The sequence below is a fragment of the Ahrensia marina genome, assembly GCF_042140245.1.
GTDB lineage: Bacteria > Pseudomonadota > Alphaproteobacteria > Rhizobiales > MH13 > MH13.
Genome location: NZ_CP159483.1, coordinates 1626009 through 1683036, shown reverse-complemented (window position 1 = coordinate 1683036; position 57028 = coordinate 1626009). Strand labels below are relative to the sequence as shown.

55 protein-coding genes, 1 other RNA gene and 1 pseudogene (2 of these 57 only partly in view) are annotated in these 57028 nt (G+C 57.9%); 24 read left to right on the top strand and 33 right to left on the bottom strand.

Features of this window, described 5'->3' with window-relative positions; all coding sequences use genetic code 11:
• Together glpD and glpK are read left to right on the top strand one after the other, a co-directional pair.
• A protein-coding gene (gene glpD, locus ABWH92_RS08280; protein ID WP_375573821.1) for a glycerol-3-phosphate dehydrogenase crosses the window boundary here: on the top strand, positions 1–1198 show its 3' portion. The gene continues 359 nt to the left of window position 1, outside the view; the window shows 1198 of its 1557 coding nt (coding positions 360–1557); the start codon falls outside the window, past its left edge; its stop codon occupies positions 1196–1198.
• 61 nt (positions 1199–1259) lie between these two features.
• On the top strand, positions 1260–2744 hold the full coding sequence (gene glpK / locus ABWH92_RS08275) for a glycerol kinase GlpK (RefSeq protein ID WP_375573819.1): 1485 nt from the start codon (positions 1260–1262) through the stop codon (positions 2742–2744).
• On the opposite strand, the gene ABWH92_RS08270 is transcribed toward glpK, so the two are convergent.
• A complete protein-coding gene (locus ABWH92_RS08270; RefSeq protein ID WP_375573817.1) occupies positions 2741–3121 on the bottom strand; it encodes a hypothetical protein in 381 nt (126 codons plus the stop codon). The genes glpK and ABWH92_RS08270 overlap by 4 nt on opposite strands.
• On the opposite strand from ABWH92_RS08270, the gene ABWH92_RS08265 reads away from it, so the two are divergent.
• Together ABWH92_RS08265 and rpoH are read left to right on the top strand one after the other, a co-directional pair.
• Entirely contained in the window at positions 3120–4148 is a 1029-nt protein-coding gene (locus ABWH92_RS08265; protein WP_375573816.1) for an RluA family pseudouridine synthase, read from the top strand. The genes ABWH92_RS08270 and ABWH92_RS08265 overlap by 2 nt on opposite strands.
• A gap of 138 nt (positions 4149–4286) precedes the next feature.
• Positions 4287–5180 (top strand): RNA polymerase sigma factor RpoH, encoded by an 894-nt coding sequence (gene rpoH, locus ABWH92_RS08260; protein ID WP_375573814.1) that lies wholly within the window; start codon positions 4287–4289, stop codon positions 5178–5180.
• A gap of 74 nt (positions 5181–5254) precedes the next feature.
• Here rpoH and ABWH92_RS08255 read toward each other — a convergent pair whose 3' ends face one another.
• Together ABWH92_RS08255 and ABWH92_RS08250 are read right to left on the bottom strand one after the other, a co-directional pair.
• Complete coding sequence (locus ABWH92_RS08255; RefSeq protein WP_375573812.1) at positions 5255–6265, bottom strand: hypothetical protein; 1011 nt, start codon at positions 6263–6265, stop codon at positions 5255–5257.
• Between the two features lie 13 nt (positions 6266–6278).
• Positions 6279–7607, bottom strand: coding sequence for a hypothetical protein (locus ABWH92_RS08250; RefSeq protein ID WP_375573810.1), 1329 nt, complete (start codon positions 7605–7607; stop codon positions 6279–6281).
• A gap of 289 nt (positions 7608–7896) precedes the next feature.
• Between ABWH92_RS08250 and ABWH92_RS08245 the strand changes: the two genes are divergently transcribed.
• On the top strand, positions 7897–9918 hold the full coding sequence (locus ABWH92_RS08245; RefSeq protein WP_375573808.1) for a CHASE2 domain-containing protein: 2022 nt from the start codon (positions 7897–7899) through the stop codon (positions 9916–9918).
• 12 nt (positions 9919–9930) lie between these two features.
• Here the strand turns inward: ABWH92_RS08245 and ABWH92_RS08240 are convergent, their stop codons facing one another.
• The gene (locus ABWH92_RS08240; protein WP_375573806.1) at positions 9931–11376 is read right to left on the bottom strand and encodes a hypothetical protein; all 1446 of its coding nucleotides are present in this window, start codon (positions 11374–11376) and stop codon (positions 9931–9933) included.
• 184 nt (positions 11377–11560) lie between these two features.
• A complete protein-coding gene (locus ABWH92_RS08235) occupies positions 11561–12859 on the bottom strand; it encodes an adenylosuccinate synthase (protein ID WP_375573804.1) in 1299 nt (432 codons plus the stop codon).
• Between the two features lie 206 nt (positions 12860–13065).
• On the opposite strand from ABWH92_RS08235, the gene ABWH92_RS08230 reads away from it, so the two are divergent.
• The 4 genes from ABWH92_RS08230 (at position 13066) to ABWH92_RS08215 (ending at position 16750) form a co-directional block, all read left to right on the top strand.
• Positions 13066–14001, top strand: coding sequence for a DMT family transporter (locus ABWH92_RS08230; RefSeq protein WP_375573802.1), 936 nt, complete (start codon positions 13066–13068; stop codon positions 13999–14001).
• A gap of 11 nt (positions 14002–14012) precedes the next feature.
• Positions 14013–14687: a thymidine kinase gene (locus tag ABWH92_RS08225; RefSeq protein ID WP_375573800.1), complete on the top strand. Its 675-nt coding sequence runs from the start codon at positions 14013–14015 to the stop codon at positions 14685–14687.
• Between the two features lie 135 nt (positions 14688–14822).
• Positions 14823–15761, top strand: coding sequence for a DMT family transporter (locus tag ABWH92_RS08220; protein ID WP_375573798.1), 939 nt, complete (start codon positions 14823–14825; stop codon positions 15759–15761).
• 50 nt (positions 15762–15811) lie between these two features.
• Entirely contained in the window at positions 15812–16750 is a 939-nt protein-coding gene (locus ABWH92_RS08215; protein WP_375573796.1) for a DMT family transporter, read from the top strand.
• Positions 16751–16848: 98 nt separating this feature from the next.
• Here the strand turns inward: ABWH92_RS08215 and serA are convergent, their stop codons facing one another.
• From serA to ybgF, 7 genes are all read right to left on the bottom strand, one after another.
• A complete protein-coding gene (serA, locus tag ABWH92_RS08210) occupies positions 16849–18435 on the bottom strand; it encodes a phosphoglycerate dehydrogenase (RefSeq protein WP_375573794.1) in 1587 nt (528 codons plus the stop codon).
• Positions 18436–18516: 81 nt separating this feature from the next.
• On the bottom strand, positions 18517–19686 hold the full coding sequence (locus ABWH92_RS08205; protein ID WP_375573792.1) for a phosphoserine transaminase: 1170 nt from the start codon (positions 19684–19686) through the stop codon (positions 18517–18519).
• Between the two features lie 181 nt (positions 19687–19867).
• On the bottom strand, positions 19868–20701 hold the full coding sequence (locus tag ABWH92_RS08200; protein WP_375573790.1) for an outer membrane protein: 834 nt from the start codon (positions 20699–20701) through the stop codon (positions 19868–19870).
• 264 nt (positions 20702–20965) lie between these two features.
• Positions 20966–22309, bottom strand: coding sequence for a phosphoglucosamine mutase (glmM, locus tag ABWH92_RS08195; protein WP_375573788.1), 1344 nt, complete (start codon positions 22307–22309; stop codon positions 20966–20968).
• Positions 22310–22559: 250 nt separating this feature from the next.
• Positions 22560–24491 carry an ATP-dependent zinc metalloprotease FtsH gene (gene ftsH / locus ABWH92_RS08190; RefSeq protein ID WP_375573786.1) on the bottom strand — a complete coding sequence of 644 codons (1932 nt, stop codon included), beginning with the start codon at positions 24489–24491 and terminating at the stop codon, positions 22560–22562.
• Positions 24492–24681: 190 nt separating this feature from the next.
• The gene (gene tilS, locus ABWH92_RS08185) at positions 24682–26061 is read right to left on the bottom strand and encodes a tRNA lysidine(34) synthetase TilS (protein ID WP_375573784.1); all 1380 of its coding nucleotides are present in this window, start codon (positions 26059–26061) and stop codon (positions 24682–24684) included.
• Positions 26055–27116 (bottom strand): tol-pal system protein YbgF, encoded by a 1062-nt coding sequence (gene ybgF, locus ABWH92_RS08180; RefSeq protein WP_375573782.1) that lies wholly within the window; start codon positions 27114–27116, stop codon positions 26055–26057. The genes tilS and ybgF overlap by 7 nt, the downstream gene beginning before the upstream one ends.
• Before the next feature lie 174 nt (positions 27117–27290).
• Here ybgF and ABWH92_RS08175 point away from each other — a divergent pair, with 174 nt between their 5' ends.
• Positions 27291–27581 carry a hypothetical protein gene (locus ABWH92_RS08175; protein WP_375573780.1) on the top strand — a complete coding sequence of 97 codons (291 nt, stop codon included), beginning with the start codon at positions 27291–27293 and terminating at the stop codon, positions 27579–27581.
• Between the two features lie 173 nt (positions 27582–27754).
• Here the strand turns inward: ABWH92_RS08175 and pal are convergent, their stop codons facing one another.
• From pal to ybgC, 7 genes are all read right to left on the bottom strand, one after another.
• On the bottom strand, positions 27755–28252 hold the full coding sequence (pal, locus tag ABWH92_RS08170) for a peptidoglycan-associated lipoprotein Pal (protein ID WP_375573778.1): 498 nt from the start codon (positions 28250–28252) through the stop codon (positions 27755–27757).
• 195 nt (positions 28253–28447) lie between these two features.
• Positions 28448–28948, bottom strand: coding sequence for an asparaginase domain-containing protein (locus ABWH92_RS08165; RefSeq protein WP_375573776.1), 501 nt, complete (start codon positions 28946–28948; stop codon positions 28448–28450).
• Between the two features lie 23 nt (positions 28949–28971).
• Positions 28972–30315, bottom strand: a complete 1344-nt coding sequence (gene tolB, locus ABWH92_RS08160) for a Tol-Pal system beta propeller repeat protein TolB (protein WP_375574216.1) — start codon at positions 30313–30315, stop codon at positions 28972–28974.
• A 35-nt stretch (positions 30316–30350) separates the two neighbouring features.
• Positions 30351–31316: a cell envelope integrity protein TolA gene (locus tag ABWH92_RS08155; protein WP_375573774.1), complete on the bottom strand. Its 966-nt coding sequence runs from the start codon at positions 31314–31316 to the stop codon at positions 30351–30353.
• 33 nt (positions 31317–31349) lie between these two features.
• Positions 31350–31799 (bottom strand): protein TolR, encoded by a 450-nt coding sequence (tolR, locus tag ABWH92_RS08150; RefSeq protein WP_375573772.1) that lies wholly within the window; start codon positions 31797–31799, stop codon positions 31350–31352.
• An 11-nt stretch (positions 31800–31810) separates the two neighbouring features.
• Positions 31811–32548, bottom strand: a complete 738-nt coding sequence (gene tolQ / locus ABWH92_RS08145) for a protein TolQ (RefSeq protein WP_375573770.1) — start codon at positions 32546–32548, stop codon at positions 31811–31813.
• 201 nt (positions 32549–32749) lie between these two features.
• A complete protein-coding gene (ybgC, locus tag ABWH92_RS08140; protein WP_375573768.1) occupies positions 32750–33166 on the bottom strand; it encodes a tol-pal system-associated acyl-CoA thioesterase in 417 nt (138 codons plus the stop codon).
• 151 nt (positions 33167–33317) lie between these two features.
• On the opposite strand from ybgC, the gene ABWH92_RS08135 reads away from it, so the two are divergent.
• The gene (locus tag ABWH92_RS08135; RefSeq protein ID WP_375573766.1) at positions 33318–34241 is read left to right on the top strand and encodes a metallophosphoesterase; all 924 of its coding nucleotides are present in this window, start codon (positions 33318–33320) and stop codon (positions 34239–34241) included.
• 24 nt (positions 34242–34265) lie between these two features.
• Here the strand turns inward: ABWH92_RS08135 and ABWH92_RS08130 are convergent, their stop codons facing one another.
• The gene (locus tag ABWH92_RS08130) at positions 34266–35216 is read right to left on the bottom strand and encodes an MBL fold metallo-hydrolase (protein ID WP_375573765.1); all 951 of its coding nucleotides are present in this window, start codon (positions 35214–35216) and stop codon (positions 34266–34268) included.
• A gap of 166 nt (positions 35217–35382) precedes the next feature.
• Here ABWH92_RS08130 and ABWH92_RS08125 point away from each other — a divergent pair, with 166 nt between their 5' ends.
• The gene (locus ABWH92_RS08125) at positions 35383–36648 is read left to right on the top strand and encodes a multidrug effflux MFS transporter (RefSeq protein ID WP_375573763.1); all 1266 of its coding nucleotides are present in this window, start codon (positions 35383–35385) and stop codon (positions 36646–36648) included.
• Here ABWH92_RS08125 and ABWH92_RS08120 read toward each other — a convergent pair.
• From ABWH92_RS08120 to ruvC, 7 genes are all read right to left on the bottom strand, one after another.
• Positions 36600–37430: an MBL fold metallo-hydrolase gene (locus ABWH92_RS08120; RefSeq protein WP_375573761.1), complete on the bottom strand. Its 831-nt coding sequence runs from the start codon at positions 37428–37430 to the stop codon at positions 36600–36602. The two genes, ABWH92_RS08125 and ABWH92_RS08120, sit on opposite strands and share 49 nt — an antisense overlap.
• Positions 37431–37510: 80 nt before the next feature.
• The gene (gene ruvB / locus ABWH92_RS08115; protein ID WP_375573759.1) at positions 37511–38566 is read right to left on the bottom strand and encodes a Holliday junction branch migration DNA helicase RuvB; all 1056 of its coding nucleotides are present in this window, start codon (positions 38564–38566) and stop codon (positions 37511–37513) included.
• The gene (locus ABWH92_RS08110; RefSeq protein WP_375573757.1) at positions 38563–39033 is read right to left on the bottom strand and encodes a hypothetical protein; all 471 of its coding nucleotides are present in this window, start codon (positions 39031–39033) and stop codon (positions 38563–38565) included. Before ABWH92_RS08110 ends, ruvB begins: the two co-directional genes overlap by 4 nt.
• Positions 39030–39485, bottom strand: a complete 456-nt coding sequence (locus ABWH92_RS08105; RefSeq protein WP_375573755.1) for a hypothetical protein — start codon at positions 39483–39485, stop codon at positions 39030–39032. Before ABWH92_RS08105 ends, ABWH92_RS08110 begins: the two co-directional genes overlap by 4 nt.
• A 55-nt stretch (positions 39486–39540) precedes the next feature.
• Complete coding sequence (locus ABWH92_RS08100) at positions 39541–39792, bottom strand: hypothetical protein (protein ID WP_375573753.1); 252 nt, start codon at positions 39790–39792, stop codon at positions 39541–39543.
• Between the two features lie 40 nt (positions 39793–39832).
• Positions 39833–40450 carry a Holliday junction branch migration protein RuvA gene (ruvA, locus tag ABWH92_RS08095; RefSeq protein WP_375573751.1) on the bottom strand — a complete coding sequence of 206 codons (618 nt, stop codon included), beginning with the start codon at positions 40448–40450 and terminating at the stop codon, positions 39833–39835.
• On the bottom strand, positions 40447–40956 hold the full coding sequence (gene ruvC, locus ABWH92_RS08090; protein WP_375573749.1) for a crossover junction endodeoxyribonuclease RuvC: 510 nt from the start codon (positions 40954–40956) through the stop codon (positions 40447–40449). Before ruvC ends, ruvA begins: the two co-directional genes overlap by 4 nt.
• Before the next feature lie 48 nt (positions 40957–41004).
• Here ruvC and ABWH92_RS08085 point away from each other — a divergent pair, with 48 nt between their 5' ends.
• The gene (locus ABWH92_RS08085; RefSeq protein ID WP_375573747.1) at positions 41005–41793 is read left to right on the top strand and encodes a sulfite exporter TauE/SafE family protein; all 789 of its coding nucleotides are present in this window, start codon (positions 41005–41007) and stop codon (positions 41791–41793) included.
• Here ABWH92_RS08085 and ABWH92_RS08080 read toward each other — a convergent pair.
• Positions 41790–42539 (bottom strand): YebC/PmpR family DNA-binding transcriptional regulator, encoded by a 750-nt coding sequence (locus ABWH92_RS08080; RefSeq protein ID WP_375573745.1) that lies wholly within the window; start codon positions 42537–42539, stop codon positions 41790–41792. The genes ABWH92_RS08085 and ABWH92_RS08080 overlap by 4 nt on opposite strands.
• Positions 42540–42786: 247 nt before the next feature.
• On the opposite strand from ABWH92_RS08080, the gene ABWH92_RS08075 reads away from it, so the two are divergent.
• Positions 42787–44028 (top strand): methyl-accepting chemotaxis protein, encoded by a 1242-nt coding sequence (locus ABWH92_RS08075; RefSeq protein WP_375573743.1) that lies wholly within the window; start codon positions 42787–42789, stop codon positions 44026–44028.
• An 18-nt stretch (positions 44029–44046) separates the two neighbouring features.
• On the opposite strand, the gene ABWH92_RS08070 is transcribed toward ABWH92_RS08075, so the two are convergent.
• The 5 genes from ABWH92_RS08070 to ABWH92_RS08050 form a co-directional block, all read right to left on the bottom strand.
• Entirely contained in the window at positions 44047–44877 is an 831-nt protein-coding gene (locus tag ABWH92_RS08070) for a YmdB family metallophosphoesterase (protein ID WP_375573741.1), read from the bottom strand.
• A 23-nt stretch (positions 44878–44900) separates the two neighbouring features.
• A complete protein-coding gene (locus ABWH92_RS08065; RefSeq protein ID WP_375573739.1) occupies positions 44901–45503 on the bottom strand; it encodes a 5-formyltetrahydrofolate cyclo-ligase in 603 nt (200 codons plus the stop codon).
• A gap of 19 nt (positions 45504–45522) precedes the next feature.
• Positions 45523–45679: non-coding RNA, 6S RNA (gene ssrS / locus ABWH92_RS08060), on the bottom strand.
• Between the two features lie 62 nt (positions 45680–45741).
• Entirely contained in the window at positions 45742–46101 is a 360-nt protein-coding gene (locus tag ABWH92_RS08055) for a cell division protein ZapA (RefSeq protein ID WP_375573737.1), read from the bottom strand.
• Between the two features lie 60 nt (positions 46102–46161).
• A complete protein-coding gene (locus ABWH92_RS08050) occupies positions 46162–46473 on the bottom strand; it encodes a DUF4164 family protein (RefSeq protein ID WP_375573735.1) in 312 nt (103 codons plus the stop codon).
• Positions 46474–46698: 225 nt separating this feature from the next.
• Between ABWH92_RS08050 and tkt the strand changes: the two genes are divergently transcribed.
• From tkt to ABWH92_RS08000, 10 genes and pseudogenes are all read left to right on the top strand, one after another.
• Positions 46699–48690 carry a transketolase gene (tkt, locus tag ABWH92_RS08045; protein ID WP_375574215.1) on the top strand — a complete coding sequence of 664 codons (1992 nt, stop codon included), beginning with the start codon at positions 46699–46701 and terminating at the stop codon, positions 48688–48690.
• 173 nt (positions 48691–48863) lie between these two features.
• The gene (gap, locus tag ABWH92_RS08040) at positions 48864–49877 is read left to right on the top strand and encodes a type I glyceraldehyde-3-phosphate dehydrogenase (RefSeq protein ID WP_375573733.1); all 1014 of its coding nucleotides are present in this window, start codon (positions 48864–48866) and stop codon (positions 49875–49877) included.
• A gap of 15 nt (positions 49878–49892) precedes the next feature.
• Complete coding sequence (locus ABWH92_RS08035; RefSeq protein WP_375573731.1) at positions 49893–50087, top strand: hypothetical protein; 195 nt, start codon at positions 49893–49895, stop codon at positions 50085–50087.
• A 165-nt stretch (positions 50088–50252) separates the two neighbouring features.
• A pseudogene (locus ABWH92_RS08030) lies at positions 50253–51484 on the top strand (phosphoglycerate kinase).
• Between the two features lie 60 nt (positions 51485–51544).
• Positions 51545–52438: a fructose bisphosphate aldolase gene (locus ABWH92_RS08025; RefSeq protein ID WP_375573729.1), complete on the top strand. Its 894-nt coding sequence runs from the start codon at positions 51545–51547 to the stop codon at positions 52436–52438.
• A gap of 240 nt (positions 52439–52678) precedes the next feature.
• Entirely contained in the window at positions 52679–53338 is a 660-nt protein-coding gene (locus tag ABWH92_RS08020) for a thiamine phosphate synthase (RefSeq protein WP_375573728.1), read from the top strand.
• A complete protein-coding gene (locus tag ABWH92_RS08015) occupies positions 53338–54348 on the top strand; it encodes a tetratricopeptide repeat protein (RefSeq protein WP_375573726.1) in 1011 nt (336 codons plus the stop codon). The genes ABWH92_RS08020 and ABWH92_RS08015 overlap by 1 nt, the downstream gene beginning before the upstream one ends.
• A 171-nt stretch (positions 54349–54519) precedes the next feature.
• Positions 54520–55083, top strand: coding sequence for an elongation factor P (gene efp / locus ABWH92_RS08010; RefSeq protein ID WP_375573724.1), 564 nt, complete (start codon positions 54520–54522; stop codon positions 55081–55083).
• Positions 55084–55105: 22 nt separating this feature from the next.
• Complete coding sequence (locus tag ABWH92_RS08005; RefSeq protein ID WP_375573722.1) at positions 55106–55948, top strand: inositol monophosphatase family protein; 843 nt, start codon at positions 55106–55108, stop codon at positions 55946–55948.
• Positions 55949–56085: 137 nt separating this feature from the next.
• A protein-coding gene (locus ABWH92_RS08000; RefSeq protein WP_375573720.1) for a MotA/TolQ/ExbB proton channel family protein crosses the window boundary here: on the top strand, positions 56086–57028 show its 5' portion. 134 nt of this gene lie beyond the right edge of the window; the window shows 943 of its 1077 coding nt (coding positions 1–943); its start codon is at positions 56086–56088; the stop codon falls past the right edge of the window.

Below are 57028 nucleotides of genomic sequence, written 5' to 3'. Positions count from 1 at the left end.
ATCGATGAGCCGAAAGGTTCCCGGCTCAAAAGGCATCAAACTCTCTACCGATCCAGCGGGCGAGGTTTTAAAGCCCGCATTACGCACGCGTGGCTTCACCTACTATGACTGCCAAGTGGATGATGTGCGTCTGACACTCGCCAATCTCTCCGATGCCGCCAAGCGCGGCGCCACCATCCAGCCTGGCACCAAGCTTGTTGAGGCGACCGCCAGCGACGGCATTTGGAAACTGACATTGGAACGTCAGTCCGATGGCGTTCGCTATCACATCCATGCCCGCCATGTGGTGAACACCGCAGGCCCCTGGGCCGACAAGGTGGCGCATCTGCTCACCGGGTCCAACTCGCCCATCGGGCTGCGTCTGGTGCGCGGCTCGCACATCGTGGTTCGCAAGCCAGCAGGGCTCAACGATGCCTACCTCTTCCAACAGCCGGACGAGCGCGTTGTTTTCGCCATTCCCTATCAGAACGACTATGCGCTGATCGGCACCACCGATGCCGATCACACCGATCCAAGCGATGTCCATATCTCAGACGAAGAAACCGACTATCTGCTGAAAGCCGCCAACCTCTATCTGGATCGTCCGGTTACCCGTGACGATATCGCCTGGACCTTTGCCGGTGTACGGCCGTTGCTCGATGATGGCACCGACAACGCGCAAGAAGTCACGCGCGACTACAAAATCCTCACCAGCAAACATTTGAAAGCCGGCCTCACCAACGTGTTCGGTGGCAAGCTCACCACCTTCCGCACACTGTCGCAAAAAGTGGTGGATGATCTGGCAGAACTCACCAAACCGTCCGGCAGTGGCATGGAAAGCGGCTGGACCGGCTACACCGCTTTTGACGATGCCTTTGTTGATGATGTTGCACGCGGCAAAGTTCTGGAACAGGTGCAGACGCAGCTGTCTCAAGCCTTGAGCGTGGTTGACGCCGGCGCGCATGCCGAGCGCTTGGTTCAGATGTATGGGCGCTCGGCCCAGTCGATTGCCGGCATCATCGCAGGCGGCAACGAGCAAGCCTTGATGTGCGGCCTCTTCCCAAGCGAGATCGAGCATATGGTCGAAGAGGAATGGGCGCGGACAGCAGACGATGTTCTGTTTCGCCGGTCAAAACTCGGTATCGATCAGCCAAAGTCCGCCTTTGACGAGGTGCAAGCGATCCTTGATAACTTGCTGGCCAAACGAGCCGCCGCCTGACACACGACCTTTTCTACCAACGGCGCCAGAAGAGCGCTGAAGAACTCTCGGGAGACCCAGTATGAGCTTTATCCTTGCCATCGACCAAGGCACGACGTCCGCACGCGCGCTGGTTTATGATGCCGCACTCAACGTGCTTGCGAGCGCTCAAGAAGAGCTGCCGCAAATCTATCCTGCTGATGGTTGGGTGGAGCATGATGCCGAGGTGATCTGGAGCCTGGTGCAATCCACCGTCAAAAGCGCGCTGGACAAAGCCGGCAAAACCCCATCCGACATCGCCGCCATTGGCATCACCAATCAACGCGAAACGGTTGTGCTTTGGGATCGGGAGACTGGCAAACCCGTCGGTCATGCGATCGTCTGGCAGGACCGTCGCACCGCTGAAACCTGCCGCAAACTGAAAGCCGATGGCGCTGAACCCATGGTGCAGGAGCAGACAGGCCTGCTCCTCGACCCCTATTTCTCAGGCTCCAAACTCGCCTGGATGCTTGATCAAGATCGTGGCTTGCGTACCCGCGCCAGCAAGGGCGAACTGGCCTTCGGCACCATCGACAGTTTCCTCATCTATCGGCTTACCGGCGGCAAACGCCATGTCACCGATGCCAGTAATGCCTGCCGGACACTGCTCTTTGATATTGGAACACAAGACTGGTCTGATGATCTCTTAAAGCTCTTCAACATCCCTTCGGCCCTTCTGCCGGAAGTGCTTGATTGCGCAGATGACTTTGGCACAACCGACCCATCAGTCTTCGGTGCTTCGGTGCCGATTTTGGGTTGCGCTGGCGACCAGCATGCCGCGACCATCGGCCAGGCCTGCTTTGCCCCAGGCATGGTGAAGGCGACCTATGGTACGGGCCTGTTTGCGGTGCTTAACACCGGCAGCGAGCGCATCCAGTCGAAGAACCGCCTGCTCACCACACTGGCTTACCGCCTCGATGGCAAACCGACCTACGCGCTGGAAGGCTCGGTCTTCATTGCAGGTGCTGCCGTGCAATGGCTGCGTGATGGGCTGAAACTGATCGAAAGCGCGCCGCAAGTGAACGATCTGGCCAATCGCGGCGTGCGCGGCGCTATTACCTTGGTGCCCGCTTTTGTTGGCCTCGGCGCGCCTTATTGGGACCCGGACGCACGTGGTGCAATTTATGGCATCACCCGTGACACAGGTCCGGAAGACTTCGCCCATGCGGTGCTCGAAAGCGTTGCTTTCCAAACCCGCGATTTGCTGGACGCCATGGCACGCGACTGGCCAGAAGGCGAGCGCTCGGTTCTGCGCGTTGATGGCGGTATGACCCAGTCCGACCTAACGCTGCAACTGCTCGCAGACATTCTCGATGCGCCCGTGGAACGCCCCAACGACCTGGAGACGACAGTGAAAGGTGCGGCCTATCTAGCCGGGCTCAAGGCTGGGCTCTGCCCTGATCTGGAGACCTTCGCCTCCACTTGGCAAAAGGACGCTGAGTTCACACCACATCTGGATGAGGAAACTCGGCAGTTCCACATGGACCGGTGGCACGATGCGGTGAAGCGAACTCTAACAACCACCTAGTTGCCGAACTGCACGGTCGAAACAATCTGCCAGGTAGCGCGGTCAATCTCCAAGATCATCGGGCCATCATCGCCTGACACGTTGACGAACAGCGACCGTTCATCGACGCTCACACCATCAATCACAGCTCCAGCGACGGTTTCCACAACCAACGTCCGCACCTCTTCAGCCGTGATGTTGGCCGGATAGTCAGTGCTCGACGGACCACCCAGAGAGCGGTAGAGAATGACGCCAAGCACTGCAAAAATGCCAAGAAACATGATCCCCGATGACACCAATGACAATCGCCGCATTTTGTGGGCGACCGCCTCCAATCGCGGATCGAGCGGTTCCTCCTCATCTGGCGATTGCGGAGCGTTAGGGGACTGAGACGCCATGAGCGATGATTTCCTAGAGACTGGCGAGGGTGATGATAATGTCCTGCGCCTTCAAGCATCTGACGCGCACCGGGGCAAGCGGCTCGATGCCGCGTTGGCTGGAGAGGCAGAGGGGACGGGCCTATCACGCAGTCGCATCACCACGCTGATCAAGCAAGGTCATTGCACTCTCAACGGGGCATCGCACACTAACCCGGCCGTCAAGCTACGCGGCGGAGAGAACATCGCGCTCGACATACCGCAAGCTGAGGACCCTGACCCCCAGCCTGAGGCCATTCCGCTCGATATCTTGTTTGAAGATGACGAACTGATCGTGCTCAACAAACCTGCCGGCCTTGTGGTGCATCCTGGCGCTGGCAACCCATCGGGCACGTTGGTGAATGCCCTCTTGCACCACTGCGGTGACACGCTATCGGGCATTGGAGGCGTGAAGCGCCCAGGTCTTGTGCACCGGTTGGATAAGGACACGTCCGGCGTGATGGTCGTGGCCAAAACGGATCAAGCTCATCAGTCTCTTTCTGCTCAATTTGCCGATCATGGCCGCACCAATGATTTGGAGCGCATCTACACCGCTTTTGTCTGGGGTAACACGAAAACGCAATTCACCATTGACACTGCGATCGGTCGCGATCGTGCCAATCGATTGAAAATGGCTGTTTCGAAGCGTCCAGACGCACGCGAAGCCATCACCCATGGTCACAAGCTGAGAAGCTATGGCGCTCAGGATAATCCAGCTATTTGCAAAATTGCCTGCCAGTTGGAGACCGGACGCACCCACCAAATTCGTGTGCACTTGGCTCATATCGGCCACGGCGTGGTTGGCGATCCGGACTATGGGCGCGGTGGTCGCACCCGCGCCAACCGGTTTGATGAGGCGACAAAAGAGGCCATTTTGGCCTTTCCCAGGCAGGCATTGCAGGCAACAACACTGCAGTTTACACATCCAAAAAGCGCTGAAATCATGCGTTTTGACGTGGAATTAGATAAGCAATTACAAGAACTTGAGGCTATTCTCTCAAAACAGTGAACAAACTGTAATGCAACCAGCCCCTGTTTTGGCCAAATCAGTACCTATATCAAAGGCTCAAATTGGGTCGCTTAGTGCAAAGGACCCGCAATCTCTCGCCTTATCGGGAGAGACTACAAAGGGAGCGTGCATTCAAACATGGCACAATCAGTTTCCACTCTGCCGTCCATTGATGGCGGCCTTTCCGGCTATCTGACAGAGATTCGTAAGTTTCCAATGCTGGAGCCTGACCAGGAGTTTATGCTGGCCAAGCGCTTTGTCGAGCATCAGGATTCGGGCGCAGCGCACCAGCTTGTGACAAGCCATCTGCGGCTCGTAGCCAAGATTGCCATGGGCTACCGCGGCTATGGCTTGCCAATTGGGGAAGTTGTTTCAGAAGGCAATGTTGGCCTGATGCAGGCGGTCAAACGGTTTGATCCGGACAAAGGCTTCCGTCTGGCAACCTACGCGATGTGGTGGATCAAAGCGTCGATCCAGGAGTACATTCTGCGCTCATGGAGCCTTGTCAAAATGGGCACGACAGCCAACCAGAAACGTCTGTTCTTCAACCTGCGCAAGGTGAAGGGAAAAATTTCCGCTCTTGAAGAAGGTGATCTGAAGCCTGATCAGGTGACGGAGATCGCAACACGTCTCAACGTATCTGAAGACGAAGTGATTTCCATGAATCGCCGTTTGGGTGGTGACACATCACTTAATGCGACAGTGCGTCAGGACTCCGAGAGTCTGGAATGGCAGGACTGGCTGGTCGATGATTCCGACAGTCAGGAAGTGATGCTCATCGATAGCGAGGAGAAGGATAATCGCCGCTCCATGCTGCGAGAGTCCCTTGATGTCCTCAATGATCGTGAGCGTCGCATCTTCGAAGCGCGTCGCTTGTCCGACGATCCGCTGACGCTTGAGCAACTGAGCCAAGAGTTCGGCGTTAGCCGCGAGCGTGTGCGCCAAATTGAGGTGCGGGCCTTTGAGAAAGTACAAGAGGCAGTTGTGGCTGCCTCAGCTATGCTCGAAGAGCGCGGCGCCGACGCGCGCTAAGCTATTTCGCCAGCAACGCAACAGGCATTGAACTGCAATCCGGGTCGCTCTCAATAAGAGGCGACCCGGTTTTTCTATGGGTAACCGGTTCCACCACCGCCGCCTGTTCCCGGATTGCATGGATCAGACGGCGTTGGGACAGACTGCTTCGGCGAAACGTGATCCTTCATCTTGTTGCACGGATAATCAAACTCGCCTCCCGTAACATCAGGATTGTTCCCATCTGGTCCCGGCAGCAGATCAAACGGATGCACATCAATGCTTGGCAGCTCAGTGATCTCCACACCACCCACCTGGAGGGTTGAGCCCACCGAAGGCAATTCAATTGCGGCAATGATCTGCGATTGAACGCCACTTGGCACCGGTCCTGGTCCAATTGGTCCTGCACCCGCCGATGGCACAAACACGCCAAATCCTTCACGGCGAATCTCAACTGAGCCAACAGGTGTTTGAACAACCACGCGCCCGCGCTGCGTGATACCGTTGTAATTGGTGTCCGGCCCACGCAGCACCACGAAAACCGCGGTCGCTGGATCGACCACCGTGCCTGGCGGAATGAGCCCGGCCGCTTGCGCCAACGCAACAGCTTCAATACCCACAACCACATCAAAGGTCGTGCCGCGCGAACCAATCGTTGCCGACGGTGTTTCAATGGAAATGTTCTGCGGCGCAATGGCGCCAACACCGCCAGAGACGAAGCGTAGGAACCCTTGGGTCGAACGGGCAGCAATCTCACCCACGGAGCGATCAGGATCATAGACAAAGCGATCAATCACCAGATCGTTGCTCTCGCCGATGGTGAAAACACTCTCATCAAGCAACAGAACTTGCATGCCTGATTGGCGCTGCGTCACCACCCGGTCTCCAAGCAACATGGCATCGCCGCCAGAAGGCGCGCGCACGGATACGCCTGAACGCACTTCAACGGAGCCACGCACAGCCGCTGCCGTGCCCACTTGGGCCTGCTGAGAAAGAACCGGCAAAACAGCGGCGCTCAGCAGAAAGCCGACAACGCCAACAAACGCCAGAAGCGCCAAGGGGTGCTCAAAAGCCTTGCTCATGGGTCTAACGGAACTGCGCGTCATGCTCTGCGCCTCGTTACATGGAGAACCGGCGGGCAACCGATAGCCCGACGGTCCAGTTGTCGCTGTCGTAGACAGGAATGTTCGATTCATTGATCTGGTAGCGGCCAAATGTTTCAAGTGACCAGCCGCTCGCCCACGCCCGATCACCATCCACTCCAAGCTGGTCGAGGATCAAGGTGACCGGCGCGGCAACCGCCAGATCTAAGCTGTAACGCCGCTCATCACGGGCCACTGTGGCCGGGATCACATTGGGGTTGATCGCATCATAAGAAACATCGCGTACAGAGCCGCCCAAGCGCAGCTGATAACCAGACGCATTGCGATAACGCAGGGATAGACCGCCGCCAAAAGCGTCATAACTAAACCATGCACTGCCAGCGTCCTTGGTCGCGTAAACGGCGTGCGCCGTCACATCCCAAGTGTCATTAATGCGGTAGGTGATTGATGGTGTCGCTGAGACCTCCCAACCGTCGCCATCACCGACATTGGTGGTCGAAAAGAGGTTCACATCCACACGGTCGTGGGCAGCTTCCACCCGCAGTGTTGCGGACACACGGTCAGACACATCCACAATCATCTGCGCACGACCACCCAGCCGCGTGCCGTATAGATCACCGCCAACGAACTCAGCCTGCGCCAGCGCCATCAGATCGAAAAAGGCGAAGCCAAGATCAAAACGCGGACCAAGAGCTAGGCGTCCGTAGGAATGGCCACGCGAACCATCATCATGGGCGCGTGCAAAGCCATGTCCTTCAACTCGGAAACTGTGTCCCTGCCCGCCATAGGGCAACTCACCGATAAATTGCAGTTCGCCGAAACCGCCAAAAGCACCGTCGGCTGGAAAGGAGAAGGTCTGGCCGCTTAACGTATAGTTGCCGGGGCGCTGACCTGGGTTGCTGTCATAGAGCGCGCCAAAGCGAATGACGCCAGCCAAGGTTGCCGCGGTGGGATCAGGTTGCACCGAAGCCGCAAGATAGTCTGCCTGCGCACGATCTTCCGGAGACAATGGACGGCCTTCAAGATAGGCCAGATCATTGGCAGCTCCTGCATCATCACCCAGACGCAAAAACACCGCCACACGGATTAGACGAGCTTCATCAAAATTGGGGTTCTGCAGCAAGATGCGTTGCAGCGTGACCGACGCAGCGGGGAAATCGCCCTGATTAAGCTGCGCTTCCAGCAGGGCAACATTGGCCTGCAGATCATCGGGGTTGGCGAGCACGGCATCGTAAGCAGCTTGATGCTGTGCGCTGCCAGCATGTGCTGAGCCTATCAATCCTGCCGTTAGAGTGCCGGTTGCAACTAGGCCAAACCAAGCGCCAAATGCCAGTCTTCTGGCCATCCTGTTGAATGCTGTACTCACAACGCGCATGCGTCTCACCCCGGCAGTCCTGCGGGCACGCACCCTCAACGCTCCCCCAAAACGTTGTCGCAAGCCCTTTTTACCTTTTGGTAAGAAATCGACGCACGGGCAAGCACTTGGTGCGCTTTGCCATTGCTCGTAGCCTGGAATAGATGTGCACTGTTGCCGATTCAACGCACAAAACACCCTCCAGCGCCGCAAATCTGGGGTTTCCGCGATACGCCAATGAGGCTGGACGACACACCGTCTTGCCAGCTAACGATGGGTTATGGCGCGCCTCTCCCGAATTCTTGTTCCGCTCGTTTTGGGTCTCAGCTGTCTTGGCGCCGGGCTGGTCACACGTTCAGTTGATCCAGGCTTTGTGACAATCGTCCGCGAGCGTGTTTTCGATCTTTACCAACGCGTCGATCCACCTGTTCTGGGACCTGAGGTTCCGATCCGCATCATCGATATCGACGATGCGTCGCTGGCCAGTCTTGGCCAATGGCCGTGGCCACGCACACTGTTGGCTGACATGGTCAGCACGCTTCACCAAGCCGGTGCAGCCGTCGTCGCCTTTGACATGTTGTTCCCTGAACCTGATCGCGCAAACCCGCTAGCGGTCATTGAAGGGCTCGAAGTGCCACCCGATATCGCGCGCCAACTGCGTACAGCACTGGTTGATCTTCCCACCAATGATGAGATTTTCGCGCAGGCCTTGGCATCGGCGCCGAGCGTGCTTGGCGTTGCACCAACGCAAGGTGGATCGACTTTCACGCCACGATCAGGCCTTGCGATGGTGGGCCCTTCGCCAGCGCATCATCTCACACGCACCAATGCTGTTATCGACAATGTCCCAATCCTCCAGGAGGCCATCGCTGGCCTTGGTGGCATCCATGTTTCGGCCCGCGATGATGACGCGGTGGTGCGCCGCATCCCTGTGTTGACGACCGTTGGAGAAGAGCCCGAACACACCATCATGCCGAGCATGTTTGTTGAGGCATTGCGTGTCGCCCAAGGCGCCCAGAGTCTGGTGGTGCGCACAAATCCAGCGCCCGGCGCGCCAGAGACTGGCGTCCCGCAAGATCTGCGTGTTGGAGCACTGACGATTCCCTTAACGGAAACCGGCGCCTATCGCATTCGCTATGGGACGCTTGATCCAACCCTTACGCTGCCCGCAAACGCCGTGCTGCAAGCACGCGACAATCCCGCCAGTCTCGCTCCGCTGTTGGAAGGCACCATCGTTCTTATCGGCACATCAGCGCCAGGTCTCTTTGATTTACGCGCAACGCCCCTTGGTACCATCGTGCCTGGCGTCACCATGCACGCTCAAGCCATTTCGAACGTTGTTGCCGACACCCATCTCGCGCGGCCCGACTGGACAACCGGCATGGAACTGCTGCTGATGACACTGGCCGGTTTGATGGTGATCGCGGCGGCGCTCGCTATGCGCCCGATGGAAGCTGCCCTGGTGGCGGCCGCGATCCTTGTCGCACTTGGCGTTGGCTCTTGGTGGTCTTTTTCCACCCATCTGCTGCTGGTCGATGCGAGCTTTCCGATAACGCTCACCTTGCTCACCTTTGGCGCAGTCACTGTGCCCGTATTGGTCGGCACAGATCGGCGCCAACGCTTCATCCGAAATGCGTTTGCGCACTATCTGGCTGAGCCTGTTCTGGCACGCCTGGAAAGCAATCCAAACGCCCTCAAGCTGGAAGGCGACCGGCGGACCATTACGATCCTCTTCATGGACATTCGCGGTTTCACCTCACGTTCCGAGCACATGGAGCCAACCGATGCAGTCGATCTGCTCAACGCCCTGCTCGATCCGCTGTCCGAAGCCGTTCTCAGCGAAGAAGGGACGATCGACAAGTTCATGGGCGATGGCATGATGGCCTTTTGGAACGCGCCGCTGGATCAAGACGATCACGCCGCCCGCGCAGTACGCGCAGGGCTGGCCATGACCCAGGCCATTTCCACCTACAATGCAAGCCAAGACAGCAACGCTCAACCCTTAGCCATCGGCGTTGGCATCCACACCGGCGAGGCCTTTGTTGGCAACATGGGATCCAAGCGTCGCTTCGCCTACTCTGCTATCGGCGATGCAGTGAACCTTGCCGCACGCGTTGAAGCGCTAACGGCGAACCAAAGCCAAAAAATGCTGATCACGGACGAAACGTTGAGTGCTGCGCGCACCCATGATGCGAGCTTGGCACAACACTTTGCACCCGCTGGCGATCACAGCGTGAAGGGCCGCAGCCAACCGGTCACGGTCCACGCTTTGCGCAGCAACAAGGAACACCAATCCTCGTAAGCACTCACAGCGCTATTGGGCTGACCATGCATTCAGCGCCTGCTGGAACACAGCGACACCGTCATTACCTTTTTCGAAGGTAATGATCGCGCGGCGATTGTCATCGTAGAGGATCGGAAGATCAAACCAGCGACCATCGCGCAGCAGTGGCACGTTCACGGCTTGATCGGCCTCGCCAGCCGCAAGCGCTTGCCAGAACACACCCTCGCCCAAATCCACAATTGCGCCGCGTAGCGGGTCGCCGCCCGACTGTTCTTGTGGTTTCACCACCACGCCCACCAGTTCGGCAATGCTGGTGGCAGGGAAAGCCTCTGACAGTTCAAAGGAAAACTCTATCAGGTGCGTTGCCGGCAAAGCATCATCAAGGTTTCGGCTGATGCGCATGTTCATCAGAATACCGCGTGCTGGCACCTCTATGGTGCCCACGATGGCTGGGTTGTCGCCTTCTTCCAAGCGCCATACCGCACGGCCAGGCGCCGTAAAGCCATCGGCATCTGGTGTCAGGCCTTCTTCATAGAGAATTGCCGTTTGCGCCACTGGGAGGCCAGAACCGGATGGCTCAACCGCTGCCATATCTGGCGTTTCGGGCGTTTCTTCCGGTGCCTGATCAACAGTGCCTTGATTGTCCGGCAACAACCGTTCGCTGGACTGCGTTGGATCAGAACCAACGGTGCGAACATCCGGTGCTTCCTCGGCAGGTTCGTCCGGTGCAATGACCAGTTCTGGACCTGAGCTGTCATTCAAATAGGGATCAAGGAAACCCAGTTGCCAAGCGGCAACTCCACCACCCGCCACGACAAGCAGGCCAAAAAGGCCAACCAGCAAACCGGCCATGCCAGAGCTTTTCTTGGCAGGCTTTGTCTCTGGTTGGCTACGCTCGGGTTCAAAATCGGGAAGATCAATCGCCGCCGGTTCATCAATCGAAATGGGTTGCGGATTGTCGAATGTTGGTGCCGGTCCAAGATTGGGGCCGGCATTGCTCGGTGCGGGCGCCGGTGGCGTGGCCGCAGGTGGTGTTGCTGGCGGCGTAGCCGGTACCAAAGGAGGTGCAGGTGGCGCAGCTGTTGGCGCAATCGGTGTCGCCCGTGACACTGGGGCCGGACGTGCAGGCGGCGCAGCAACAGGCGCCGCAATTGGCGCCGTCGCAGGCGCGGGCGCTGGTGGCGTTTGTGCAGAGGGTGCAGGAGCCGCTGGTGTTGGTTGGGGTGCAGGCGCAGGTGCTGGCGCCCCTGGCAGCACACCACCATTGGCCGCAACATCAGCCTCAACCTTGCGGATCGCGGATTCCAGCGCCAAGCGTTGCCGTGAAATATCTTCAGGAGGAAGGGGAGGCTCAAAGCCGGTTAGTTGGCGCACCAGCGCTTGCCGCGCACGCTCATAAATCTTGCGACGCTCTTCGCCTGGCGCACCAGGCCGCGAAGCCAGCGCCTTGCGCAGAATTGCATCAAAATCTGCCATACTCACACCAATCCAGAAGCGTGCCGCCACCTACGTGAATACTCATCACGCACCCTATGAGGCCAGTAATGCCCAATGAACACAGCTATGGTCAATGGTCTGTGAACGGACAAGACGCCAAATCAAGGGCTTAGCATGTCCTTGCCAACAAGATCGTTAAGACACGCGCACCCTTGCTACGCGATCAGTCCTTAAAAGGATCATGGACCAAAATTGTGTCATCGCGCTGTGGACTGGTGGAAAGCAGTGCCACCGGCGCACCGATCAGCTCTTCCACCTGCCGCACATATTTCACCGCTTGCGCGGGCAAATCCGCCCAACTACGCGCTCCCGCTGTGGTGTCCGACCAGCCTTCCATGCGTGTGTAGATCGGCTTGGCACGCGCCTGCTGCCCCTGGCTCGCCGGCAGATAATCCACCACCTCGCCATCCACTTCATAGCCCGTGCATATCATCAGCTCATCCATGCCATCCAGCACATCAAGCTTGGTGAGCGCGATCCCCGTGATGCCGGATGTTTTCACCGTCTGGCGCACCAGCACCGCATCAAACCAGCCGCAGCGGCGTTTGCGCCCTGTCACCACACCGAACTCGTGGCCCTTCTCGCCAAGATGCTGACCAACCTCGTTAAGCTGTTCGGTTGGAAACGGCCCCTCACCGACGCGGGTGGTATAGGCCTTGGTGATGCCAAGCACATAGTCGATCCCACCAGGTCCAATGCCCGATCCTGTCGAAGCCTGGCCCGCCACCGTGTTGGAAGAAGTCACGAACGGATAAGTTCCATGGTCGATATCGAGCAAAGCCCCTTGCGCCCCTTCAAAGAGGATACGTGAGCCCTTTGCTCGGTGATCGTCGAGAACCTGCCATACCCGATCGATAAAGGGCGTCACCTTATCGGCAACCTGAAGCAGCTCATCCAAAATGGTTTGTGGTTGGATTTCCGACGCTTCCAAACCACGCCGCAAGGCATTGTGATGAGCAAGCAATCGGTCAACCTTGGCAGGCAATGTGGCCGGGTTGGCAAGGTCCATCACGCGGATTGCGCGGCGCCCGACCTTGTCTTCATAAGCTGGACCAATGCCACGGCCCGTTGTGCCGATCTTGGTGCCTGTTTGTGTGGCCGCGCTTTCACGCATGCCATCCAACTCGCGATGAAGAGACAGGATCAGTGTCGCATTGTCTGCAATGCGCAACCGTTCTGGGGTGATCGAAACGCCTTGGCTCTCAAGGGTCGCGATCTCTTTGACCAGATGGTGCGGATCGATCACGACGCCATTGCCGATCAGCGACAACGTACCTTCTCGCACAATGCCGGATGGAAGAAGGCTAAGCTTGTAGACTGTCTCGCCCACCACAAGCGTGTGACCGGCATTGTGCCCACCTTGGTAGCGCACCACCACATCGGCGCGCTCCGACAGCCAATCGACGATTTTGCCTTTTCCCTCATCGCCCCACTGCGAGCCGACAACCACCACATTTGCCATTCTGATGCGCCCTGTTGCTTGCGCCAAACATAACTGCGCCCCGCATGTCGATTGAAGGCTCAACCGATCATCGGGGCGTTCGCTTTCCCTTAGCACATCTGCAGACGATGCAAGCCTAAACTTGGCATGCTCTCACCTCGTGCCCATCACCCTATCCGACGGACCGACGGCTTGCCTCAACAGGTCAAAACGTGTTGGTGCGGTCTATGAAACTGTTTGACCGTCCCTATCTTCTTCTCACGCTGACCACGCTGTTTTGGGCTGGCAATGCCATTGCCGGCAAGCTGGCGGCAGGTGTGATTCCCCCGTTTACGCTGACCTTTGTGCGATGGACCCTGGTCGTAGCGATTGTCTATGTCGTGGCCCGCCCACACCTTGCTGCGCATCGCGACATCATCCGCAAACATGGTCTGTTCGTCATGTTGCTCGGCGTGCTCGGCTTTTCCTTTTTTAATTTCGCGCTTTACGGCGCGCTGAACTTCACCAGCGCTCTGAACGTCTCCATCGAACAGTCAGCCTTCCCATCGGTGGTGATGTTGCTGATGTTCATCATCTACCGCGAGCGGATCAGCGCCCTGCAAGGCGTGGGCGTCTTGCTGTCAGTCATCGGCATTGCCATCACGGTCAGTCAAGGCAGCCTGGACCGATTGCTGGCACTGGAGTTCAACATTGGTGATGTCATCATGATGTTGGGCGTGTTTGTCTACTCGCTCTACTCAATCTTGCTGCGTTACAGACCGCAGCTGCCCTGGCACATTTTTATGCTGATCATGGCCATCGGCGCTGCACTGGTTGCTCTTCCACCAGCGATCTGGGAGGTGGCCAACGGTGTCTATCCACAGGCAAGCTGGAAAGTACCCGCATTGCTTGCCTACATCATTCTTTTCCCCTCGCTGCTCTCCCAAGTGTTTTGGGTCCGCGGCGTGGAACTGATCGGCCCCAGCCGCGCAAGCGTCTTTATCAACCTGGTACCGGTGTTCGGATCAGGTCTTGCGGTGCTGATCGTCGGCGAGGTCTTTGCCGCCTATCACGCCGCCGGTATCGTGTTTGTGGTCAGTGGGGTTATGCTGGCTGAGTGGGCAGGTAAACGCCGCGCCGACCGCATCGCTGCCCAGTCCTCACCTGAGTCCGTTCCCAAATAGCCACATCCGCCATGGCCAAGCTCTACTTTCACTATTCCACCATGAACGCTGGCAAATCGACCATGCTGTTGCAGGCGGCCTACAACTACGCCGAACGCGGCATGTCGACAGTGCTGCTAACCGCGCAGCTCGATCAGCGCGCTGGCGAAGGTGTGATCGGATCGCGCATCGGCATCAAGGCGTCCGCCAACACCTACACGCGCGAGACGGACATTTATGAGTTCATCGTCGCCCACCTGGCAGGGCTTGCGAAAACCGGTGAGGAGCGCCCGGCTTGCATTCTTTTAGATGAGGCGCAGTTTTTGACCGAAGAGCAGGTCTGGCAGCTGGCCCGTATCGTCGACGATATCAAAATCCCCGTCATGGCCTATGGTCTGCGGGTGGATTTCGCTGGCCAGCTTTTCCCAGGTTCCAAGGCGCTTTTGGCGCTGGCCGATGAAATGCGTGAGGTGCGCACCATCTGTTGGTGCGGATCCAAAGCCACCATGGTGGTGCGTGTTGGAGAAGATGGCAAAGCGGTGACCGGCGGTGCGCAGATTGAGATCGGCGGCAATGATCGTTACATCTCGCTTTGCCGCAAGCACTGGCGCCATGCGATCAACGAAGCGCAAGGCGGATCGATCAAGCCCATTGATCCCGTCCATGGCACCTTCCGCCCTGAAGATGGCGCTGAGACCAAAAGCTAGGCCGCACCCGCCACCTCGCAATAAGTCTCCAGTTGGCCGGTGAAAGATTCTTCGCGTGAGTGGGTCTTTTTGCGGGTGGCGCTGTGCCCGGTGAAGGCCTAAAGCGCAAACCCTACCCGTTTTGAAAGCAGTTGCATGGCCGTTGCCGCCCCCTTCACAACTCAAAAAACCATGTCCACGGCCGCGTGGGGATGGCTTCTGCTGCTCGGCGCCCTGTGGGGCATCTCTTTTGTTTTCATCAAAGTGGCCATCGCCGAAATTCAGCCGCTGACGTTGGTCTTCTTACGCACGCTGCTGGCCGCCCTGGTGCTTTTGTCAGTCTGTCGCGTTACCGGCGTGCGCATGCCCACATCGTTTCAAGCGTGGCGCGACTACGCCGTGCTCGGTTTTTTTAGCAGCAGCTTGGCCTTCTCACTCATCTTCTGGGCGCAGCAATTCATCGATGCATCTTTATCCTCGATCCTGATCGCAGCCACGCCGTTCTTCACCGTCTTGTTGGCCGGTGCGCTGCTAAAGGACGAACGCTTCACCTCGCAAAAAATCCTCGGCGTCATTATTGGCTTCGCTGGCGTGACCCTGGTCATCGGGCCTCGTTATCTGCTGGGTCTGGGTAGCAACTTAACCGCCGAGCTTGCCGTTCTTCTGGCCGCTGGCGCTTATGCAATCGCCAGCATTTGGGGTCGCCGCTTTGCTGGAGAAGCACCCTTGGCGACGGCAACGGGTCAAATCACCACCAGTGCCGTGATGCTTCTGCCCATGGCGCTGATCTTTGAAAACCCATTGCACATGGACATCCCATCCTGGTCGGTTATCGGAGCAGTCATAGCCCTGGCGATCTTTTGCACAGCGCTCACCTATCTGATCTTCTTCCGTGTTTTGAAAATGGCTGGCGCGAGCAATGCATCCCTGGTGGGATTGGTGATCCCAGCCTTCACAATGATGTTCGCTGTGCCGTTGCTCGGCGAGGAAATCACGCTGCTCAAAATCGCAGGCATGCTGGTGGTTGCCATCGGCATGGTGGTCCTTGATGGCCGTCCGCTTGCTGCTTTGCGCGACAAGCTAAAGGCAAACTGAAGGTTCGTTTTCGGGTGGTTGATGCCCACCCCCTGCACTAGAGCAAAGCCATGACACTCGCCGCTCCCCTGACCGCTCAAAAAACCATGTCCACGCTCGCTTGGGCGTTGCTTCTGTTTCTGGCTTTCATTTGGGGCGGTTCGTTCGTGTTTGCCAAAGTGGCTGTGGCCGAAATCCCGCCCTTCACACTTGTGTTGCTGCGCGTCGGTTTGGCGGCGGCAACGCTTTGGTTGATCTGCCTTGCAACCGGCGTACGCATGCCGCGAGCCCTCAAAGCGTGGGGCGCTTATGCCGTGATGGGCTTGCTCAACAACGTCATTGCCTTCTCTTTGATCTTCACCGGGCAACAGGAAATCGGCGCGTCTCTGGCCTCGATCCTCAATGGCTCGATGCCTTTCTTTACGGTGTTGCTGGCTGGACTGTTGCTTGCTGACGAGCAGTTTTCACCCCGCAGGATTGTCGGGATTGTCATCGGCTTTGCGGGGGTGGTGTTGATCATTGGCCCTCGCCACCTGCTCGGCCTCGGCGACCATTTGCTTTCAGAGCTGATGCTGATCGGCGCTGCCATCTCCTATGCGTTTGCCAGCGTTTGGGGACGCAGATTCGCAGGTCAAAACCCGATGGCAACGGCAACTGGTCAGCTTACCATGTCGACGCTGATGATGATCCCGATTGCCAGCCTTATCGATCAGCCTTGGACGCTGCCTGTTCCATCGCTCGCGACAATCGGGTCGGTCATCGCGCTGGCTGTGGTGTGCACCGCTTTCGCTTACGTGCTCTTTTTCCGCATCCTGGATATGGCAGGGGCAACCAACGTGTCACTGGTCACCATGCTGGTACCAGTATCCGCCACCCTGCTTGCGGTGCCGCTGCTCGGCGAACGGCTGGAATGGCTTACCATCATCGGTTTTGCGGTCATCACGCTGGGACTGATCGTGCTGGATGGAAGACCGGTTCGCTATCTACGCGAACGGCTGGCGCGGGCATAAATTTTCGGTAGGTCCCGGGCTTGAGCCGGGACCTCCGTTGTAATGTGGCACCAGGTCCCGGATAGCTTTGCGCTTCCAGGGCATGGCACGAGCGCGAACTAAAAACTCAGCCGCTTTGCCTGCACCACGTTTTCCAGCGCCTCGATTTTGCCAAGCACATCATCGCTCACCGGCTCATCAACCTGGACAAGTGCGATAGCATCATCGCCCTTCTCGGCACGACCAAGATTGAAGGTCGCGATGTTGATGTTTTCGGTACCGAGTAGCGTGCCCAACCGACCAATAAAGCCCGGCTTGTCATTGTTGGTGACGTAGAGCATGTGCTCGCCAAACTCGCCTTCCATGTTGATCCCTTTGATCTGGATAAGGCGCGGTTTGCCGTCGGCAAACACGGTGCCCGCGACCGAGCGCTTCTGCCGCTCCGTGGTCACCGTCAGGCGCATATAGGTCTCATAGGCGCCTTCCTGCCCACGCTTGGTTTCTTCAAGCGCGATGCCACGCTCCTTGGCCATGGCAGGCGCGGACACCACATTCACTGTGGAGAGCAGTGGACGCAGCACACCGGCCAAAGCAGCTGATGAAAGCGCCTGCGTGTTGAGCTCAGCAATGTCGCCAGCATACTCAATGGTGATCTCTTCAATCGCCGTTTCAGTCAGCTGACCAGCAAACGAACCGACCAGTTCGGCAAGCTTCACGAACGGTGCCAAGCGCGGCGCTTCTTCCGCCGAGATAGATGGTGAGTTCAACGCGTTGGTGACCGCACCGGTGGTGAGAAAATCAGCCATTTGTTCAGCGACTTGAAGCGCCACATTCTCTTGCGCCTCTGTGGTTGCCGCACCCAGGTGCGGCGTGCAGACAAGGTTAGGCGCGCCGAACAAAACATTGTCGGTGGCAGGCTCTTCGGCAAAAACGTCCATAGCAGCGCCAGCAACATGACCGGAGTCGAGCGCCGCGCGCAGCGCGTTCTCATCTACCAGGCCACCACGGGCACAGTTGATGATGCGCACACCCTTTTTCATCTTGGTGATGGCATCGGCGGACAGAATGTTGGCCGTCTTGTCGGTCTTCGGCACATGAAGCGTGATGAAGTCGGCACGGGCAAGCAATTCATCCAACTCGACTTTGTCCACGCCCAACTCGATGGCACGTTCCTCGGTCAGGAATGGATCATAAGCCACAACCCGCATTTTGAGGCCAATAGCTCGGTCGGCAACGATGGACCCGATATTGCCGCATCCAATCAAACCAAGCGTCTTGCCGGTGACTTCCACACCCATAAATTTGGACTTTTCCCACTTTCCGGCCTGGGTCGAATTGTCGGCAGCAGGGATCTGGCGGGCACAGGCAAGCATCATCGAAATCGCGTGCTCGGCGGTCGTGATCGAGTTGCCGAACGGCGTGTTCATCACAATGATGCCGCGCGAGGTTGCGGCGGGAATGTCCACATTGTCGACACCGATTCCGGCACGGCCAATGACTTTGAGATTGTCAGCGGCGGCGATCAGTTTTTCGGTGGCTTTGGTGGCTGAGCGGATTGCCAAACCATCGTAATCGCCGATCATAGACAGGAGTTTTTCCTTGTCCTTGCCAAGGCCTGGCTCAAAGGTAACGTCGATGCCGCGAGATTTGAAAATGTCTACGGCGGTGGGTGAAAGGCTGTCAGAAATAAGAACGCGAGGGGCCATCTGAGGCACTCCTGAATTAAAGAGAAATGGGAGAGGCCGAGCGCATTAGCGCGCTCAGCTGAAGAGTAAGTCCAAGGGCTGTTAGGCAGCCTGCGAGAGAGCTGCTTTCTCTTGAGAAAACGCCCAATCCAGCCACGGCATCAGCGCTTCCATATCGGAAGCCTCGATGGTGCCACCGGCCCAGAGGCGAAGGCCTGCTGGGGCATCGCGGTAGCCGGCAATATCCAGCGCCACACCTTCGGCTTCCAGCCGCTTGGCGATGGATTTGGCAAACGCTGCCTGGGCTGGGTCATCAAGCGCCAGAATGTCCGGATCGACGATCTTCACACAGACAGATGTGTTGGAGCGCGTCTCCGGCACCTCTGCCAGATAGTCAATCCAAGGAGTTGCCTGAACAAAACTATCGATGGCGGCAGCGTTGGCATCCGCACGGGCGATCAGGCCCTTCAATCCACCAATGGATTCCGCCCAATTCAGCGCATCCAGATAATCTTCCACGCAGAGCATGGAGGGTGTGTTGATGGTCTCGCCTTTGAAGATACCTTCAATCAGCTTGCCGCCTTTGGTCAGACGGAAGATTTTTGGCAGCGGCCAGGCTGGTGTGTAGCTCTCAAGGCGTTCGACGGCTCGGGGGGAGAGAATGAGAACGCCGTGCGCAGCTTCCCCGCCCAGCACTTTCTGCCAGGAGAAGGTCACCACATCGAGCTTATCAAAAGGCAAGTCCTGCGCGAATGCCGCCGATGTGGCATCGCAGATGGTCAGGCCTTGGCGGTCAGCGGCAATAGCGTCACCGTTTGGCATGCGCACGCCGGAGGTTGTGCCATTCCAGGTGAAAACAACATCGGTGTTGTAGTCGATAGCCGTCATATCTGGCAGCTGGCCATAGGGTGCTTCGACCTTGGTGGCGTCAAGTTTGAGTTGCTTGACCACATCAGTGACCCAGCCTGCGCCAAAACTCTCCCAGGCGACCATCGTCACCGGGCGGGCGCCAAGCAGGCTCCACATCGCCATTTCGACAGCACCCGTGTCAGACGCTGGCACGATGCCGATCCGATAGTCATCCGGCACGCCCAAAATGGCGCGCGTTTTGTCGATCGCGAGCTTCAGCTTCGACTTACCGATAGAAGATCTGTGAGAACGTCCGAGGGCTGCATCTTGCAGACCGTCGAGAGTCCAGCCGGGGCGCTTGGCGCAAGGGCCGGATGAAAAACGCGGATTCACCGGCCGCGTGCCGGGCATTGCAGTGCTCATGATGGCTATCCTTCCAGATAGAAAGCCTCTCGTTGGGGAGAGGTGTCCCACCGCGGGCACTAAGCGATGAGGAAGGCGCCGTCAATTGCGAAGTTTCACCAACCGACCTTTGGTTCACGCTGATGCAAAAAAGCCGCTGGTAAAAACCAGCGGCTTAAAAGTGTGTCTGGAAGGCCGTGGCTTAGTAGCTGGAGTGGCCGTAGCCGCTGCTGTGTCCGCCGCCAAAACCACCAAGAGCATAGCGGAAGCCAAAGGTGACATCGTGCGATGTGATACCTTCAAACTCCATGGGATTGGCAATGTTATTTGCACCACCAAACGCAATGATGTCGCCAGAAGACGCATCACCGATATCAAGATAACGATATCCGAAATCGAGCGTTACACGATCGCTCACTTCGTAGCCGAGCCCAGCGTGCAATGCCCACGCAAATGCCCATTCCCCATTGTCTGAGGCATATGCCACACTGCTGGTAGGAGTATTTGTATCGGTGAGGTTGTCGATCATAGTGTACGATGCACCGATACCACCACCCACATAGGGTGTAATGCCATGATATGTGCCAAGATCAACGAAGGCGTTGGCCATCACCAAAAACTCTGACTTGTCCGCCGTGTACTGGTTGGTTCCGTCCCACGTACCATCACCAGTCGTATCGTAGCGATCAAGGCCATCATAGCCTGTGCGCATACGGTACTCAGCGCTGATGTCGGCACGGAACCACTCGTTAAACCGATAGCCAACCGCCGCACCAGCCAGGCCACCTGCTTCGAACTCTGAGCTGAGAAACTCGAACCCAACTGGGTTGCTGAAAAGCGCGTTGTCCAAACGGTCCACTTCCTGGTTCGTAAAACCAACATAGCCGCGCAGATAGAGATTGCCGCCGAGCTCAAGCTCGAACTCTGGTTCGAAATCAACAATTGGCGGTGGAATATAGTCGGCTGCAAAAGCCACCCCTGAAAACAGGGTCGAGGCGAGCGCACCGATGAACAGAGATTTGGATGACTTACCCATCACATCATTTCCTTCTTCGCTGTCGAACGGGCTCACGCCAAAGATGGCAATGGGCCGTTTGCGAGAACAACTATGGCGGGCAGAGGTTAAAGCAGGCTTAACCTTGATTTTTAACGTTAAAAATTAAAGTAAATGGATAGTTAAAAGAAGTTACTGGAAAATGAATACTTAAAGTGCCTTGCGTCCCAATCAGACACAGTTCGTCGCGCTGCCGACACACAGATCAGCCGGAGCCACCCATTTTATCGAAGGAAATTCAGCGCGTTAGGCCGCCTTGCGCAACGTATCGCAAAGCTCGTCCACCAGCGTCTCAACCAGCGCTGGATCATCGCCTTCGGCCATGACTCGGATCAGCGGCTCGGTACCAGAAGGCCGGATAACAAGGCGCCCCTGGTTGCCCAAACGTTGCTTTGCGGCCTCAATAGCATCCTTAACAGCGTCGCGCGCGAGCGGGCTGTCACCCTCAAACTGAACATTTTTAAGGATCTGCGGCACCGGCTCAAAGCGGCTGCAAATCTCTGACACGCTGCGCTCTTCTTGCGCCACAACAGAAAGAATTTGCAGCGCCGACACAAGCCCATCACCGGTCGTCACGAAATCAGAGAGAATGATGTGGCCCGACTGCTCACCACCAACATTGTAGCCATTGGCTCGCATATGTTCCACGACATAGCGGTCGCCAACCTGGGTGCGCACAAGTCCCAGGCCCTGCCCTTCCAGATAGCGCTCCAGGCCAAGGTTCGACATCACCGTCGCCACAACCCCCGGCTGAGTGAGCTTGTCGCTGGCGCGCCAATTGTCGGCCACCACCGCCATCAGCTGATCACCCTGCACGATGGAACCACGCTCATCAACAAGCACCACACGGTCCGCATCACCATCAAGCGCGATACCAACATCAGCGCGCAGTTCACGGACCTTGTCACACAGTGCTTGCGGCTGCGTGGAACCGCAGCCAGCATTGATGTTCATACCATCTGGCTGATCGCCGATGGTGATCACCTCTGCTCCCAGCTCCCAAAGCACGGCCGGGGCCACTTTGTAGGCCGCGCCATTGGCGCAATCGAGCACCACGCGCAGCCCAGCAAGGCTCATAGAGCGAGGCAGCGTGCGCTTGGCAAATTCAATGTAACGCGCCTGCTCGCCATCCAAGCGCTTGGCGCGACCGATGCTGGCCGACCCGGCAAGCAGATGCTCAACCGGCGCATCCATCAGCGCTTCAATTTCCAGCTCTTTCTCGTCGGACAGCTTGTAGCCGTCCGGACCAAACAGCTTGATGCCATTGTCATGATAGGCATTGTGAGACGCTGAAATCATCACACCAAGGTCGCAGCGCAACGAGCGCGTCAGCATCGCAACGGCCGGTGTTGGCATCGGGCCCACCAGGAACACATCCATACCGACGGACGTGAATCCGGCGACCAGCGCATTCTCAATCATGTAGCCAGAAAGGCGCGTGTCTTTGCCGATGATCACGCGGTGGCGATGCCCGCCATTGGTGAACAGTTTGCCGGCGGCCATGCCAACCTGCATGGCAACCCCTGCTGTCATCGTGCCAGCATTGGCCCGTCCGCGAATGCCATCGGTTCCAAAATAACGCCGTACCACTGTTCAACCCCTTACAACCCTGGGTAATCCCAACACCCCACCCTAGCGTTTGGCGCCAAACATCACGTTAGCGCAAGCGTTTCAGGCATCAAAGATCGTGACCAAGCTTTACAGATTGCAAACAGGCTTAACGTTCAAGACCAGCTCGCAGTGACCCTTCACAGGCCAAATCACACCCAACATCGCCACCAAACCAAAAGACCCCAGCTTAAAAGCCGGGGTCTTTAAACATCAGATGTGAAGGAACAAGCTAGCTTGGCTGCGGTTCCATATCACCAACGTCAGGCTCATCGCCCTTGTCTTTAGGCTTGTGGCCAGCACTTGGCACGGCAGACCCACGCGAGCGTGTTGGGGTATCATCGATATCCTCACGCACAGGCGGCTTGCCATCCAGCAGCGCTTTGATTTCATCGCCCGACAGCGTTTCATACTCCAACAAGCCATTGGCGATGGTGTGGAGCTGATCGATATTATCCAGCGTGATTTTCTTGGCAGTCTGATAGCCCTGCTCGACAAAGGCTTTCACCTCTTCATCGACAAGTTGCTGCGTCTGCTCCGAAACAGTCTGGTTCTGCGCCACCGAGTGACCCAGGAACACTTCCTGCTGGTTCTCACCATAGAGCAGCGGTCCAAGTTTGTCGGACATGCCAAATTGCGTGGCCATTGCCTTGGCAAGCTTGGTTGCCATTTGGATGTCGCCAGACGCGCCAGAGGTCACCTTCTCATAGCCGAAGATTTCCTCTTCAGCCACGCGACCGCCCATGGCAACGGCAAGGTCAGCATAGCACTTGGCACGAGTCAGAGAGACCTGATCCTTCTCCGGCAAACGCATCACCATACCCAGCGCACGACCACGTGGAATGATGGTGGCTTTGTGGATCGGGTCAGACGCCGGCATGTGCAATGCCACCAAAGCATGACCAGCTTCGTGATAGGCGGTTAGCTTTTTCTCTTCCTCAGACATGACGAGCGTGCGGCGTTCAGCACCCATCATCACCTTGTCCTTGGCATCCTCAAACTCGCTCATCGTGACCAGACGCTTGGAACGACGTGCCGCCAACAAGGCAGCTTCGTTGACAAGGTTCATCAAGTCAGCACCGGAAAAGCCTGGTGTTCCGCGCGCCAGCACCTTCAAGTCCACATCCGGCGCCAACGGCACGTTGCGCACATGCACTTTCAGGATCTTTTCGCGGCCAACAATATCTGGGTTCGGCACAACGATCTGACGGTCAAAACGACCTGGACGCAGCAATGCAGGGTCAAGAACATCGGGACGGTTGGTCGCCGCGATGATGATCACACCCTCATTGGCTTCAAAGCCATCCATCTCAACCAGGAGCTGGTTCAGTGTCTGCTCGCGCTCGTCATTGCCGCCGCCGAGACCGGCACCACGATGACGACCGACCGCATCGATCTCATCGATGAAGATGATGCACGGGGAGTTCTTTTTGGCTTGCTCGAACATGTCACGCACACGGCTGGCGCCGACACCAACAAACATTTCCACAAAGTCCGAACCGGAGATGGTGAAAAACGGCACGTTGGCTTCGCCGGCCACCGCACGGGCGGTCAGCGTTTTACCGGTGCCAGGAGGGCCGACCAGCAACACACCACGCGGAATACGACCGCCGAGACGTTGGAACTTTTGCGGGTCGCGCAAAAACTCAACGATTTCTTCCAAGTCTTCCTTGGCTTCATCAATACCGGCCACGTCTTCAAACGTCACCTTGCCGTGCGCCTCGGTCAAAAGCTTGGCTTTCGACTTGCCGAAGCCCATGGCTTTGCCACCAGCACCGCCTTGCATTTGGCGCATGAAGTAAATCCACACGGCAATCAACAACAGCATAGGGCCGAACGAAATCAGCACAGAAAACAGCGAGAAGCCTTCATCCTGTGGCTGGGCACTGATGCGTACCCCTGCCGCGGTCAGGTCTTGCACCAAGTTTGGATCATCGGGCGCAAAGGTCTGGAACTGGCTACCATCGGTGTAAACGCCAGAGATTTGCTGGCCCATGATGTTCACATCGCGAATGCGGCCATTCTGCACTTCAGACAAGAACTGCGAATAAGCGATGTCCGTTCCACGGCCTTGCTGAGTTGGCCCTGAAAACATGTTGAACAGAGCCACCAGCAGCAGGCCGATCACGACCCAAAGAGCAAAATTACGGAAGTTGGAGTTCATAAAAGGTCCAATCCTAACCAGGAAAAATGTGTTGGGTCGGCCAAAGGCTCGGCGCAAAATCACCCGTTATGTTGGAAGATAGGTCCCCAAGGCCCGATTGCCAAGGAATGAGAGGGGAATCGCGACAAGATTCCGCACAAAGGGGTTAAGGGCCGAGTTATTTGCATGTCCACGCGAAGGTCCAAGGCTCTCACTGTCCCAGTTCGCGTGGCAAAGCGGCCATGAACACAGTGCCAGATTCACGGCAAGCGTCTTTGTCTGCCCCACCCAGGTCACCGGTCTGAAGAGTGGCGACCACGTCGCCGTTACTTTCGCCAACAGGAAGGCTTTCAAGAAGCCGCTTGCTGAGGCCATCGCGGTCAAGCTTCGGCTCAGGATCACCAGATTGCCAGGCGCGGACTGTCAGGCGCTTCTCGGTCCAGTTGCAGACGTCAAAGCGATCATCCCACTGCCCGCTCTCACCAGGCTCGATGGCAAGCTGAGGGAAACCGGCGCGACCAGATTCCGCGTAAGCTGAAAGGTGTTGGGTCTTGCTCTCATCTTGCCCCTTGCCACGCCACCATTCCAGCACCGCACCGCCACCAACCCACTTACCCTTTGGCTCATTGGCAATGCGCCGTGCCAGCGCAACCATACGCCCCAAACCAAAGGCCATGTTCCGATCAGAGGCAGATGTAGATCGCATGCGCGCAACGCCACCAAGCACCAGGCGTAGAAACCGCGCTTGAACCACCAACGGTTGGTCACACAATGAAAGATCACCATCCACAAAACCTTGGTATGCGCCACCTACCTCATCGAAAAGGCAGAGGGCGTAGTGATCCAACGCCGTGTTTTCCAAACCAGCGATATGCGCTGTTTCAGCCAAGCCATCGACGATACCCCTGGCTCCGTCAGGAGCGGGCGCATCGGCCAGCCACGTTCGAAACCGCACACGGGTATAGCTCTCATCGGTGTTGGACGGATCCTGTGTCGGTTGCCAGGGTGTTCCGTCAAGAACAGCGTGAAGCTCAGCGCGAGACCAATCTAAAAACGGGCGAACAACAACAGCGCCTTGCAACTTCGCTTGCGGGCGAATGCTGGCCAGCCCTTCGCATCCCGTGCCACGAGCCGCGCGCATCAGCAGGGTTTCAGCCTGATCGTCGGCGGTGTGGGCCGTCAGAATGACCGACTGTGTCTCTGATGCCGTGCGAGACAAGGCACCATAGCGCTGACCACGCGCCCAATCCTGCGCGTTCCTCGCAAAAGGTTTACGGTCCAGTTTGGTGGCTCGAAAGGGAACGCCAAGCTCTTTGCAAACCTCGCCGACCATCTTCGCTTCATCCGCCGATTCCGGACGCAAACCGTGATCGATTGTTTGCACGGAGAGTTTCGACGCCAGCAAACGCGCATCGCGCAACTTGGCCAAGCCAACCAACATGGCCAAAGAGTCTGGACCGCCTGAAACGGCAAGCAACAGCGTAGCGTGGCTCGACAGATCAGAGCCAACAGCCCGCCAAGCGTCGCTGCACCATGCTTCGCCGGCTTCGGTGGGTGTGTCTGATGATGTGGCTCTAGGCGCGTCTAGCACCCAGCGAGGCCCTGTTCGGTGCGTGCCGTATCAAGCACGATTTGTGGCGCGCGCGGATAGTCAGACAAAAGCTTGGTGAATGTCGCACAGGCTTGGCTCTGCGCGCCAAGGCGCTCCAGGCTCATGGCAAGCTTCAACAGCGCATCTGGCACTTTGACGTCTTCAGGATAATTGTTGAAGACGGCCAAGAACTGCTCGGCTGCGGGTGTGTAAGCGCCCATGGCGAAGTGCGATTCTCCAAGCCAGAAATGCGCGTTCGGGCGCAAACGATCATCCGGATAAAGATCGATAAAGTCGGAGAAGGTTGAAACCGCCTGGCCGTAATCGCCGCGCAAGACGTGGTCATAGCCAAGCTCATACACATCGTTGGCGCTTAAGCTTTCCAGCGGATCGATGCTGGCAACCGCGCCGCTGAGCGGTTGCTGCGGACGAACCTCCGGTGCGGCGTTCAGTGTCAATGTGGACAGATCAAGCGGTCCGTTGGGATCACCAAGAGTTGCGCCGACCGGTTGGCCGTCCTGACCGACACTCAATGTACCGAGGTCGCGCGGCGGGTCTCCACGTTCGCGCGCCAAGAGCACTTCGCGCAGCTGCGCGTCAGTGGCCCCGCCTTCAGCCGCCCCCCGTTCCATGGGCAAGCCAGACCCATCATTGATGCCATTGCCTTCCAGTTCGCGCAGGCGAAACTCTGTGTCTTCGCGGGCACGTGTCAGCTCATCCTGGAGCTGGCGCATCTGGAACATCAACTGCTCCATCTGGCCGACCAGATTGCGCAACTCGCCTTCCAGTCGATCCACGCGAATGTTGGTTTGCGCTTCCACGGCCGGGTTTGACTGAGCAAGAACCGCTCCGTTTGAGCTTGCTCCAGGCGCCAGCGTTTGCACACCCCCACCGGGCGCCAGCGTCTGCACACCTGCTCCACCAACGTTACCCGGTGGCAGCGGAACCTGCTGACCTGGCGCGACTTGCGCAAAAGCTGGCCCAGCCAAAACGCTGGACAGAAGAACCGGTGCAATCCAGCTGGAAAGGCCGGTAAAGCGAGACAGAAAGGTCATGAAAACCCCACAAGAAAATCATTTTCGGCCAATGTGGCCCGTTGCCGCCATGCTTTCCACCCAAAGGCGGCAAATATGAGGAAAATGAGGGCGATACGCCCAGCAATCCATGACTGTCATGCCTTTGTCACACGCTGGACGGACAACAACAGCGTATCCGCGAAAGGCCATGGGATGGCGACCTACCAAACAATTCTGATCGATGGACGCACCGGCGGCGAAGGCCGCTACAAGTTCAGCGCGCCAGACGATTTGATGGAGCGTACGCCCGTTCGTGCCATGCGTGCTTTCATGGAATCGGTTGAAGCCAAAGATGTGCTTCAAGGCCATCAGGATTACGAGATCAATGCTGCGATGAAGAGCCCGCACCATGAAGTGATCACCACATTGGGTGTTTTGCATCTCACCAACGGCGATCAGGCACCCTTTATGGCAATGATCTCACCACAGGATTTGAACGCTTAACTGCCTTTTTAGTCTGCTTGGCAGGCGGACGGTCCGCCGTTGGTCTGCTATTCGTCCGCCCATAGTCCGCTGCTCGTCTGCTCGCCGTCCGCTTTTAAGCAGACCGTCTGGTCACCAAACAGCAAAAAGCCGGGCACTGGCCCGGCTTTCTACAGGAGCTTAACGAGGTCGGTTTAGCCGCCCTGCAACACCGTCACCGCGCGTCGATTTTGCGACCAGCAGGTGATGTCGTTACACGTCGCAACGGGGCGCTCTTTACCGTAGGAAACAGTGGAGAGACGGGTCGGCGAAATGCCGCGAGAAATCAGATAATCGCGCGTCGCCGCCGCACGACGAGCGCCCAGCGCAAGGTTGTACTCGCGGGTGCCGCGCTCATCGGCGTGACCTTCAATTTGGATCGCGTACTGCGCATATTGGGTGAGCCATGCCGACTGGCGATCCAGCGTCAGGCGACCCTCAGCGGTGAGCACGGTGGAATCGGTTTCAAAGAACACCCGGTCACCAACATTAACGGTGAAATCCTGCGCGCTGCCTGGAGGCGCCGCCTGCTGCGACAGCGGAAGCTCATCCGGTGTTGTCGAAGCGCAGGCCGCCATGAACAGGGCAAAAAACGTCGCCATGAAAAGGCGGGCAAAAAGACTGACGTTGGTCAGAGCCATAGGGCGGGTCATGGGAAGGGTCTTTCTCAAATCTGGCAGGGCACGAGCCGCCCCAAGACGATGCGCACCATTGGATACGCTTTGGTCATAAATTAGCAACGTTAAGCGCCGGTTGTCGATCATGGTAAACGCGGGCTTTTTTGTGGCACCTGTCTTATTCACCAAGCCCGGATGAACCTATGCTGAACGAAAGGTTAAACCGGCAGCTCAAGCCGAGGGCAGATCGAACCTTCCAGCCTGGGTGTTTTTGCGCAACTCACCAGCCGCAAACACCCGACCGTTCATGACGCCATAGACACCGGCAGGCAAAGTCTGCGCAGCGATCACAGCGCCGCCCATATTGAACGAGGCATCCGAGCGCCCAAAGGAATGCGGGCACATCGCACCGGTCAGAACGACCGTTTTCTCACCCACCTCACCATCAAGAAAGCGTGCGGTTAGCTCCATGGTCCCGGTCCCCTGACTGACGACAATGGCGCTTTCATCTGCGGCAACCACCGCGTCGAGAATTGCCTGGCGATCAGCATCGGTGAAGTCCAAACTGTCCTTCATCATCAGCTCACGCAGGGCAGCATGATAGCAACGCGCATTGTGCAACAGATCAGCGATCTGCGCCTTACCGCCCATCTCGAAGCCCAAGCCCTCGGTCTGCCAGTCGTGCACCTTCTCAATGGTGCCACCGGTGGTCAGAACGAGAACGTCACGCATCGGCGCGACCATCGACTGCTGCTCTAGTTTAGCAGCGGTGACCAGGCCGGGTCAGACCCAAACGATGGCGTATCAACACGCAGTTCGTTGAAGCCGGTCAGATCAATGGTCCAAAGCTGCGGCCCGCCATTGGCGCCCGGCGTATCGCGGAAGAACATCAACACGCGGCCATTGGGGGCCCAAGTCGGCCCCTCATTATGGAAGCCTTCGGTCAGAATGCGCTCGCCTGAGCCATCGGGGTTCATCACGCCGATCAAGAAGCGACCGCCCTGCTGTTTGGTGAAGGCAATCAGGTCACCACGCGGTGACCAGACAGGTGTTGAATAGGTGCCTGAACCGAAAGAGATGCGCTCCTGGCCAGATCCATCGGCGTTCATCACATAAATCTGACCGGAACCAGAACGGTCGGAGGCAAACGTGACCCGAGCACCATCAGGCGCAAAGCTCGGCGAGGTGTCGATCGATGGCGAAGAGGTGAGGCGTGTCGTGTTCTGGGTCTGCAAATCAAAACGATAGACATCCGAGTAGCCATCGTTCTGCAACAGGCTGAACACCAGATTGCCACCATCAGGCGAGAAGCGCGGAGCGAACGTCATACCAGGGAAGTTGCCAACAATACGCCGCTGACCGGTCTCAATGTTGAGCAGATAAACCTGCGGCTGCCCGCCATCATAGGACATGTAGGTGATCTCTTGGCGTCCAGGCGAAAAGCGCGGTGTCAGCACCAGGTCGGTTCCCGCCGTCAGATAGCGCACATTGGCACCATCCTGATCCATAATGGCGAGCCGCTTGATGCGGTTTTCCTTTGGCCCAGTCTCATCGACAAACACAACACGGGTATCAAAATACCCGCTCTCGCCAGTCAGGCGCTGATAGATCGCATCGGAAATAATGTGCGCCACACGGCGCCAATTGTCCGGCGTTGTGAAGTATTGCTGGCCGATCATTGCTTCGGCGCCAAACACATCCCAAAGGCGGAAATCCACACGTAGACGTCCATCATTCTGGCGTTCCACCTGGCCAACAACAAGAGCCTGAGCGTTGATCACACGCCACTCGGCGAAGTTCGGCCCGGCGCTTACCGAAAGCCCCTGCTCGATGAACGAGGCAGGATCAAGCGTTCGGAAAAGGCCGGAGCGATTGAGGTTGTTGGAAATCACCTGGCTCATCTGCGCAGCGATCTCGCCATCGCCGGTCGCGGAGGTGAAAGCCGGAATGGCAATCGGCAAAGGCTCAAGATTGCCTTGCGTGATATCGATTTCCAGCACCGCATGAGCAGGCCGTAGCGTTGTTACCAAGGCCATCAAAGCCATCGCCACGAAAAATCCAAAGGGGCGGACGCTGCGCATTGAACCAGACTTCAGCATCAACATATTCTCACTCCTAAAACCGCACGTGGTTGTTAGCGCAACATCTCGCGCGGGTCGAAATTCACTATCACATTCTGCCAGGCAGCATACTTCTCAAAGGGCAGAGAATAAGGCGCGCAGCGGCGCACGGCCCGCACAGCGCTATCAGCAGCCGCCTGGAAAGCTGGGTTGCCCGATGAATTGATCACCGAGGCGCCTGCCCTCAACGAACCATCCTCAGCAAGGTTCATCTGCACACGCACCACCAGATCATCAGCGCCGACAGCACCGACAGGTGGGTTCCAACAGCGAGCGATCTGCCGGCGCAATGCATCCATCTCACTCTCCGACAGGGTTTGGTCTCGCCCTTCGGCCGCACCGCGTGTGGCAGGTGCCTGATCAGCGGCGCCGCCGCCACCCTGATTTTCATCACGGTTGATAAGGGCCGCAATCTCATCAGGGTTGAACTGGCTGTCATCGGGCTGCTGCACCGGTTCCGGTCGCTGCACCGGCTGCGGCGCCACATCAGGGCGCGCCAAAGGTGCGGGCGCAGAGAAACGCGCCGTCTGCGTCGGTTCTGGTTCAGGTGCAGGCTCTTCAGCCGGAGCGGGCTCCGGCTCAGCAACTTCTGGCTCGGGCGCTGGGGCGGGCTCTGGTTCAGCTTCCACCGGTTCAGGTTCTGGTTCGGGCGGAGGGGGTGGGGGTGGCGGCGCTGCCGTATCGGGCGTTGCACGCGCATTGTCGGCAGCAGTGGCCGCATCTTGGCGCCCTTCGCCTCCGGTGTCGGTGCCACGATCCGTCTCAGATTGACCAACTGACTGTGGCGTCTCAGGTGTTGGCAAAGGTTCGGCGGTGCGCATGCCGCGTGTGACCTGGCTGAACTCCTCAGGCGAGAGAATATCGACTGGCACAGCTTGCGCTGTGACCACGTCGAACGGGTCTGGCTGCGACAGGTTCACCACCATGCCCGCAAACAGCGCGCCATGAAGAACAAAAGAAAGGGGAACACCAAGCCGCATGATTGATCCGTCAGTGCGCCGAAAACCGGCGACCTAAGACCCTTCCTCTTCTGCCGTCACAAGCCCCAAGCGCTGATAACCAGCGCCGGAAATGCGCGCCATTACCTGCATGATCGTGCCGTAATCCGTGCCGCGGTCACCGCGCACGAAGATGCGCGTGTCCACGCCCTCACTGGCAATGGCCTCCAATGTGGTGAGCAACTGTGCCAGCTCGATTTCGGTTTCCTGCAAGAACACCCTGCCATCGGCGGTCACCGAAACGGTGATCGGTTCTTCTTCGCTTTCCAGCGCATTGGCAGAGGTTTCAGGCAGATCGATCGGCACACCGACAACCAACAAAGGCGCGGCAACCATGAAGATAATCAAGAGCACCAACATCACATCAACAAATGGCGTGACGTTGATCTCACTCATCGCGCGTGGACGCGCCCGACGCCTACGACGCGAGCCGCCCGATCCACCGGTGGCAACACCCATACCCATCTTTGACGTCCTTACTCAGCTGCCGCTGGCTGTGCCGCAGCGCGCTCATCGATCTGGCGCGACAGGATGGATGAAAACTCGTCAGCAAAGCCTTCCATCCGGGTTGTCTGCCGAGCAACATCAGCCACAAATTTGTTGTAAAAAATTGTCGCCGGGATGGCGGCAACGAGGCCAAGCGCTGTCGCAAACAAGGCCTCGGCAATGCCAGGCGCGACGACGGCAAGATTGGCATTCTCAGTGGCGGCAATAGCCTGGAACGCGGTCATGATGCCCCAAACGGTACCGAACAGGCCGATAAACGGACCGGCTGATCCGACCGAGGCGAGCACCAGAAGCCCGTTCTCCATTTTCTCAAACTCACGGGCGATGGTAACGTCAAGCACCTTCTCAATACGCGTCTGCAAACCAACCATGGAGCGTGCGTTGCGCTCATGACTGCGCTTCCACTCGCGCATCGCCGAAACGAAAAGCGCCGCCATCGTTGTGTTCGTGCGCTGCGCGGTGATGTTGTAGAGCTCTTCCAGGGATTGGCCCGACCAGAAGACACGCTCAAAGCGATCCATCGCCTTCTTGTTGCGCGAGAACATCAGATATTTGTCGATCACAATGCCCCAGCACCAAACCGAGGCAATGATCAAACCAACCATCACGATTTTCACCACGATATGGGCCTGCCAGAACAGGCCGAGCAGCGAGAGGTCGTGGCTCTGCGTGCTCAAAGCGGTGGTAAGAACGTCCGTTCCGTCCATGGGTATCCTCAGGTCTTAATCGTCAAGGGTGGTGGTTGGCGGGCGCTGTTGCGCTGTGATTGTGTCATCATCAGGACGCCATGCTGCGGCGCACAGATGCTGCGCCAGCCACCATGGCTTGGGTCAGCAGCCTAACGGCCCAACCCTAAAGCATGGTTAACCAAGGGTTAGCGGTTCGCACGGGCGCGAATGAAACGACGGTTAGGAGGCAGGAAACAAGGCACGTGTGGTTGGCGGCATGCGCACCGGGCGGCCTTTGCCGTTCATGCAGACCACTGTCACCATGGCCGTGCAAAGTTCGCGACCGTCCAACAACACGCGTTGAGCGATGGTACCGCGCACGCCGGTGGTTGAGATCGGAACGGCTTCCACGGTGAGCAAATCATCGATCCTGGCAGGCGATTTGAACGCGATATCCATCGCCGTGACCGTCAAGAAGATGTCCTCCTCGGCGAGCCGGGTCTGGTCGATGCCATGGGCGCGCAGGGTTTCCGTTCGCGCCCGCTCCATAAACTTCAGATAATTGGCGTGATAAACAATGCCCGCCAGATCAGTGTCTTCGTAGTAGACCCGGACTTGGATGGTGTGGGCGGGCAAACAGGTATCGGTGATGGGCATAGGATGTCCGACAAAAGCACCAACAATAAAGCAACAGCTTTGCTTTGCCGGGACGAAGCGCATCTGTAAAGAAACAAGCAAGGCGCAAGCAGACCCAAACTCGCCTTTATTCTCCGCCAGTTCCCAGTTTTCAGTGATGTGGGAGCGCCTAATGATCACGCGGCGACAGTTTTTGGCTTTATTTGGCGGTGCGATGGCCGGCGCCACAGCACTGGGCGGTCATGCCTTTGGCTACGGCCCTCTACGCGCTCCAAGGATCACAGAATACACCCTGTCACCGCCCGGCTGGCCCGAGGATCTCAACGTGCGCATCGCAGTGATCGCTGATGTGCACGCCTGCAAGCCTTGGATGTCCGCTGATCGTATTGCAAGCATTGCCGAAGCCACCAACAACCTTGGGGCCGACATGATCGTTCTGCTGGGTGATTTTGTCGCCGGTCATGTTCTTGTGACCGGTCAGGTACCTTGGCAAGACTGGGCTGATGCTCTGGCCAAGCTCAACGCGCCTTTGGGCGTTCACGCTGTTTTGGGCAATCACGACTGGTGGGAAGACCGACAGGCCATGGCTTCCAGAAGCGGGCGAACCTTCGCACACGCAGCTTTGGAACGCGCAGGCATAACTCTGTACGAGAACGATGCCGTCCGGTTGGACAAAGACGGCAAGTCATTCTGGCTGGCAGGTCTTGGCGACCAGTTGGCCTTTCTCCCAGCCCACGGGTGGAACAGGGCAGCAGACGTTGGTTTGGATGATTTGCCCGGTACGTTGGCCAAAATCACCAACGACGACCCCGTCATTTTGCTCGCACACGAACCAGACATTTTCCCACAAATCCCAGACCGCGTAAGCCTAACCCTTTGTGGCCACACCCATGGCGGTCAAGTTCGCCTACTGGGCTACTCACCGGTTGTGCCTTCGCAATTCGGCAATCGCTTTGCCTACGGTCACGTGATTGAGGATGAACGACACATGATTGTGTCAGGCGGGCTGGGGTGCAGCATAATGCCAGTACGGTTCGGCATACCGCCCGAACTGGTCATTATCAACTTAGGCAATCAGCGGACGGATATCGCATAGACCGACACCCGCCCGGTGATGGTCTTACAAATCGAACTGATAGCTTTGCGGCACGTAGCGGAAGCCATCACCATTCGCCTCCACATAGCCTAAGGCCGGAAAGGGCATGTGGTAGCCGACAAAGGGAATGCGGTCGGTCGCCAGCATGCCAAGCACTTGGCGGCGTGAAGCAGCAGCCGCCGCCTTATCGGCATCAAACCGCACTTCCCAATCGGGATAGGCCAACGACCACACATAGTGGTTGGCAAGATCAGCGATCAGCATGAGCTGAGCGCCATCGCTCTCAATCATGTAGGTCATGTGACCCGGTGTGTGACCGAAGGCAGCAACTGCGGTGATCCCGCTCGTCACTGAACCACCATCCTCCAGAAACGTCATCTGGTCGGCCAACGGCACCACCGAGCCACCGATCATCTCGGCCAATTGCGCAGGTGCGTTGTCACCGGTCCAAAAATCAAACTCCGTCGATCCGGTGATGTAGCGCGCATTGGGAAATGCTGCGCTACCACCAGCCATCAACCCGCCAATGTGATCGGGGTGCATATGGGTGATGACGACAATCGTGACATCCTCTGGCGTGTAACCAGCATCGGCCAGTGCGGCAGGCAAATTACCGTTGGTGCCACCATTGCCAGTGTCGAAGAGCACCACCTCACTGCCTGTGTCCACCAAGGTTGGCGTGAAGAAAAACCGGGCCTGATCGATGGGCAGAAAATTGTTGGCGGACACCTCAGCGAACTCATCCTCAGAAACGTTCATGCCAAAAATGCTCTGGGGATCAGGCACGTTGCGCGCACCATCAAGCAGCGTAACCACGCTAAACGATCCAACCGTCACAGTGCGCGACAGGCCGCCACCTTGTCCTTGGGCGACAGCGGGCGTTGGGCCAAGTTGTGGTAGGACGGCGGACCCAACAACCAGACCGCCGCTGGCAGCCAGAACGGATCGACGGGTAAGTACAGGGGACTGAGGCATAACTTGCTCCAAAGTGCGTCAAAAACATAAGATAGTCTTTACCTAGAGCAACATTGCGACACGCCTATGGTACATGAAGTGATCGCCAAGAAGATGTGGATGGCTCGACTTCATGTTCTGTCCGTGACAAGGAGCAAAGCTTCACCACGATAAAGGCCGATCCCACGTGACGACGTCCGAGCAGGCAGTTCTGCGCCCGAAAACTGAACCGGGCCGCGCGGAGTTCATCGCGCTTATTGCGCTGCTAATGTCCACGATTGCCCTCTCGGTGGATCTGATGCTGCCCGCCTTGGGCGAGATGAGTGATCATTTTGGGTTGGCCACCGACAATGATCGCCAGGCGGTGATCACCGTCATCTTTGCCGGTCTGATGCTCGGCCAACTCACCTTCGGTCCGCTGTCTGATTACATCGGACGCAAACCGGCTATCCTCATTGGGCTGGGTTTTCAGATCACCGGGTCACTGCTTTGCATTTTTGCGCAAGACTTTATGCTTTTGCTGTTTGGTCGTTTCTTGCAGGGCTTTGGCGGCGCGGCACCACGCATTGTGATCGTCGCCATGGTGCGTGACCGGTTCGAAGGTCAGGAGATGGCCAAGATCATGTCTGTGGCGCTCACGGTCTTTATTCTGGTGCCAACCTTCGCCCCAGCGATTGGCCAGGGCATTTTGTTGTTTGCGCCGTGGCAAGGGCTGTTCGTCACATTGCTGGCCGTCGCCCTGTTAGGCGGCACATGGCTTGCGATACGCCAGCCCGAGACCAACACCAATCCATCACCTTTTGATGCGGGCAGAATGCTTGGCGCCATCAAGACGGTGTTCACAACGCCGGTCTCACTGCTCTATGCCACGGCAGCAGGATGCGCATTCGGCACGCTGCTCGGCTACATCGTCTCGTCGCAGCAAATCCTCCAAGACCTTTATCAAACCGGCGAACTCTTCGCGCTTTACTTCGGCATCACCTCGGCGCTGGTGGCCCTTTCCACCACGGTCAATGCCTGGCTGCTCAATCGTTTCTCAATGGAAGCGATCACCGGATCGGCCATTGGCACCCAAGTTGTCTGGTCTTTGGGGTTTTTGGTCTGGATCACAGCCACTGGCACAAACCCACCTTTGGCGGCGTGGATGGTGTTCATCTCTGTGGCCTTGTTTCTGGTCGGCATGACGTTTGGCAACTACAACGCCATTGCCTTGCGTCCCCTTGGCCAGATCGCCGGCATTGCTTCGTCTATCCTTGCGTCCATCCAAACGTTGATCAGCATGCTGGTCGCCACAGTTGTTGGCGCAGCATTCGCCATGAGCGTCGCACCCGTTGTGCTGGGATCGGTGCTGATGGGGCTAGTCGCCTCAGCCTTGATGGTTTGGGCGCGTTACCTCAGCAAGCGTCAGGCGGCGCTTGCCGACTCTTCTGAGTCGAGATCAAGCGGCACATAACGAAACGCATCACCTACACGCTCCACGCGACCAAGTGCGGGGAACGGCATGTGATAACCAGCAAACACCAATTGCTCGTCCGCTGCGCGACCAAGCCAGTGCGCGCGCATCGCAGCTGCTTTTTCGCCATCTGCATCAAAACACATGTGCCACTCGGGATGCGCAAACGCCCAAACCGGATGGTTGGCAAGGTCGCTCGCAACCAGAACCGAGCCTGAACGCGAGGTAATCAGAACACCCAAATGCCCAGGCGTATGACCACGCATGTCGACGAGTGTTGTGCCAGGCAAGACCGCAAGTCCAGGAGCAACAGGCTCGACAAGGGCGCCGAGTGCGGCCAGCGTCGGATCCGATGGCGCAGCCTTTACCTCGTCGGCGGCAATCACATGGCGCGCATTCGCAAAGCGCGGTGTGCCTTCGTCCGTCAGAAGTCCGCCGGTGTGATCGCCATGCAGATGGGAGATCACCACTACATCAATGCTGTCCGGATCAATGCCCAGTGCGGCAAGACCCTTTGGCAGGCCGCCGCTGTGGGACGGGCCGGATGGACCAAAACCGGCATCGACCAACACCCGCTTTCCGCCCGATTCAATCAGCGTCATAGTGACGGGAAAGTCGAATTCCGCCGGTGATGTGCCCAGCGAGATGCACTCCTCGTCAAAGGTCAGGTCGTCGACATTGGTACCGAAATAGTCGTGGGCGGGCGCATGATGGTCCCAGCCATCATGGATCTGGACGACGCAAATATCATCAAGGGCGTAGCGGTAAAAGCGGCCTGGCATGACACAAAACTCGGAACGGGGTCAGAGTGTAGAAACAACGGCCCGCAGCGTCTAGCATCAGATGGTCTAGGGTCAGAGACTCAAGTCCGACCCGACTCGTCCTCTCCATCAAGAAGCAAGGCCATCTGCGCCTGGTTCAGATCACGCGGCGCGGCAATCCCGAGATGTGAGAACGCTGCCGGTGTCATCAAGCGCCCACGAGGGGTGCGTTGAATGAAGCCTTGCTGCAAGAGATAAGGTTCCACGATCTCCTCGAGCGCATCACGGGGCTCAGACAGCGCCGCTGCCAGCGTTTCGATGCCCACAGGACCTCCGCCAAACTTTGAGGCGATAAGATCAAGATAGCGACGATCAAGCATGTCGAGACCGATGGAATCGACATCCAGACGGGTCAGCGCCGCATCGGCATTCTCGCGGTCGACAGCACCGGAGCCTTCAACCAGGGCAAAATCGCGCACACGCCTCAGCAATCGACCGGCGATCCGCGGTGTGCCCCGTGAGCGTTTGGCGATCTCTCGAGCGCCATCATCGGAAATCGGAACACCGAAAAGCCGTGCTCCACGGCGCACGATCTGCTCCAACTCCTCTGGCGTGTAGAATTGCAGGCGGATCGGAATGCCAAACCGGTCCCGCAAAGGGGTGGTGAGCAGGCCAAGGCGCGTGGTGGCCGCCACAAGCGTAAACCGCGCAAGATCAATCTTTACCGAACGCGCCGCCGGTCCTTCGCCAATGATGAGATCAAGCTGGAAATCCTCCATGGCCGGGTAGAGAACCTCTTCCACCGCTGGGTTCAGACGATGGATTTCATCAATGAAGAGAACATCGCGGTCTTCCAGGTTGGTGAGGATTGCAGCCAAGTCGCCAGCTTTGGCGATCACAGGGCCGGACGTAGCGCGGAAGTTCACCCCCAGCTCACGGGCCACGATCTGCGCCAGCGTTGTTTTGCCGAGCCCGGGCGGTCCAACGAAAAGCACGTGGTCCAGCGCTTCCTTGCGGGTGCTGGCAGCCTCGATAAACACTTTAAGGTTCGCCCGCGCATCAGCTTGGCCGGTGAAGTCATCCAGTGCATTGGGGCGCAGCGAAACCTCTTCGGCTTCACGTGTCTCCGCATCAAGAAGCTGCGAGCGTTCGCTCATCCCATTGACCCTTCAACCGGTTCCAGATGAGCGCTCGCGTAGCGCTTCAAACCCAACCAAAGCAAACTCGCCGCAAGCAACGTCGTCGCCATCAAGGTAAGGCTGGTTATGCCCCCGATCACCAGAGACATCAGCCCAAACCCAACAAGACCACCACCGATGATGGCCAATGCGATCCAACCGAACGACAAACGGCGGCCCGACAGAATGACCCAACCGAGAGCAAAGGCTGAAAGAAGCGCAGGGATAAGACCATAAAGATAGCCAACCAATGTTCCGGCCGTCAGAAGGGCAAAAACAGCTCGCGGGTAGTCAGCCAGCGACAGGCGTGACAGGTCATAAGAGCTGTCTCCAAGCACCTGCAGAACCAGCATCAAGATACCTGCTATCGGAGGCAAGAAAACCACTGCGACGCCTACAATGACGAAGAGCAACGGCAAGCGCTTGGAGCGTGGCACCATCGTCATGCGGCCTCCCGGCTTGATGGAAGCGCAGCAGGTGGATCACTGCGCCCCCAAAAACGCACAACACGCCATAGCACGTAGCAGGGAACCACACACACCAGAACGCCGAAGGCAGCGCCGTAGGCGCCCGCCTCCAAGCCAAAAAACTCGCTGAACATGAAATAGAGAGCGCCAACCGCCATGCCGAGCAATGCCGCGCTGAAGCCCGTGACAGGTCCTCGCCAGCCTTCATGCCAGGCGATCACAAGACCAGCAGCAAGAGCGGGCAAAAAACCGAGCCAGTAGCCAAAAATCGCGCCATACAAGGAAAACAAAGCCGCAGCCGGAAAAAACCCCAGCAAAGCATCGCCAAAACTTGTCTCGCTGCCTGCCGTCATGGCTCCCGCCAAGGCTACGCCTCCAGTGATGCCACCAAGTGCCGGCCCAGCGAACACAAACAGAATGACAATGGCCACAGCCCGTCGCCACGGTCTTTGGGGCAACGTGATCACGCGAACGGTGGAGGGTTCATCAGAGGACAACGAGGATCACCGCCATCAATAAGAACAGAAGGATGCCGCCGAGCCAGATGACCCGACGTTGCAGCTTTTCATACCGCTGTTTGACATAGTCGTCTTGCGTCACAAGCACCCATGGCTTGTCCCAAACATAGATCCGGCCAAACACATCGCTCTCAAACTGTTTGCGAAATCCAAGTGCCACGATCAAGCCAGCAGGCGCGATGGCAAAAACCAGGATGAGAAGCACAATCAAAGCCTTCATGGCCAAAGTCCCGTCAACGCTACGTCAATTGCGTCCTGCTCTAGCTCGATAAGGCTTTCAGTCCAAGCCGAATAAGTGTGGCGGCTGGCGCATCCTCACCGGCATCTTTCACGGCCTGCGCAACCGCTCCAGACGCTTGCTGCGCCGAGTAGCCCAAATTGGTGAGCGCGGACACCGCATCCACCACGGCTGAGGCGGCAACGCCCTCACCCAGCTCTTGCTGCAGCCCAATGGTGCCGGTGGCATCGCCAGACATAGCCGGTGCTTTGTCTTTCAGCTCAGCCACAATGCGTTGCGCAACCTTCGGTCCAACACCAGGAGCACGGGCCACCATGGCTTTGTCTTGCAAGGCGATGGCTGAGGCCAAGTCCCCGATGGGCAGCGTGCCAAGGATCGCCAACGCCACCTTCGCCCCAACACCTTGAACCGATTGCAACAAGCGGAACCATTGCCGTTCCTGCTGGCTAGAAAAACCGTTGAGGCGAATGAGGTCCTCTCGCACCAGCGTGTCGATCCAAAGCTCTACGCCTTCCTCACCACCACGATACTGACCGAGCAGCTTGGATGAGCCAAAAACCTCATACCCCACGCCCTGAACATCCAAGATCAAACTGTCGTCCAGCACCGCGTCCACGCGGCCTTTCAGCTTACCGATCATTGTGTTGCCACCTTCAACTGACGCGCCGGGCGCTGATGCGCGTGACAGATAGCGATGGCCAGCGCATCAGCTTCATCAGCGGACGAAAAATCAGCCCGCGGCAAAAGCACCTTCACCATGGCTTGCACCTGTTTCTTGTCGGCATGACCAACCCCCACCACCGTTTTTTTCACCTGATTGGCGGCGTATTCGCCCACCGAGATGCCAAGGCGCGCTGGCGCCAGCAGGGCCATACCACGCGCCTGACCAAGCTTGAGCGTCGAGGCTGGGTCTTTGTTGACAAAGGTTTCTTCCACCGCTGCCTCATCAGGTGTGTGCTCCCGCAGAAGCGCTTCCAGCCCGTCGTAAAGCGCAGCCAAGCGCACTGGCAAAGCATCCTCGGCAGGCGGAGAGATCACGCCGCTGGCCACATAGGAAAGCCGCGTGCCGGCAAGTTCCACCACGCCCCACCCCATGTGGCGTAAACCCGGATCAATGCCAAAGATACGAATCGCTTGTGGTTCCATGCCATCTCAGCTACCGCACTCCACTTCGCCACCAAAGGGTCAAACACGATGTCAGCGCTTATCGAAGCGTTTCTCTCCGCTTTTGGGGACATGGCAAACCATCCGGCACTCGTACCTGCGCTGTTCGCTGTGGCGCTGGCAGGATCAGTGCGCGGCTTTGCAGGCTTTGGCGGCGCGATGCTGTTCATGCCGTTCGCGACGTTTCTGTTCGACCCACGATTGGCGGTGGTGGCGTTCTTCATCATCGACACCAGCATCACCCTGCCATTGGTCACCAACGCACTGCGCCATTGGGATTGGCGCACAGTGATCCCTTGCGCCATCGGGTCATGGGTTGGCGTGTGGTTCGGCGCCTATCTGCTGGCAACCACTGACACGCTGATACTACGCTGGACGATTTGTTTGATCATCATTCTGCTGGTCGGCGTGATGCTGACCGGTTGGCGCTACACCGCGCGTCCCAAGACACCGATATCTTTGGGCGTTGGATCGGTTGCCGGGGTCTTAGGCGGTATCAGCCAGGTTTCCGCGCCGCCGCTTGTCGCCTACTGGGCAGCAGGTCCGTTTCCGGCGCAGGTGATCCGCGCCAACCTCATCTGCTTTTTCTTCTTTGCAACGCTGGGCAGCCTGGCGGCGTTTTTCGCCAATGGCGTGTTCACCGCGCAGACGCTCGCGCTCGCGGTCTGGTTGGCACCAGCTTACGGACTGGCAATCTTCATCGGAGCGAGACTTTTCAAAGGCTCCAACGACACGCTCTTTCGTCGAGTGGCCTTCGCGATCATTTTGATTGCGGCGGTGACATCACTGCCACTGCTTGATCCGCTGATGCGCGCTTAGCCGTCAGCCAGCTGCGCCATCACCTCGTCCGACATCTCAAAGTTGGCATAGACGGTCTGCACATCATCATCATCTTCCAACGTATCGATAAGGCGCATCAGCGAGGCGCCCTTGTCGGCATCCACATCGATGGTGTTCTGCGGTTTCCAGATCGGGTTCACCGACTCTGCCTCACCCAGCGAGGCGCCCAGAGCCGTGGAGACGTCATTGATGTCCTCAAATGCGCAGTAGATTGTGTGGCCGTTTTCATCAGAGATGACGTCTTCAGCGCCCGCTTCGATGGCTGCTTCCATGATCGTATCCGCATCGCCTGCCTCGGCCGGATAGATGATCTGTCCGACACGATCGAACATGAACGACACCGAGCCGGTTTCCCCTAGCGATCCACCGCTTTTGGTGAAATAGGAGCGGACCGCACTGGCGGTGCGGTTACGATTGTCGGTCATCGCCTCAACGACAACCGCGATACCGCCTGGGCCGTAGCCCTCATAGCGGATTTCCTCGTAATCATCGCCCTCACCGGCCTGGGACTTTTTGATCGCCCGCTCGATATTATCCTTCGGCATCGACTGCGATTTAGCGTTCTGCACAGCAAGACGCAGGCGCGGGTTCATATCTGGATCGGGCATCCCCATCTTGGCTGCCACGGTGATCTCCTTGGCAAGCTTAGAGAACAGCTTGGAGCGCGCCTTATCCTGCCGCCCCTTGCGGTGCATGATGTTTTTAAACTGACTGTGTCCGGCCATCGAAGCCTCAACTTTCAAAATGTCTTTGAGATGGAAACGGCGTAACGCCTTGGCCTCGGCTCATAAAACGGCTCTCACGGAAAATCCAGTCGGCCCGGCTGACCACAACCTGTCGTTAACCTTATGCTCGCAATAGTTGTTTCCCAAATGGCAGGAATACATGGCCATTTGATACGTAAAATTACGCATAATGGCATTGGCGCGGGGGCGCTTTGCCAAATTTCTTCGGGGGAAGACAATGTTTGGAATGCAAAGAAAGGTTCAAAGCGAACCAGAAGCTACTGCTGTGGACATTCGCGACCAACGCGACATCCTCAACTCCATGCTGGATCAAATGCCGATCAACGTCATGGTTGCTGATCCAGAAACCTGCGACATCATTTATGCAAATGCAGCCAGCCGGACAACGCTTCATTCCATCAAACACCTGTTGCCAGAGTCCGTGGACCCTGACGATATGGAAGGCGTCAACATCGACATCTTTCACAAAAATCCACAGCATCAGCGCCGCATTCTTGCCGATCCAAGCAATCTGCCATGGAACGCCAAAATCAAGCTTGGCCCGGAAACGCTGGCGCTGAAGGTTGGCGCGCTTCACGATGGTGACAAGGCTTACATTGGCGCGATGGTGACCTGGTCGGTCATGACCGATCTGACAAACGCTATCGATTCCTTTGAGGAAAACGCACAAGAGTCAGTGGCCCGCCTCACATCAGCTGCAACGGAGATGAGCACAGCGGCCGCCCAAATGACTCAAACGGCGTCAACCTCCTCAAGCAACGCAACAAGCGCTGCTGCCGGGGCTGAAGAAGCAACGGTCAATGTGGAAACCGTAGCGCAGGCCGCACAAGAGTTGAACGCCTCTATCGGTGAGATCACCGAACAAGCTGCCAAGTCTTCAGAAGTTGCGCTGAGCGCCGTCGATAAAGCCCGCACCACCAATGACACGGTACGCGAGTTGGCAACGGCTTCCGAGCGGATCGGCAAAGTGGTCAATCTGATCCAAGACATTGCGGCCCAGACCAACTTGTTGGCGCTCAACGCCACCATTGAGGCGGCGCGCGCTGGCGAAGCTGGTCGTGGCTTTGCGGTCGTGGCCAGTGAGGTGAAAACGCTGGCGGGTCAAACGACCAATGCAACAGAAGAAATCACCCAGCAAATCAGCGCGATCCAAGAGGCAACCAATGATGCCGTGAACGCGATCGAAGAAATCTCAACCACCATTGATGAGATCAGCAGCGTAACCAGCTCCATCTCTGCGGCGGTGGAGGAGCAAAGCGCGACCACAGCCGAGATCAGCCGCAACGTCAACGAGGCGGCAGTGGGCACGCGCGATGTTTCAGCCAATATGGTGCAAGTACAACAGGCTGCCGATGAGACTGGTCACGCAGCCAACAAGGTTGAAACAGCATCAGATGAGTTGGGTGAACAGTCCCATCAGATGGATGAAGCCATCCGCCGCTTCATTGAAAAAGTGCGCGAGATCTAGGCCCAGGAAACTGCCCTTTTACACATTCCAGAACGGCGGAATGGCGGGCTCCAATTGCCCGCCAAGCCGCACCGGGGCGCAGGCCTGGGCAAGCCCTGTTTTTGGGTCAGCTTGAACCGCAATACCTGACAAAGTCGGTTCACCCTCCGCTGGCGAGAACCGCCCTTGCGGAACCTTGCTCAAAAAGCGCTGCACCGGCTCAACCTTGTCCATACCGATGATGGAATCATAGTCTCCGCACATACCTGCATCGGTTTGGAAGGCCGTGCCACCAGGCATCACACGATGATCAGCGGTGGGCACATGGGTATGGGTGCCAACAACCAGCGTCGCACGACCATCAAGATGCGCACCAATGGCTTGCTTTTCCGATGTGGCCTCACCGTGAAAATCCACCATCGCAAAATCGGCGACCTCTCCCATCGGGCAGGCATCCAGTTCGCGATCAATCACTGCAAACGGGTCTTCCATGGCATCCATGAAGAGCCGGCCCATGGCATTGATCACCAGAACGTTTTCGCCTGTCTTTGCACGAAACAGCCCCGCGCCTCGTCCCGGCGTACCGGCTGGAAAAGTGGCTGGCCGCAAAAGGTTGGGATAGCGCTCAATGTAAACCAGCGTTTCGCGCTGATCGAAAGCGTGGTTGCCCAACGTGATGACATCAACACCCCAGTCAAACAGCTGCTCGCAAATGCCCTCATTGATCCCAAAACCATGGGCAGCATTTTCGCCATTGCAGACAACAAAGTGGATCGGATAACGGGCCAACAGGTCCGGAAGATGATTGGCAACGGCCTCACGGCCAGCTTTGCCAACAACATCGCCGAGAAAAAGAAGATTGAAACTCATTCGCGCGCCTTAGCAGGCAATACTCAGCGCAGGAAGGGCAGAAGCGCGTCCTGTCCTTGATCAAAAACCCGCAAACCTGAGGGTGTCAGGACCCCATCAAGCGGAATGTCGTGCGGCTCAACCTCGAAAACGGGAACCTCTTGCTGGTCATACGCCACGCCAACCAGCGCTGGATGATGACCTGATGCATGCATTTTCGCCAGGCACCGATCATAGTGCCCCTTGCCATACCCAATGCGCTGCCCGGCAGAGGTGAAGGCCGCAAGCGGAGCAAGGACAAGATCAGGCAGAACCTCTGCCTGATCGGCATCGGGGCCTAATGTACCAAAGCCGACCGGAACCAAAGTGTGACTGTGTTCCCATCGCCGAAACACCATGGTTTCGCGGTCCAGCAAAACCGGTAAGGCGAGCACAGCGCCTTGCCGTTCAAGACATTGCGTCAACGCGCCGGGATCAAGCTCACTACCAATCGCATGGTAGGCAGAGACGGTTTTTCCAGCGACATGGAATGGGAGGCCATCAGCCAGCGCCTGGCTGGCTCTCGCCAGCAAATCAGACGACAGATCATCGCGGCGTGCCAATGCCTGTTCGCGAAGGGACTGTTTGTTTGAGATAGCCAGCGCCACCGCACGAGCAAAAAGAGTAAGTGAAGCCGCAACGGCCGTGTCAGCGTCGATCCTGGGAAACCTACAAAGTAGGTGGGCGCCGTGTAGTCCGGTCCACGGACCGGTCCAGGGACAGCTCCCTTAAGGATCGGTAAGGCCCCAGGGAAAATGCCGATGCACGAGAAGCGCAGCTTCACGCCGGAAGATAAGCGTCGATGGTCACAACTTCAATGCAATTCGGCATTGAGGAGACAAACGATCAGTTTGGCGAAGCACCCTGCGTGATCTGCTCCAGCCGCGCCGCCAACTCGTCCACTTTTTGGCGCACCTTGTCATCGCTACCTGCGTTCGATGTTTGTGCCAGGGAGAGACCTGCTTGCAGTTCTGCCACCTGCGCGGTGAGCCGCTCGATCTGCGCCTGTGCATCGCCCAGCTTGTCGGTCATCACAAGCCCGGCCATCACCGCAAGGCGTGTGTCACCAACTTCACCAAACGAGCCGCGAAGTTCATTGACCGTCGCATCAAAGGTTTGCGCCAGTGCTGTAAGGCGCGCCTCGTCGCCATCTTCGCAAGCTAGCCGGAAAGAACGCCCAGCAATGGTGACAACAACTTGGCCCATACCTACCCAAAAAACACTTTCAACTTGTTGATCTGATCAGCGGCCCAGCGTGTTGCCAAGTCACGACGGTGAGGGCCCAGCTGCGGACTGCGAAGCATTCAAATCGCCCGCCAACACGGTACGAATGTTTTCCATCACATCCAAAAGCCGCTGCGAAACCGCCTGGTTAGCAGCTTCCATCGCGCGCGTTTCAGCACGGGCATGGTCCAGAAGTTGGGCAAGCTGCGCACGATCTGTGGAAAGCCGGGCCACTTCGGCATAGAGCTTTTCGCGCTCTTCCAGCAAAGCGCGCCGATGCCCAGTGTCGGCCTCAACGGCAGTAATCGCGCGGTCAAGTCGTTCAAATGCCGATTGAAGATCACTGCCAGCCATTGCCTTCGCCCAAACTTCAAATGGCAGTTTTTACCAACTGCCCCACCCTCGCGCCCAATGTAGGGATCAGGGGCGATGGCCGTCAACGCACCAAACCGATTTTGGTCGCTTCGCAGCGCCCACATCTTTTCAAGCGCGCGCTCCTCCTTTAAGACGCATCCGCATCCAGCGAAAACGCGCTTGGGCGGCAAGATCGCCCGCAAGATCAGACGGCTTATCACCATTATGACCGAGACCGACCGCCATACGGATATGGCCAACGCCATCCGTTTTCTCTCAATGGACGCTGTTCAGCAGGCCAATTCCGGCCATCCGGGACTGCCAATGGGCGCCGCAGACATAGCGACTGTCCTGTTTTCCAAATTCATGAAGTTCGATCCGACAGAGCCAAACTGGCCTGATCGCGACCGCTTCGTGCTCTCTGCCGGCCACGGCTCGATGCTGCTCTACTCACTGCTCTATCTTCTCGGCGTTGAAGATATGTCCCTGGACGATCTGAAAGACTTCCGTCAGCTGGGGTCAAAAACCGCCGGCCACCCAGAATATGGCTTTGCTGGCGGCATCGAAACCACCACCGGGCCGCTTGGCCAAGGCCTCGCCAACTCCGTGGGCATGGCGCTGGCTGAACGGATGTTGGCTGCTGATTTCGGCGAAGAGCTGGTCGATCACTACACCTATGTGCTGGCCTCCGACGGCGATCTGATGGAAGGCATCAGCCATGAGGCGATTTCCATCGCCGGTCATCTGAAGCTCAACAAGCTGATCGTTCTTTGGGATGACAATGACATTTCCATCGATGGACGCGTCACTTTGTCAGAAACCGGCGACATGCTGGAGCGTTTCGAAGCCGCCAATTGGGACACGGTGCGCATCGACGGCCACAACGCTGCCGACATCGAAGCTGCCATTGAGCGTGCACGTGGCAGCGACAAGCCGAGCCTGATCGCTTGCAAAACCAAGATTGGCTTTGGTTCACCCAACAAAGAAGACACGTCCAAAGCGCATGGTTCGCCTCTGGGTGACGAGGAAATCGCCGCCACCCGCGAAGCGCTTGGTTGGACCCACGAACCATTCGAGGTGCCTGTGGATACACTGGACGCTTGGCGCATTGTCGGCGTTAAAGGTGTGCATGAGCGCGCGGAATGGACCAAACGCCACGATGCCGCTGACGTGCAAACACGCGCCGAATTTGATCGTCGCATGCGTGGCGATCTGCCGGCCAATCTTGATAGCGCTGTTGAAGCCTTCATCGCGCAGGTGACCGAAGAGGCGCCAAAGGTTGCCACTCGCAAGGCCTCTGAAATGGCGCTGGAAGCGATCATCCCGCACCTGCCTGAAGCGGTGTCCGGCTCAGCCGATCTTACCGGCTCCAACAACACCCGCACCAGCACCATGACCCCTGTTGCACCGGGCGATTACGCTGGCAACTTCGTGCATTGGGGCATCCGCGAACACGGTATGGCCGCAGCGATGAACGGCATGGCGCTGCATGGCGGAATCATTCCCATGTCCGGCACGTTCCTGGTATTCTCCGATTATTCTCGTCCAGCCATTCGCCTCGCCGCGCTGATGCATCAGCGCGTGATTCACGTGCTGACCCATGATTCCATCGGCCTTGGCGAAGACGGACCAACTCACCAGCCTGTCGAACATCTGGCAGCACTGCGGGCGATCCCAAATCTCAAAGTTTTCCGTCCAGCCGATGTGGTTGAAACGGCCGAATGCTGGCATCTTTCATTGCTCAGTGAAGATGGTCCAAGCGTGCACGCCCTCACCCGCCAAGGTCTGCCAACTCTGCGCACTGAAAATGGTGGCAAGAACCGCTCCGCCAAAGGCGCCTATGAGCTAGCGTCCGCCGGTGGCGAGGCCCAGGTGAGCCTTTTTGCCTCTGGGTCAGAAGTTGAAATCGCGATGGAGGCCCGCGCGCTTCTTCGCGACGCTGGCATCAACGCTCGCGTGGTCTCAGTGCCTTGCTTTGAACTTTTCGAAGCTCAGGACGCCGACTACCAGGCGTCGACCATCGGGGAGGCGCCAGTCAACATCGCCATTGAAGCCGCCATCCGCATGGGTTGGGACCGCTTCATTGGCAGCGACGGCATCTTCATCGGCATGGACTCTTTCGGCGCCTCCGGGCCCTACAAGGAAGTCTACGCGCATTTCGGCATCACCGCTGAAGCCGCAAGTGAAGCTGCGAAAGCCGCGCTGGCAGACGAGTAAGAACCCAAGAGCTGGCTGCGCGGCGCATAGCTGGCGCGCACGATCAGCTCTTTATTGTCATGCAAAGGCGTCATAGTGTGCGCCTAAAGTCGACCATAACCGGAAGAAAGCCTTCGGAAGCGGTTTTGAGCGGCACGTAAAAAACACCACCACTACGGGTCTAGGAGACAAGAATGACGGTTAAAGTTGCCATCAACGGATTTGGGCGCATCGGTCGCAATGTTGTGCGCGCGATTTATGAATCAGGCCGCAAGGACATCGACGTGGTTGCGATCAATGATCTTGGCCCGGTGGAAACCAATGCCCATCTGATGCGCTACAACTCGGTGCACGGCAAGTTCCCCAAAGCGGTGGAAGTTGATGGCGACACCATCAAGATCGAAGGTGGCGACAGCTTCAAAGTGCTGGCTGAACGCGACCCGACCAAATTGCCCTGGGGCGAAATGGGCATCGATATCGTGATGGAATGCACCGGCATCTTCACCGCCAAAGAGAAGGCATCATTGCATCTTCAGGCAGGCGCAAAGCGCGTTCTCGTTTCTGCACCGGCAGCCGGCGCCGACAAGACCATCGTTTATGGTGTGAACCACGATGTCCTGACCGCCGATGACGTTGTGGTTTCCAACGCCTCCTGCACCACCAACTGCCTGTCACCGGTCGCCAAAGTGCTCAACGATGCTATCGGCATCGAAAAAGGCATGATGACCACGATCCATTCCTACACTGGCGACCAGCCGACGCTGGACACGATGCACAAGGATCTCTACCGCGCCCGCGCTGCGGCCATGTCAATGATCCCGACCTCCACCGGCGCTGCCAAAGCAGTTGGACTGGTTCTTCCAGAGTTGAACGGCAAGCTTGATGGCTTCGCGATGCGGGTGCCAACACCGAACGTTTCTGTGGTCGATCTGAAATTCATCGCCAAGAACGCCACCTCGGTGGAAGCGGTGAACGCCGCCATCAAAGACGCTGCCACATCAGGCCCGCTGAAAGGCATTTTGGGTTACACCGAAGAGAAGCTGGTCTCAGTTGATTTCAACCATGATCCGCACTCCTCGATCTTCCACATGGATCAGACCAAGGTCATGGACGGCACGTTCGTGTCGGTGCTGTCCTGGTACGACAATGAGTGGGGCTTCTCCTGCCGCATGGCCGACACCGCTGTGGCCATGGCCAAACTGATCTAGATCGCAGAGACGGTCTTGGAAAAGACAGTCGTCCTCGTGCTGATTGCCTGCTTCACGCTTGTGCTAATGCTGATGGCCAAGAGACTGTGGGATGTGTTTTTCCCGCCAGGCAAGCGACGCAGACATGAGATAGACGGCGGAGACTCGCCACTCTCGCCCCAGTGGGGCGAGAGTGGCTCTGGCGGCGATGCTGGTGGTGGTGGAGACTAGATAATGCTGCAGACGATCCTCATCGGTGCGGGCATCGTTGCCCTCCTCATCTACTGCGTGCTGGTGGCGCGTCTGCTCGGGCATTCATTTGGAAAACTTGGCCGTCTCAATGACCGGCTCAAAGAACGCGAAGCCGACAAAAAACGACTGGAAACGCGAGGCAACATGTCCTTCAAAACACTCGACGATATGGACCTTGAAGGAAAAATCGTCCTCACCCGCGTCGACATCAATGTGCCGGTTGAAGACGGCAAGGTGACTGACGCGACGCGCATCAAGCGCATCGTCCCGACCATCAAAGACATTCAGAAGATGGGCGGCAAGCCTGTGCTGCTTGCCCATTTCGGCCGTCCGAAGGGTGAGCCAAAGCCGGAGTTCTCCCTGCGCGTAACCGTTCCAGCGCTTGAAGAGGCCCTTGGCCAGTCTATCACCTTCATCGAGCGCCCGGACCGCGCTTCGCTGGACGCTGCCCCCGCCGATGCGGTGATCCTGGTGGAGAACACACGCTTCTCATCCATGGAAGAGAAGAACGATCCGCAAATGGCGCAGTTCCTCGCCTCGCTGGGCGATGTCTACTGCAACGATGCTTTTTCCGCGGCACACCGCGCTCACGCCTCCACCGAAGGCGTTGCACGGCTGCTGCCAGCCTGTGCTGGCCGGTTGATGGAAGCCGAACTGACGGCGCTGGGCAAAGCTTTGAAATCACCGGAGCATCCGCTGATCGCTGTCGTTGGCGGCGCGAAAGTCTCCACAAAACTCGATTTGCTTTCCAACCTTCTCGCCAAAGTCGATCATCTGGTCATCGGCGGTGGCATGGCCAACACGTTCCTTGCCGCCAAAGGCATCGAAGTTGGCAAGTCGCTCTGCGAGCATGATCTGGCCGACACAGCGCGTGCCATCATGGACAAAGCAGAAAGTGAAAACTGCACCATCCACCTGCCCATCGACATTGTGGTGGCCCAAGAATTCGCCGCCAACGCATGGAACAAAACCGTGCCGGTTGATCAGTGTCCTGCCGATGCGATGATCCTGGATGCTGGACCAGAAACGGTGAAAAGCGTGGTCGCCACCATCAAAGCCTCCAAGAACTTCTGGTTTGGAATGGCCCGCTGGGCGCCTTTGAGATCCCTCCTTTTGACGCGGCCACCGTCGCCGCCGCGAAAGGCGCTGCGGAGGCCACCAAGTCCGGCAAACTGCTCTCCGTCGCCGGAGGCGGTGATACAGTTGCGGCGCTCAACCATGCTGGGGTTGCCAACGACTTTACCTATGTCTCCACCGCTGGCGGCGCCTTCCTGGAATGGCTGGAAGGCAAGACCTTGCCCGGGGTTGCAGCGCTGGAAGCGGCGCAGACAAATGAAGATGCCGTTGCGGCGCTAGAAGCAACGCAGACTGACTGACTTGGCGCCAAAGCGCTGGAAGAAAACGACCTTTTAAGACGATCAACATCGGGGGAACCAATGCCCAACGACCAACAGACCGAACAGATGACCAACGGCCAGGGCTTCATCGCCGCACTCGACCAGAGCGGTGGGTCAACACCCAAGGCGCTCAAGCTCTACGGGGTCAATGAAGATGCCTACTCGTCCGAGGCCGAGATGTTCGACCTCGTGCACGCCATGCGCACCCGGATCGCCAGTGCCCCGGCCTTTACCGGCGACAAGGTGATCGGCGCGATCCTGTTCGAAATGACGATGGATCGGGAGATGGGCGGCAAGCCTTCGGCCCAGTATCTCTGGGAAGACCGCCGCGTCGTACCGTTTCTGAAGATCGACAAGGGTTTGGCTGATGAGGCAGACGGCGTCCAGCTGTTGAAACCAATTCCGGGCTTGGACGACCTGCTGTCACGCGCGGTCGGTCATGGCATTTTCGGCACCAAGGAACGCTCCGTCATCAACAAAGCCTCGGCGAGCGGTATCGATGCTGTCGTCGCTCAGCAGTTCGAATTGGGCGCCCAGGTTCTCTCTCACGGTCTCATGCCGATCATCGAGCCGGAGGTGACAATCTCAATCGCCGATAAGGCCGAGGCGGAAGACCTGCTTCTGGCCTCAATCACCAAGCATCTCGACGAGGTGCCAGATGGTCAGAAGGTCATGCTGAAACTAAGCCTGCCGACCAAGACCAACCTCTACAAACCGCTGGTTGATCACCCCAAGGTGATGCGGGTTGTGGCGCTTTCAGGTGGCTACGAACGGGACGAGGCCAACGCTATGTTGGCAAAGAACACCGGCGTGATCGCAAGCTTCTCGCGCGCGCTCAGCGAAGGGCTTTCAGCGCAGCAGAGCGACGACGAGTTCAACAGCACCATCGCCGCGACCATCAACTCGATCTACGCCGCATCAGTGGCTGGGTAATACGGCGCCGTCGCCCTTGCGGTTGTAACGGCGGCCAACTCCATCAACCAGCCCGCTGCAAAACTTTTGCTGGCAAAGTTTTTGACATGGGTCCCGGACGGCCATGGCCGTCCGGGATGACATTGGTGGAGCTTCCACAAAATCGCCGTCATTCCCGCCCTTGTGGCGGGAATTCATCCATAGCAGAGATCGCTTATGGACCCTCACCACAAGGACGAGGGTGACGCATCAGGATAACGCATGGCTTTCCAAGACTTCCGCACCCGCCTTTTTCTGATCACGCCGCAAACGCCACCACCAGACTTTGCCGAGCGTTTCGCCAGTGCACTGGCGGGCGGGGATATCGGCTGCATGCTGGTTGAAGGCGACAAGAGTGACCAGCGGGCCTTTCAGGACTTTGCCGCTCCCTATGTGCAGACAGCACAAGGGGCGAACATCGCGGTACTGATCGCAGACGACAAACGCTTGGCCGACCGGCTGAATGCCGACGGTGTGCACCTGTCAGAACCCAAAACCTTGGAACAATCCGACCAGGATAAACTGCAAGAACGCGGCATGATTGTCGGCACCGCCGGCATCAACACCCGCCACCTGGCCCTGCAGACCGGTGAGCGCGAGTTTGACTATCTGTTTTTCGGGCGCACAGACCGTGACCTCACCGAAGACAATCATCCCAAAACCGAAACCCTGTCGCTTTGGTGGGCGCAGACGATGGCGATCCCTTGCGTGGCGCTGGCAGGCACCTCAGACGAGGCCTTCACCAAGCTTGCAGAGGGCGGCGTTGAGTTCATTGCCGTGCGCGATCAGATCTGGGATGCCGAAGACCCTGGCGCTGAAGTGGCTCGCCTTAACGTCGTGCTCGACACCATCGCCAAACGCCGTATGGAGGCCGCTGCCTGATGCTGCTGCGTGCCACATTTCTCGCTTTGCTTTTCGCGTCTCCTGCCCTCGCGCAAACCACGGAGAGCCCGCCCAATCCGGAACCGGTTGATGTGGAAACGGATGCGTCGGAGGAACCAGCTACCGAAGCTCAGGACCCGTTCGAGCTGGACCCGCTGGTTGCGTTTGAAGCCTTCTTTGCCGGCAACTACCAGCGCGCCTTTGATCTGGCGATCACCTTTGCTGGGCGCGATGATGCACCATCGATGCGCTTGCTCGGCCAAATGTACGCGGCCGGTCTTGGTGTCGATCAGGATCAACAAGAGGCCGCCCAGTGGTATCGCCTTGCCGTTGAAGCCGGCGACACCGATGCGAAATTCCTGCTAGCCACCATGATATTGGATGGCGCGTTCATTGAGCGAGACGAAGAAGAGGCTGCCCGTCTTCTGCGCGAAGCCACTGAGGCCAACCACACTGAGGCCAAGCAGATGCTGGCCATGCTGCATCTGGAAGGGCGCGGTGTGGAGCGCGATCTTGAGCGCGGAGCGGAGCTGATGCGCGAGGCCGCAGATGAGGGCAACGTCACCGCCATTTACACGCTCGGCATTCTTTATGCGGAAGGTGCAGGCGTGCGCCTCGACACCCGCGAAGCCTATGAATGGTTTGATCGTGCCGCACGCCGGGGCAACACCGAAGCACAGATTGAACTCGCCCTTGGCCTTCTGAACGGTGATGCGGGCGACCCTGATCTTGGTGAGCAGCAACGCATCGAAAACGCCATCTTCTGGCTCCGCCGCGCCGCCGAAGCGGGCAATCCGGTGGCCGAAAACCGACTGGCCCATGCGTACAGCCAAGGGTTTGGCGTGCCACTTGATGCGGTGCAAGCAGCCTACTACCACGCGCGCGCTGTCGCCGGAGGTCTGGCGGACGCGCGCCTTGATGCCTTTGTCAGCTCACTTCCCGAAGAACAACGCCAGGAAGCGTTGGACCGCATCGCCCGCGACCGTGCGCCCGATAACCCGTTGGATTAGGGCCCCAACCCGAGCCCGCCCACGCCTTGCGACCCGCTGGACTGCCAACAGGAGTTGCCTTGCCCGCTCGAGTGTGGTCCACAGCCCACAACGCGCGTTGGCAACCCCCATCAAGCCAGGCGCACCCGACTACGCCAAAGCGCACCTCACCAAGCAACGAGTACACATCCCATGAAAATCAACGGCAACGAAATCCGCCCCGGCATGGTCATCGAGTATGATGGCGGGCTGTGGGTTGCTGTCAAAGCAGGCGCGGTGAAGCCCGGCAAAGGCCCAGCCTACAATCAGGTTGAACTGAAAAACCTGATTGATGGCCGCAAGCTCAACAACCGCTTCGGGTCTGATGAGCGCGTCGAACGCGCTCGCATCGACACCAAAGACTTCCAGTACCTTTATGCCGAAGGTGACATGCTGGTGTTCATGGACTCTGAGACCTACGACCAGATCAACCTGTCGAAGGACTTTGTCGGCGATCGCGCTGCGTTCTTGCAGGACGGCATGCAGGTGATGGTCGAGCTGCACGGCGAAACGCCCATTGGTTTTCAGCTCCCCAACCAGGTGACACTGGAGATCGTCGAAGCCGACGCTGTGGTGAAGGGCCAAACGCAGTCCTCATCCTACAAGCCTGCGGTTTTGGAAAACGGGCTGAAGGTTATGGTCCCGCCTTTCATCAAATCCGGCGAGCGCATCATCGTCGATACCGCTGACATCACCTATGTGAAGCGCGCCGACTAGGCGCAGACGCAGGACACGCTCGATGGCAAAATCTGCCCTCCTCACCATCATGGAACGCGCTGCCCGCAAGGCTGGACGCGGCCTGACGCGCGATTTCGGCGAAGTGGAACGCTTGCAGGTGTCCACCAAAGGCCCCAGCGACTTCGTGTCCGATGCAGACCGCCGTTCCGAAGAGCGCATTCATGACGTGTTGCAAGAGGCCCGCCCAACATGGGGCTTTCTGGGTGAAGAGGGCGGCGAGATCAAAGGCAAGGACAAGCAGCACCGCTGGATTGTCGATCCGCTCGATGGCACCACCAACTTCCTCCACGGCATACCGCTCTTCGCCGTGAGCATTGGTCTGGAACGCGATGGCGAGATGGTGGCTGGCTTGGTCTACAACCCCATCACCGATGAAATGTTCACCGCCGAAAAGGGCAAGGGCGCGTTTTTAAACGACAAACGCCTGCGCGTGGCGGCCCGTCGCAAGCTGGCCGACTGTGTGATCAACAATGGCATGCCGCATCTTGGGCGCGGAGATCATGCTCTCTTTCTGCGCCAAGCCGCCACCATGATGCGCAAAGTCGCCGGCATGCGCCGCATGGGAGCTGCTTCCCTTGATCTGTGCTGGGTCGCTGCCGGTCGTATGGATGGGTTCTGGGAAGACGGGCTTGCGCCCTGGGATATGGCAGCTGGCCTTCTGGTCGTGCGTGAGGCAGGCGGCATGACCCGCGACACCCATGGCGGCACAGACATATTCAACACGGGCTCCGTTGTCGCTGGCAATGATCTGATCGTCGGTCAAATGCTCAAAGTGCTTGCTGAGGCGCGCGCTGCTCAAGCCAAAATGACCAATGCCAAAAAGAGTGCCAGCGCTGCAGGATAGCCCTCAAACAGCAACATCCTAAGGATGGTTACAATTGAAGGTTCTGTCTTGGCGGAGAACACGCTATGAGGGATTGTGTCAGGGTCGTTGACCCGAGATACACGTGATGACCATTCAGTTGAGCATGAGGCATGCCGATGGCTGACAGTGCCGATCCCCACAGCCTATCCCGCCCGACGATCTATCTCGCCCTTATGGCGGTGTTTGTGGCCTTGGCAGGTTTCCTTGTCCTCATTCTCTACCGACCGATCGCAACGGCATTTGCTGCCAATCCGGGCTTGAATGGCCTGATTATCGGTGTGCTGATCCTCGGCATCATTCTTTCAGTCTTCCAGGTCATTCGCCTTATGCCGGAGATCAAATGGGTCAACGGCTTTCGCATGGTTGATCATGGCGCAGGCGGTTTCGACCAACCCAACCCACGCCTTCTCTCTCCGTTGGCAACCTATCTGCGCGACTCTCAAGGCGCCGCTGGCCCGACCATGTCAACGCAGACGGTGCGCTCGATCCTGGAATCGGTTGGAACGCGTTTGGACGAAGGCCGCGAAATCCTGCGCTACATGATCGGCCTGCTGGTGTTTCTCGGCCTGCTCGGCACCTTTTGGGGCCTAACACAAACCATCGCCTCGGTTGGTGATACGATTGATGGTCTCGACGTCACTTCCGGTGACTTCGGCACAATTTTTGAGAATTTGAAAACCGGCCTCTCCGCCCCGCTTGACGGCATGGGCACCGCCTTTTCCTCGTCCCTATTTGGTCTGGCAGGGTCGCTGGTGCTGGGCTTCCTCGATCTACAGGCTGGCCAAGCGCAGAACCGTTTCTACACAGAGCTTGAGGACTGGATGTCCAACATGGCCGGTGTGGATGTGTCACAAGCCGGTGCCGTGGACTCCTCAGAGAACGCCATCGCGTCGCTGGAACGCTCCGTTGATCGCTTGGCACGGCAGATCGCAGCTCAAAACCAGCTGTCCTCAGCCCAGACAGGTTCAGCGTCCAGCGCCGCTGGTGCTGGCAATCAAGCCGAGGTCAAGCAATCCATCGACAGCCTTGCCGCTGGCGTGCAGTCGCTTGTGCAACACA

Coding starts and splice junctions, on each gene's coding strand:
- glpK (WP_375573819.1), top strand. CDS start 1,260: ATGAGCTTTATCCTTGCCATCGACCAAGGCACGACGTCCGCACGCGCG.
- ABWH92_RS08265 (WP_375573816.1), top strand. CDS start 3,120: ATGAGCGATGATTTCCTAGAGACTGGCGAGGGTGATGATAATGTCCTG.
- ABWH92_RS08270 (WP_375573817.1), bottom strand. CDS start 3,121: ATGGCGTCTCAGTCCCCTAACGCTCCGCAATCGCCAGATGAGGAGGAA.
- rpoH (WP_375573814.1), top strand. CDS start 4,287: ATGGCACAATCAGTTTCCACTCTGCCGTCCATTGATGGCGGCCTTTCC.
- ABWH92_RS08255 (WP_375573812.1), bottom strand. CDS start 6,265: ATGACGCGCAGTTCCGTTAGACCCATGAGCAAGGCTTTTGAGCACCCC.
- ABWH92_RS08250 (WP_375573810.1), bottom strand. CDS start 7,607: ATGGCCAGAAGACTGGCATTTGGCGCTTGGTTTGGCCTAGTTGCAACC.
- ABWH92_RS08245 (WP_375573808.1), top strand. CDS start 7,897: ATGGCGCGCCTCTCCCGAATTCTTGTTCCGCTCGTTTTGGGTCTCAGC.
- ABWH92_RS08240 (WP_375573806.1), bottom strand. CDS start 11,376: ATGGCAGATTTTGATGCAATTCTGCGCAAGGCGCTGGCTTCGCGGCCT.
- ABWH92_RS08235 (WP_375573804.1), bottom strand. CDS start 12,859: ATGGCAAATGTGGTGGTTGTCGGCTCGCAGTGGGGCGATGAGGGAAAA.
- ABWH92_RS08230 (WP_375573802.1), top strand. CDS start 13,066: ATGAAACTGTTTGACCGTCCCTATCTTCTTCTCACGCTGACCACGCTG.
- ABWH92_RS08225 (WP_375573800.1), top strand. CDS start 14,013: ATGGCCAAGCTCTACTTTCACTATTCCACCATGAACGCTGGCAAATCG.
- ABWH92_RS08220 (WP_375573798.1), top strand. CDS start 14,823: ATGGCCGTTGCCGCCCCCTTCACAACTCAAAAAACCATGTCCACGGCC.
- ABWH92_RS08215 (WP_375573796.1), top strand. CDS start 15,812: ATGACACTCGCCGCTCCCCTGACCGCTCAAAAAACCATGTCCACGCTC.
- serA (WP_375573794.1), bottom strand. CDS start 18,435: ATGGCCCCTCGCGTTCTTATTTCTGACAGCCTTTCACCCACCGCCGTA.
- ABWH92_RS08205 (WP_375573792.1), bottom strand. CDS start 19,686: ATGAGCACTGCAATGCCCGGCACGCGGCCGGTGAATCCGCGTTTTTCA.
- ABWH92_RS08200 (WP_375573790.1), bottom strand. CDS start 20,701: ATGGGTAAGTCATCCAAATCTCTGTTCATCGGTGCGCTCGCCTCGACC.
- ftsH (WP_375573786.1), bottom strand. CDS start 24,491: ATGAACTCCAACTTCCGTAATTTTGCTCTTTGGGTCGTGATCGGCCTG.
- ybgF (WP_375573782.1), bottom strand. CDS start 27,116: ATGACCTTTCTGTCTCGCTTTACCGGCCTTTCCAGCTGGATTGCACCG.
- ABWH92_RS08175 (WP_375573780.1), top strand. CDS start 27,291: ATGGCGACCTACCAAACAATTCTGATCGATGGACGCACCGGCGGCGAA.
- pal (WP_375573778.1), bottom strand. CDS start 28,252: ATGACCCGCCCTATGGCTCTGACCAACGTCAGTCTTTTTGCCCGCCTT.
- ABWH92_RS08165 (WP_375573776.1), bottom strand. CDS start 28,948: ATGCGTGACGTTCTCGTTCTGACCACCGGTGGCACCATTGAGAAGGTG.
- tolB (WP_375574216.1), bottom strand. CDS start 30,315: ATGCTGAAGTCTGGTTCAATGCGCAGCGTCCGCCCCTTTGGATTTTTC.
- ABWH92_RS08155 (WP_375573774.1), bottom strand. CDS start 31,316: ATGCGGCTTGGTGTTCCCCTTTCTTTTGTTCTTCATGGCGCGCTGTTT.
- tolR (WP_375573772.1), bottom strand. CDS start 31,799: ATGGGTATGGGTGTTGCCACCGGTGGATCGGGCGGCTCGCGTCGTAGG.
- tolQ (WP_375573770.1), bottom strand. CDS start 32,548: ATGGACGGAACGGACGTTCTTACCACCGCTTTGAGCACGCAGAGCCAC.
- ybgC (WP_375573768.1), bottom strand. CDS start 33,166: ATGCCCATCACCGATACCTGTTTGCCCGCCCACACCATCCAAGTCCGG.
- ABWH92_RS08135 (WP_375573766.1), top strand. CDS start 33,318: ATGATCACGCGGCGACAGTTTTTGGCTTTATTTGGCGGTGCGATGGCC.
- ABWH92_RS08130 (WP_375573765.1), bottom strand. CDS start 35,216: ATGCCTCAGTCCCCTGTACTTACCCGTCGATCCGTTCTGGCTGCCAGC.
- ABWH92_RS08120 (WP_375573761.1), bottom strand. CDS start 37,430: ATGCCAGGCCGCTTTTACCGCTACGCCCTTGATGATATTTGCGTCGTC.
- ruvB (WP_375573759.1), bottom strand. CDS start 38,566: ATGAGCGAACGCTCGCAGCTTCTTGATGCGGAGACACGTGAAGCCGAA.
- ABWH92_RS08110 (WP_375573757.1), bottom strand. CDS start 39,033: ATGACGATGGTGCCACGCTCCAAGCGCTTGCCGTTGCTCTTCGTCATT.
- ABWH92_RS08100 (WP_375573753.1), bottom strand. CDS start 39,792: ATGAAGGCTTTGATTGTGCTTCTCATCCTGGTTTTTGCCATCGCGCCT.
- ruvA (WP_375573751.1), bottom strand. CDS start 40,450: ATGATCGGTAAGCTGAAAGGCCGCGTGGACGCGGTGCTGGACGACAGT.
- ruvC (WP_375573749.1), bottom strand. CDS start 40,956: ATGGAACCACAAGCGATTCGTATCTTTGGCATTGATCCGGGTTTACGC.
- ABWH92_RS08085 (WP_375573747.1), top strand. CDS start 41,005: ATGTCAGCGCTTATCGAAGCGTTTCTCTCCGCTTTTGGGGACATGGCA.
- ABWH92_RS08080 (WP_375573745.1), bottom strand. CDS start 42,539: ATGGCCGGACACAGTCAGTTTAAAAACATCATGCACCGCAAGGGGCGG.
- ABWH92_RS08075 (WP_375573743.1), top strand. CDS start 42,787: ATGCAAAGAAAGGTTCAAAGCGAACCAGAAGCTACTGCTGTGGACATT.
- ABWH92_RS08070 (WP_375573741.1), bottom strand. CDS start 44,877: ATGAGTTTCAATCTTCTTTTTCTCGGCGATGTTGTTGGCAAAGCTGGC.
- ABWH92_RS08055 (WP_375573737.1), bottom strand. CDS start 46,101: ATGGGCCAAGTTGTTGTCACCATTGCTGGGCGTTCTTTCCGGCTAGCT.
- ABWH92_RS08050 (WP_375573735.1), bottom strand. CDS start 46,473: ATGGCTGGCAGTGATCTTCAATCGGCATTTGAACGACTTGACCGCGCG.
- tkt (WP_375574215.1), top strand. CDS start 46,699: ATGACCGAGACCGACCGCCATACGGATATGGCCAACGCCATCCGTTTT.
- gap (WP_375573733.1), top strand. CDS start 48,864: ATGACGGTTAAAGTTGCCATCAACGGATTTGGGCGCATCGGTCGCAAT.
- ABWH92_RS08025 (WP_375573729.1), top strand. CDS start 51,545: ATGCCCAACGACCAACAGACCGAACAGATGACCAACGGCCAGGGCTTC.
- ABWH92_RS08020 (WP_375573728.1), top strand. CDS start 52,679: ATGGCTTTCCAAGACTTCCGCACCCGCCTTTTTCTGATCACGCCGCAA.
- ABWH92_RS08015 (WP_375573726.1), top strand. CDS start 53,338: ATGCTGCTGCGTGCCACATTTCTCGCTTTGCTTTTCGCGTCTCCTGCC.
- efp (WP_375573724.1), top strand. CDS start 54,520: ATGAAAATCAACGGCAACGAAATCCGCCCCGGCATGGTCATCGAGTAT.
- ABWH92_RS08005 (WP_375573722.1), top strand. CDS start 55,106: ATGGCAAAATCTGCCCTCCTCACCATCATGGAACGCGCTGCCCGCAAG.